Genomic DNA, 44262 nt, shown 5'->3' with positions numbered 1-44262 from the left:
AATGTGCACTATCTGAAAAGCTAACGCTTACAAAAACTCAAATTAACGACTTTTTAGACTATTTTATATCTACACTACCTAGTTTTATCAAGGATAAACTAGCTTTTTTGTAGTGCGAAAGTTGAGTTAAATATATTAACTTTATTTTACGAAAAAAAGGAAGAATAATTATAATAATCGACGAGGCATATAAAAAAGAATTTATGGATGAAAAAATGCTAAGACAGTATAATATATATCAGCATATACAATCTAATAGAATTATAGTGAAAAAATATGAAGAATTTATGAATGATACGAACCTGTTCTATAATACAAAGAAAGAAAGTGAAGAATTAGGGTATGATCAAAGTTATATAATAACTATTTGTTCAAGAAATATTGATATAAATTGCTCAAAAAATATTGATGAAAAGATAGAATTGATAAAAAATGCTATGAAAAATCATTACAAATACTGCTGCTATTATAATGTACTTGAATTACCAATAGAAGCTTTACTCGAAATATCTGTCTATTATGAAGCTATATTGTTTGAAGATGATGAAACAGTTGAAATGTACAATAACAAAAAGATAAAGGAACTTGAACTGATACTTGAGAGTATACGATCGTCAGTATTGGCAAAAAAAAATACATATGATAATATAAAGGATCTTGAAAAGCTTAATTTATTTTTAGGTAGCGTAAATAAGATAAGTAATCTAGATGATTTTTTAAAAAGATTTTTAGAACTTGTAAGTAGTATAACTTCCTGTAAAAGAAGTGGTATTTTAACTAAATCTGAATTTGAAGGGTTTCAAATTCATTATGAAATAGGAGATCCTTGTGAATGCGTTAAAGGTTCTATAGATATAATATTTAATGAAAATGAATTAGTTAAAACTAGTGAAATAAATGATAAATACATGGTGTTTTTAAATATAAATGAATTCACCATTATTTATTTGTGTTTTGACAAGAATGAAAAAAAACATATGAATAAAGAAATACTTGAAATATATTCTTCTTCCGCTAAGAACATAGTAAATTCATTTTTAGAAAAAATAAAAAATGATAGGATAATAAGTCAGAATGAAAAGTTAAAAGCTTTAGGTGAAATCTCTAATGGAGTAGCACATGACTTTAACAATATATTGGCGACTATATCAGGGTATATAGATTTATCTCTTGCAAAAAGACAAGATGATAATATTAGAGAATATTTGGAAATAATAAAAAGAGCTTCTCTTGATGGAGCGGAGATGTTAAGAAGAATCCAAGAGTTTACTAAAAATATAAGAGAAGAAGAACATTCGTTTTTTAAGTTTGAAAGAATTATGAAGATAGTTCTAGATATGATAAATCCTAGAGTGAATGATAAGTCGATATTTGGAGTAGATATACATATATATAAGGATTTAAATGCAAAAGGATATGTTAAAGGTAGAGAATTTGAGATAAGAGAAGTTATAATAAATATCTTAAATAATGCTATAGATGCTATGCCTAGTGGAGGAAATATAAAAATAAAGACATACAATATGAATAATTATATTTATATAGAAATAGAGGATTCGGGTGAAGGTATACCTAAGAATATACTGTCTAGAATATTTGATCCATTCTTTTCTACTAAAGGCGTAAATGGGAATGGAATAGGCCTATCTGTATCATATAAAATAATAAAGGATCATGGCGGAAGTATAGAAGTTGAAAGCAAAGAAAATTTAGGAACTAAGTTTATCATTTCTCTTCCTATGCACTTAGAAGAAGTTATAGATATAAGTACTAAGAATGAAGAAAAAGATGAAAAATACTATAAGATATTAGTTGTAGATGATAAAATACAAGTTGCCATGGCAACCGGAGAAATAATAAAAAGCATAGGCAAAGAAGCAGATATATGTTATAGCGGAAAAGAAGCTCTACAAAAACTAGAAGATGAAAAATATGATTTAGTAATAAGCGACTTGGCAATGCCTAATTTAAATGGAATCGAGCTTGCAAAAAAAGTAAAAGATAAATACCCTGATATAAAGTTTGTTTTAATGACAGGCTGGTTAGGTGATATAGATAATTATAATGATACGACAATTGATTATATACTAGAAAAACCATTTGGCATAGATGAAATAAAGAAAATACTAAAGATGCTAAATTAGGAGGAGTATGATGATTCAGTGGGCGAATATAGGGGTTATAGGTTCATCTACATTGTTTGCAGTTGATCTAATGAAAAAAACTATAGATGAAGCGCTGGATAATAATGAAAAGTGTATATTACTAGGGAATAAAAAGTTATTAAAAACTATAGGCGATTATACAGATGATGAAGTTATGGTTATAGAAGATAATAAAATTGAAATAGAAGAATACAAACAAAATAAAAAATACTTAAATATGAGTATATTGGTTACTTCAGATTGGATACATAAATATAGGTATGATGTTTTAGAAAATAGAGATAATTACTTGGATATTATAACAGATAAAAATCATAAAATGTTAACATTTTTTAACATAATGGATTTTGAAATCGAGCTTATAGATAAATTTTTAGCTATACATGATAAATTAATATTTGAAGATGAAAACAAAAGGCAGACTATAAATACTAAAGAAATTAGTAATATAAAATTTTTGTTAAAGTCTATAAAAAAATCTAAAATAGACAATCTAGACCTTCAAAAGAACAAAAAAAACCTAGAAACTTTAAATAACTCTATAATAAATTTTAGTTTTGAAAGCGACGTTGAAAAAATAATAAAGAATGCTATAGAAACTGTACTCCAAATAACAGATGCAGATTATGGATCCATAACAGTATTGTTTAGTAGTAATAAAATAGAAAAAGAATACTCTTACTCTAATATAGATATGACTTATAGCTATAGAATCCACTGTAATGGAGAAATTGTTGGTATATTAACCCTTGGATACCAAGAAAATTATAAAAAAGGAAAAGCAGATGAATATATAATAGATGTTATATGTAATAGTTTGGGAGAAATAATATATGGAATAAAGGAAAAAGAAGAAGGTAAACTGCTCAAAAAAACAGATAAAAAGATAAGATATACTGGTGAGCTTGCTGGAGGAATAGTACATGACCTTAATAATATATTTTCCATAATAAAGGGATATACTCAGCTTTTAGGAATAAACAAACAAGCATACAATATAAAAGAATATATAAATATAATACAAGATGGAGCTAACGAAGCTATAGACAAAGTTAAAACATTGCAGGATTTTTCTAGAAACATAAAAGAAGATAAGAAATATGTATTAATAAATGATATAATTAAAAAAGCCATAAAGACTACCAGACCTAAATGGGAAAATATGACTTATATAAAAGGCAGAAATATAGACATAATATTGAATTTAAATAGTGAAAAAACTATATTCGTACAAGGGTCTGATATACAAGAATCTATTGTAAATATGATATTAAACTCAGTAGATTCTATGGAAGAAGGCGGGAGTATATATATAAATACTTATGATATAGATGATAAAGTAGGAATTGAAATAATAGATGAAGGAAAAGGAATGGACAAAGAAACGATAGATAGAATATTTGAGCCATTCTTTACTACAAAGCAAAAAAGCACAGGACTTGGTCTTAGCATAGTTAAGAAAAACATAGAGGCCAATGAAGGTAGTATAGAGGCTACTTCTATTAAAGGAAAGATGTCTAAATTTGAAATAAAACTGCCTATAAGGGAGGAGAATGCAGAGTGTTATGCATAAAAAATGCTAAAATAAACACCGTAACAAATGGAATTATACAAGGTGATATATTAATCGAAGATGGAAAAATAAAAGAAATAGGTAAAGATATAGTTGTGCCTTTGGATGTGAAGGTAGTAGATGCAAAAGAAAACTATGTATTTCCAGGATTTATAGATCCACATACTCATGTTGGAATGTGGGAAGATGGAATGGGATATGAAGGTGCTGATGGAAATGAAGAGACAGATCCAATAACACCTCATTTAAGTGCTATTGATGCTATTAATGCAATGGATAGAAACTTTAAAGAAGCATATCAAGGAGGAATAACTACTGTAGCAAGTGGTCCTGGAAGTGCCAATGTTATTGGAGGACAATTTATAGCTTTAAAGACATATGGAGATAGAATAGACGATATGGTATTAAAGCCTATAGGAATGAAAATAGCTTTTGGAGAAAATCCTAAATCAGCATATGGAAAAGAAGACAAAACTCCTCAAACGAGAATGGCAACAGCGGCCTTACTTAGAGAAACATTAAAAAGAGCTCAATTTTATCTTGAGGATATGATAGATTATGAAGAAGATGAAGATTGCGATAGACCTGAATATGACAATAAGTTAGAAGCATTAATCCCTGTTCTTAAGAAAGAAATACCACTTAAAGCTCATGCACATAGAGCTGATGATATATTTACAGCTATTAGAATAGCAAAAGAATTTGATCTAGACCTAACAATTGATCATTGTACAGAAGGTCACTTAATAGCAAAGCACTTAGTTAAAGAAAATTACCCTGTTCTTGTAGGACCTTCTCTATCAGAAAGATGTAAAATAGAGCTTAGAAATTTAACATTTGAAACACCTGGAATATTAGCAAATGCAGGACTTAACGTATGTCTTATTACAGATCATCCTGTTGTTCCAGTTCAATACCTACCTCTTTGTGCATCTCTTGCTGTAAGAGCTGGAATGGATAAGGATAAGGCAATAGAAGCTATAACTATAAATCCTGCCAAGGTTTTAGGTCTTGATGATAGAATAGGATCTATAGAGGTTGGTAAGGATGCAGATATAGTTATATGGAACGGGTATCCACTGGATATTCAAAGTAGTGTAACATGTACTATAATAGATGGAGAGGTAGTTTACTCAGCTTAATTTAAAATATAATAAATGTTTAAAATTACTTTGACAAACAATTGTAAAAGTATTAATATAATATTATAAATAAAACTAAAAAAGTATGAAGATAATCTTCAGGGCAGGGTGAAATTCCCGACCGGCGGTACAGCCCGCGAGCCATTTGATGGCAGACTTGGTTAGATTCCAAGGCCGACAGTAAAGTCTGGATGAAAGAAGATGATAAGATAGTGTATTTACATACATATCTGTATCTATTTTGCTTATTAAGCCTGAAGTATATCTTCGGGCTTTTTATTTTAAGGGAGGTATAAATATGTATAATCAAGCTACGACAAAAAAGAATCTTTTTACTACATCTGTTTTAGTCAAAATATCTATTCTATCGGTTATTTCATACTTGATAATGTTTATTGAATTTCCAATAGTATTTGCACCAGGATTTTTAAAATTAGATTTTTCAGATATACCAGCTATAATAGGTGGATTTGCGCTAGGACCAGTAGCAGGGCTATTTATAGAACTTATAAAAAATTTATTACACTTTGTAACAAAGAGTTCTACAGGTGGTGTAGGAGAAATAGCTAACTTTCTAATAGGAGGAGCTTTTGTATTTATATCATCTGGAATATACCATCTTGGAAAGAATAAAAAAAATGCTATAATTGGATGCTTAATAGGCACAATAGGAATGAGTATAGTAGGAGCTTTAGCTAATTATTATTTACTTATTCCATTTTATGCAAATATGTTCCCAATAGATGCAATAGTTCAAATGGGAACTGTTGTAAATAAAAATATAGTAGATGTTAAGTCCTTAGTTTATTACGGGGTGATACCGTTTAACATATTTAAAGGTATTGTAATGTCTGTTGTTACAGCGATATTGTACAAGAAGGTTTCTTGCATAATAAAATAAATTTGAGATAAAATTAAATATAATAATTATAAAAGCCATGAATATTATTCATGGCTTTTGCTTTAATAGGAGATGATTTTGTGAGAAATATATTAATAATAGAAGATGAAACTAGCATATCTAATTTAATAAAAATAAACTTAGATGTAGCAGGTTATAATACAAAACAAGCTTATGATGGGCTTGAAGCTTTAGAATTAATAAATAATGATAAATTTGATTTAATACTTTTAGATGTTATGATACCAAAAATGGATGGATTTGAATTAATACAAAAGATAAAACATATTAATACTCCTGTTATATTTCTTACAGCCAAAGATTCTGTGATAGATAAGGTAACTGGTCTTAGACTTGGGGCTGAGGATTATATAGTAAAACCATTTGAAGCTATAGAGCTTTTAGCTAGAATAGAGGTTGTTCTGAGAAGATATGGAAATGATAATAATATAATAAAATTTAACGATATAAGTGTTCTGTTACATGATAGATTAGTCAAAATAAATGATACCGTTGTGGATTTGACTTTAAAGGAATTTGAACTTTTTGTATTATTATTAAAAAATAAAAATGTAGCGTTATCAAGAGAAATTATACTTCAAAAGATTTGGGGATATGAGTATTTTGGAGAAACTAGAACTGTAGATAATCATATTCAAAAAATAAGAAGTAAATTAAATTTAAATGATAATATAAAAACTGTGTATAAGGTTGGATACAGATTGGAGGATTAGATTGAGCATGAAACTGTGGCAAAAAACATATTTGGTACTTATTGTATTGTTCCTCTTTATATTCAATATTGTTGGCTTTGCTATAATACAAAAAAACTATAATCGAAGCATAGATAATGAGATTCAAAATTCCTTGAAAGAGCATGATAGCATAGCATATGCAATCAATATGAATTTTAATTTATTTAACGATTATGCGTATGTTATAGATTACATAAAAAAAGAGACTATGAAAAATGATATTCAAATAGAGTTTTTGACTAAAGATAACGATGTACTTTTTAGCAATTTGGGTTTTGCCATATCTTCCCAAAGAGAAGAATTAAAATCGCTAACTTTATATAAAAAGAACTATATTTTAAGAAATATACAGGATAAAGACTATATATTCGTATCAAGTCTTATAAATGTAAATGATAAAAATTTTAAGTTTTCATATATAAAGAATATAGATTATATATATAATGACAAGAATGATGGTTATAATTTTTTATTAAAGTTTGAAATGTACATACTAATTATATTTGCTATAATAATATATTTTATAAGTAGAAAAATAACTAGGCCTATATATAGCATTATAAAATCGACGCAGGATATATCAAGTGGGAATTATGATAAAAGGCTAGATATAAAGTCTTTAGATGAACTAGGAGTGTTATCAACTAACTTCAATATTATGGCAGATAAAATAGAAGAAAAGATAAGAGAACTACAAGATATAAATGATGAAAAACAAAGATTTATAGATAACTTAACACATGAGATAAAAACACCGTTAACCTCTATAATAGGATATTCAAATTTGCTTCTTACAACAAAAGTAGACGAAGAAATAAAATACGAATCTTTAAGATATATAAACAGTGAAGGCAAGCGATTACAGGATTTATCAGTCAAGATGATGAGTTTCATAAGTCTTAATGGGGATAACTTTAATTTTAAAGATGAAAGTATAATGGAAATATTTGAATACATTAAAAATTCATTTAGAATAAAATTAAATGAAAAAAATATAAATCTTGTAATAAGAGGAGAAGATCGTAATTTATATATTGAAAAGGATTTGATTACTGTAATGATAACTAATTTAGTAGACAACGCAATAAAGGCTTGTAATCAACATTCAAATATATATTTAAATACGTACACAAAAGATAAAAAAATAATAATAGAGATAAAGGATACAGGAATTGGAATTCCTAAGGAACATATAGATAAGATAATAGAACCATTTTATATGGTAGATAAATCTAGAAGTAGAAAAAATAATGGAGCTGGAATAGGGCTATCTATATGTAAAAAAATAGCTGATATTCACAATGCATATATGGAAGTAGAAAGTGAAATAGGGAAAGGAAGTATAATAAGAGTCATATTTAAGTAATATTGAATTTACAACTATATTACAATTTAAATAAAACTTCATAACTTTTCAACTATATAATTAAATTAAAAGTAACTAACTAAAGGAGATTATTATGAAGAATAAAACAATCATTATGAATTTAGCTATTATACTCATAATGTTAATATTATGCTATAAAGCATTCGTTTTAATAAATGAGAATACATCAGATAATAAAATAAGAAAAGGTGTTGTTTATCAGCAGACTACGAATAATGATATAACTGATAAAGAAATTGAAGATAAGGTTGTTAAGATTATAGAAAAATACTATAGAAGAGAAAAAATAAAAGAAAATCATAAAGTAATAATAAGATATGAAACTCAAAAGGAAATATACCAATATCTAGACCGTACGGCGGAAAACATACAAATGAATGATGAATACAAAGAAAAGTACAGTTCGCATATAGATTATATAGATCAAATTAAGAGTGATATAAGCTACGGCATAATAAATGTATTTGTTGAACCTAAGGATAAATCAAAAGAATACACTATATATACTGTAGGGTTAAATGATAGAACAAATGAAATTTTATATGCTTCTTCTTGGAAAAATACAGATGAAAGTTATATGAATAAAGAAAAATCAATGGCAGATGAAAAAGAAATAGTAAATGATAAAGAAGCAGATAAGATAGCTAAAAATTTCTTAATTGAAAACAATATAATCGATGATAAAAATTGGGATTATGAAAATATTAAATCAATATATGGAGATTATAACTCAAATTTAGTAACTTTATTTTATGAAAATGAAGATAATGATATATTAAACGTTACAGTAAATAAAAATACAGGGAAAATTGTAAGCTTTGCATTGGGCATTAAGGCTAAATTAGATTATATAAAAATATAAAGTTTACAACTATCTTACAACTTCATTGAAACTTAAAAAAATTTAGATAGTATAATTAAGCTATAGACAACATAAAAAAGGAGAGAAATAATATGAACATAAAAAAATTTGTAAGTGCATTAGTAATTATGTCTTGTGTAGCTGGATTGTCAGCATGTACAGAGGCTGTTTCGAATACAGAACAAAATCAAGTGGAAGTTGAGCAATCCCAAGATGTGCAATTAAAAAATGGACAAGTTGATAATGATACAAATCAATCTGATGGATTAGATTTATCTGATGTGAAATATGTAGGTTATGAAACAACTAAAGATGAAAAATTAGAAGAGGCAATACACAAGACTATGCCAGAATACGATAAAGAAACATTTGGACCTGTAAAATACTACTACAATAAAGTAGATCTTAATGGAGATAAAAAAGAAGAAATATTTACAGTATTATATGGATCATATGTTTCAGGTAGTGGCGGAGGAACTGGACTATTATTTGATAATAACTACAACTTAGTAACAAGATTTTCATTAGTTAGAACGCCTATAATAATAAGTGACAATAAGACTAATGGATGGAATGATATATTAATGCATGTATCAGGTGGAGGAGTAGAAAGCTTCTATGCTCAAATGAAATTTGATGGCAAAACTTATCCATCTAATCCATCTGTACAATCAGAAGTAAAGCCGGGAACAAAAGTACAAGGTAAGGCTATAATTGCAAATGAAATAACATTTAACACTGGAATAGAACTTAACTAAATATATAAAATGAAAAATGTATATGAAATTAACATCAATACAACGGTGTTTTCATATACATTTTTTATGCTTAAGGAAATTATAATATTTTTATTTTGTAGATAACTTGTCACAAAAGCTACACTTCCAACCATTTTTGAGCAACGGAGCCCAGAGGGGATCGTTGGCGATATGAGTCAGTGCGTAGCGACTAGACGAATTTTTTTATTTTATATGAAGCTGTATGAGCTATGCGTTAGCATAAAGCGAATTTTGTATTATTATAATTTTTACTTTTTTTTGATATAATAAGGTTCATAGTGATTATATGGTTAAAACTAAGGTTAGATAGGAGCAAAAACATGGAAAAGATATATTTAAAGAATGAACAAGAAACTAGTGAAATTGGATATAGATTGGGACGACTTTTAAATAAAGGGGATGTGGTATGCTTAATAGGAGATTTAGGTGCTGGAAAAACTACTATAACAAAGAGTATAGCAAAAGCGCTTGAAGTAGATGATTATATTACAAGCCCTACATTTACTATAGTAAATGAATATGATGGGAAATACCCACTTTATCACTTTGATGTATATAGAATATCATCTAGTGAAGATATGTATGAGATAGGATTTGAAGAGTATCTATATGGAGATGGAATATGTATTATAGAGTGGGCTAATTTAATAGAAGATATACTTCCTGATGAATATATAAATATAGAACTTAACTACAAAGAAGAGGGTAGAGAAATGATAATTACTACTCACGGAAAACATTACGAGAACATAGTAAAGGGGATAGTTAAATAATGAAGGTACTTGGAATTGATACATCTTCAAAAGCTGCATCGGTTGCTATTATGGAAGATAATAAACTTATATCAGAATATACTATAAATAATAACAAAACACATTCACAAAAGCTCATGCCAATAATTGAAAATATGTTTAAACTAAATGAAATGAGTGCGAATGATATAGACTTAATATCAGTATGTATAGGTCCAGGTTCATTCACAGGACTTAGAATTGGAGTTGCTACTGCTAAGGCTATAGCACATGTGAGAGATATTCCTGTAGTGGTTGTAAATTCACTAGAAGCACTTTCATTCAATGTAAGTATGACAAATAAAACTGTATGTCCTATGATTGATGCACAAAAAAAACAGGTATATACTTGTAAATATTCTTGGGACAAAGATTCTTTATTGAAAGTAGAAGATATAGATGTAAAAAAAGTAGAGGATTTAGCAGAGGAACTTAAATCTTCATTAGAAGAATTCGTATTAATTGGAGAAGGTGTAGATTTACATAAAGAGGTTTTTGGAAATATAAATAACGTATATATAGCTCCAAATTCTCATAGAGCATCAAGAGCATCTAGTATATGTGAAATAGGTATTGAAAAATTTAAAAAAGGTGATACAAAAAATCACTACGAAGTAGTACCTTATTATATACGAAAATCTCAGGCAGAAGTTCAATATGACGAAAAGATGAAGAGGTTAAAGGAAGATGGAAAATAATATAGTTATAAGAAATTTACAAGAAAAAGATATAGACGATTTAGTTGAAATAGAAGAGCTTTGTTTTCATTCACCTTGGACAAAGCATTCATTACAAAAAGAGCTTAAAAATAAACTTGCTAGATATAAGGTAATAGAAAAAGATTCAAAAATAGTAGCATATGCAGGAATATGGTTAATAGTGGATGAAGGACATATAACAAATGTTGCGGTTCATCCTGATCATAGAGGTTTAGGATATGGTAATAAGATAATAGAAGGTTTGATAGATGAATGCAGAGAAAGTAATATAGTATCTATGACTCTTGAAGTTAGAAAATCAAATGATACCGCTATTAAGTTATATAAAAAATACGGCTTCAAATTATCTGGAATAAGACCTGGATATTATACTGATACTCAGGAAGATGCACTAATTATGTGGAAAGATATACAAAAAGGAGAGTAAATATGAAAGATATAATAACTTTAGCAATAGAAAGTAGCTGTGATGAAACTTCGGCTGCTATACTTAAAAACGGAAGAGAAGTCATATCTAATATAGTTGCAACTCAAATAGATCTTCATAAAAAATTTGGAGGTGTAGTACCAGAGGTTGCATCGAGAAAGCATGTAGAGAACATAGATGCAGTAATTCAAAGTGCTTTAGATGAGGCAGGTATGATATTTGATGATATAGATATAATAGGGGTAACTCATGGACCAGGACTTGTAGGAGCATTATTAGTTGGACTATCTACTGCGAAGGCTTTAGCATTTGCTTTAAACAAGCCTCTTGTTGGAGTCAATCATATAGAAGGACATATAAGTGCTAACTTTATACAACATAAAGAACTAGAACCACCTTTTATATGCCTTATAGTATCTGGAGGACATACTCATCTTGCTGAGGTTAAAGATTATGGTAAATACGAGATACTTGGAAGAACTAGAGATGATGCAGCTGGAGAAGCATTTGATAAAATAGCCAGAGCAATGAAGCTTGGATATCCAGGAGGACCTATAATAGATAGGTTGTCTAAGATAGGAAATAAGGATAGTATTAAATTCCCTAGAATATACTTAGAAGATGATAGCTATGATTTTAGTTTTAGTGGGCTTAAGTCATCAGTTTTAAATTATTTAAATGCGAAAAAAATGAAAAATGAAGACATAGTAGTTGAAGACGTTGCAGCATCATTCCAGCAAAGTGTTGTAGAAGTACTTACAAATAAAGCTATAAAAGCAGCCAAGGAAAAAGGGTATGATAAAATTATTTTAGCAGGAGGAGTAGCAGCCAACTCTGGACTTAGAGAAATGTTAATAAATGAATGTAAAAATTATAACATAGATGTTAAATATCCATCTTTAGATTTATGTACAGATAATGCTGCTATGATAGGATGTGCAGCTTATTACGATTATATAAATGGTAAAGTAGATGATCTTAGCTTGAATGCAGTTCCAAATCTAAAACTTGGACAAAAATAGGGCTTATTACATAAGCCCTTCCCATAAGTCATATAAATTTCCTAGTTTAGATTCAAGTTGGGATTTCTTAGATGTAACTTCTTTTGATTTTTCTGGATTAGAGTAAACATCTTCTTGACACATAAGTTCATTAAAATTTTCTATTTCAGATTCAGTTTCCATTATTTCTTTCTCGATATTTTGTCTTTGAATTCTTAGTTTTTTTTCTGATTCTTTCTTTTCTCTTTCTTTTCTCTTTTCTTCTTTTATTTGAGTTTTGGTTTTTTCTTCAGCGATTTCAGTTATAGATTCTTCTAATTGTTTTTTCTTTTCAACATAGTAATCGTAATTTCCTAGATATTCTTTTACGCCATCTTGACCAAGAAGAATTATTTTGTCTACAACAGTATTTAAGAAATATCTATCATGTGAAATAACAAATAAAGTACCTTCATAATTAGATAAAGCTTCCTCCAGAACTTCTTTAGAATTTATATCTAAGTGATTAGTAGGCTCATCTAAAAGTAAAAAGTTAGACTTTGAAAGCATAAGCTTTAAAAGAGCAACTCTAGCCCTTTCTCCTCCACTTAAAGTTGATATTTTCTTGAATACTTCTTCGTCTTCAAATAAAAATGCCGCAAGCATAGTTCTTATAGTGCTTTGTTGAAGTAATTTGTTTTCATTCCAAATTTCATCAATTATAGTATTGTCTAAATTAAGAGTCTTTTGTTCCTGATGAAAATAACCTATATTTACATTTTGACCTAGTTTGAAATCACCGTCTATAAGTTCTAAGTTATTCATTAAGACCTTGAATAAGGATGACTTACCTATACCATTAGGACCTATAAGAGCTACTTTTTCTCCTTTATATATATTAAAATCAACATTTTTAAACAATACATTGTCATCATATCCAATAGATAAATTTTCAATAGATAATACATCAGTACCACTAGTCACACATGGCTCGAATCTAATACGAGCTTTTTTAGCAGCTGATTCAGGCTTTTTGAGAACGTCTACTTTATCAAGAGCTTTTTCTCTACTTCTAGCTCTTTTAACCTGCTTTTCTCTGCCGAATGATTTTAATTTTTCTATAACATCTTCTTGCCTTTTAATTTCTTTTTGTTGATCTTCATATTTCTTTTGTTCTATTTCTTTTTCTATCTTTGATTTTTCTACAAACTCAGAATAATTACCGTTATATGAGCTTAAGGTTTTATTATGTAGTTCAAATATTCTATTTACAGTTTGGTCTAAGAAGTATCTATCATGAGAAATTATAAGAATACTTCCTTTATATTGCTTTAAGAAAAATTCGAGCCATTCGACAGCGTCTGTATCAAGGTGGTTGGTAGGCTCATCAAGTAAAAGTAGAGTAGGTTTTTTAAGTAAAAGTTTAGCTAAAAGAACCCTGGTTTTTTCTCCTCCTGACAATATATTAACATTTTTATTCATATCATCATCAGAAAAACCTAATCCTTTAAGAACACCTTTTGCTTCTGATTTATAACCATAGCCATTTTTATCAGAAAATAATTCTAGTTTGCGAGAGTATTCATTCATTAGTTTTTCGAGTTCTTTAGAATCTATTTGTTTACTTTGAATTGATATCTCAGATTCCATATCACGAAGATTTTTTTCCATATCTATAAGATCATTAAAAACCGTTAAGACTTCGTCTAATATATTATTTTTAGATTCAAAATTCGTATTTTGCTCTAAATAACCCATCTCGGTATCCTTAGATGTATATATATCGCCGTTATCATAAGAATATTCGCCTGTTAATATCTTAAATAAAGTAGTTTTACCAGTTCCGTTGATTCCTACAACACCTACTTTATCTCCTTCATTTACTGTAAAGCTTATATCGTTTAGTATAGAATCTACCCCAAAACTTTTATTTATATTATTGCAAGATAGAACAATCATATTTATAACCTCCTAGTTAAAAATTCAATTTATGCTAACGCATAGATGATGGCGCCAACGAGTCTTAATAGACTCCGTTGCTTAAAAATAGTTGCAGGTTTAGCTATTTAATCAATGTTATACATATTTTTTATTTAATAATTTTATATAGAATAAAAGACAAATGCTAAGTAAAATTATAAAGTTTAAATAAGATATAATCAAGTTTTGTATACTGGATTGCTAAAAATTGATAAAAAAACTTATTAATCGACAAGAAACATGTTATAATAATAAGTATGGGATTTGACAGATGAAAGAGAGTTTGTTATAATTATGTCAAAATAAACTATATACAGAAGTAGGTGAAGGAATGTCTAAACAAATTTCGATGGCTGTAATAAGAAGATTGCCAAAATACTATAGATACTTAAAAGACTTATTGGATAGAGATATATATAGAATTTCATCTAAAGAGTTAAGTGAAATAATTGGTTTTACAGCTTCTCAAATAAGACAAGATTTGAATAACTTTGGGGGATTTGGACAACAGGGATATGGATATAATGTTGAGGAACTATACAATGAGATTGGAAAAATATTAGGTATAGACAAAGGGTATAATACTGTAATAGTTGGAGCTGGTAATTTGGGACAAGCTATTGCAAATTATTCTGGGTTTCAAAGATCTGGGTTTGAAATAAAAGCTTTATTTGAGGCTAATCCTAGACTAATAGGTCTTAAAATAAGGGATTTAGAGATATTCGATATAGATGATATAGAAGAATATATAAAGAAAAATGATATTCAAATAGCTGTGATATGTACTCCTAAGGAGAGTGCTCAAGATATAGCAGATAGATTATCTCAATCTGGAATAAGTGGAATATGGAATTTTGCACCGGTGGATTTAATCTTACCGGAAAATGTAGTAGTTGAAAATGTTCACTTAACGGAGAGTTTATATACTCTATCTTATCTATTAAATGAAAAGAATAAATAGAAAAGAATAAAGAAGCTATCAAATGATAGCTTCTTTATTATGTATTATTGAGGGTTTGGTGCATCTACTGGACAAACTCCAGCACAAGCGCCACAATCGATGCAAGTATCAGCATCTATAACATATACATCATCTCCAGCTGATATACAGCTAACTGGACATTCTGGTTCACAAGCTCCACAGCTTATGCAAGCGTCATTAATTTTGTAAGCCATTTTAAATTCCTCCTCTAAAAAGTTATAATTTTCTATTAAATTATAGCAGATATATGAAAAAATAACAACCGCTAACAACATTATTATATACATAAAGTTTGTTTTTAAACATATTTTTATATACTAAATAAAAATTGACAAATCTAAAACTAAAAAGTATAATTAAGAAAAACATAGGCGATGGAGTTCGCCTTAATTGCTTAAAAGCTGATGACTCCTATAGATATTTATATCTATAGGAGTTTTTTTGATTTTAAGTATAAGAAATTCTACATATGGATAATGTTAATAAGTAAAAAATAGGAGAGATGAGGTAATCAAAATGGCAGGAAGTTTGGCAATAATTATAATATTAGGACTTTTAATGAATGAGTTATTTGAGAAGATTAAGTTTCCAGGATTACTTGGTATGCTAATATTAGGAGTTGTAATAGGACCGTATGGTATTAATTTAATAGATACTGGAGTGTTAAATATATCTTCTGATTTAAGAAAAATAGCGCTTATAGTAATACTTATTCGTGCTGGACTTGGTATTAGTACTAAAGAACTTAAAACAGTAGGTTCAAGTGCTGTTAAATTATCATTTATACCTGGAATTATGGAAGGTTTTACAATAGCATTTATATCGATAAAAATATTAGGTTTTTCATTTATACAAGGTGGAATATTAGGATTTATAATAGCAGCTGTATCTCCAGCAGTAGTTGTTCCCCAAATGTTAGATTTAATGAATAACAAACTTGGAACAAACAAAAGTATTCCTACATTAATAATAACTGGAGCATCTATAGATGATGTATTTGCCATAACTATATTTACAACATTTTTAGGATTATATTCTGGATCGCATATAAATATATCTATGAAATTACTCGGAATACCTGTATCTATACTATTTGGTATATTACTTGGACTTATAATAGGTATGATAATAATTAAGATATTTAAAGTGTACGACATAGAAAGTACAAAGAAAGTATTAATAGTTTTGGGGCTTGCTATACTACTTACAATTTTAGAAGATAGGTTAAAAGATATAGTAGCAGTAGCTTCGTTGCTTGGAGTTATGACTATGGGGTTTATAATAAGAGAAAAGTCACCTGATTTATCTAATATACTATCAAATGGATTTAATCATATATGGACGTTTGCCCAAATACTATTATTTGTGCTAGTAGGAGCACAAGTAAATACATCGGTAGCATTTGCATCTGGATTCAAAGGGCTTATTATAATATGTATAGGCCTTTTAGCAAGGAGTATAGGTGTTTTAATTTCAGTTAAGGGAACAAATTTAAACTACAAAGAGAGGTTATTTTGTGTTATATCATATACTCCAAAGGCAACAGTACAAGCTGCGATAGGTTCGATACCATTAGCAACAGGAGTTGAATCAGGAGATGTAATGCTTGCAATAGCAGTGCTTGCAATATTATTTACAGCACCTATTGGGGCTTTAGGTATTAAGTTATCTTGTAAGAGGTTCTTAGTTCAAGAGTAAATTTAATATATTTATTAGAAATTTAAATAGAAACCAAAAATTTCTAATGAGTGATAAATATTAAACAAATATTGAAAAATTATATGAAGCTGTAATATACTATCTAATATAAGAATATAATAAGTATATACAAATAACAGGATAAAAAGGGAGAGAAACTACTTGAAAGATTTATTAGAATACAATCCTATAATTGCAGCAGTAAAAAATGATAAAGGATTATATGATGCGGTAAAGTCTGACTGTGAAATAATATTCTTATTATATGGAGATATGATTACATTAAAAGAAAAGGTTGATTTTTTAAATAAAAATAATAAAAAAGTTTTTGTTCATTTAGATATGATAACAGGATTTGCATCTAATCCAATAATAATAGACTATATAAAATCATCTATGAATGTAGAAGGAATTATAAGTACAAGGGTTAATATGATAAAAAGAGCTATAGACAAAAATCTTAAAGCTGTACAAAGATTTTTCATAGTTGATTCTATGTCTTTGGATAGTGCTCTTGAAAGCATTAAGAAGGTTAGACCTCAAGCTGTTGAAATAATGCCAGGTATAATGCCAAAGGTTATAAAAAAGGTGAATTCTCAACTTAAAATTCCAGTTATATCAGGAGGACTTGTTGAAACTAAAGAAGAGGTTATAGAAATTCTTAAAAATGGAGCATCGTCTATATCTACTACTAATCAAAATATATGGGAAGAATAAAAAGAAAGAATTTTCAAAAAACTCTTGACGTTTAAAAGACACTGACTTATAATGAAAATACAACAATTATACATATAAAAAATAACAATTTAATAAAAAAAAGCTGGAGACGAGAGAGCTATAATAAATTTATTTATATTATAGTTGTCTCTTTTTTTGAATTTAAAAAATGATATTTGTATATTGTTGTATAAATATATAAAGTATAGAATAAATGATAAATAAATTTATATATAATATAAAATTATATAGATTTTGCATCATAAATCGAATTTGACGTGAAAATTATTTAATAAAAAAGGAGGATGTATGAGAATGAGGAAAACGTTTTTAGGAGAATGTATTTCAGAATTTATTGGATCATGGGTTTTACTATTTATAGGATCAGGTTGCGTAGCATCACTAGTTTTAAATGGAGCATCAGCTACTCAATGGGAGATAAGTATCATTTGGGGTCTTGGGGTTACGATGGCTATATATATAACTGGTGCAGTATCAGGAACCCATATAAATCCAGCGGTAACTCTAGCTTTAGCTGCGTATAGGAATTTTCCCAAAAATAAAATATTAGGTTATATAGTAGCTCAAGTTTTAGGAACATTTTCAGGAGCTGCAACAACATATTTATTGTATAAAGATGCATTTTTTGAATTTGAGAAAACAAATAATATTATAAGAGGAAGTGTAGAAAGCTTAGCGAGTGCAGGTGTTTTTTCTACTTATCCAAAACCATATTTAAATAATTTTGAAGCACTACTTGTAGAAATAATTATAACAATGTTTTTAGTTATGGTAATATTTGCTGTTGGAGATGATAAAAATTCAGGAGCACCTAAATCAAACTTAGCTCCTATTATGATAGGGTTAACTATTGCTATAATAGGTGGCTCATTTGGTAGTTTGACTGGATTTGCAATGAATCCTGCTAGAGATTTTGGACCGAAATTATTTGCTATGATGTCTGGATGGGGTAACGTTGCATTAGGTATAAATAATTATTTTTGGGTGCCGATTGTAGGACCAATTATAGGCGGATTAATTGGTGGATTTGTATATGATAAAGGAGTAGGAGTTTATCTTGAAAATAATAAAGAATTAGAAGAAAAGGCCTAGGGGGGAATATTATTATGCAAAAGAAATACATTATGTCTTTAGATCAAGGAACTACAAGCTCAAGAGCAATATTATTTGATAAAGATGGAAAAATAGTAGGAGTATCTCAGAAGGAATTTACTCAAATATATCCTAAAGCTGGATGGGTTGAACATGATGCTATGGAGATTTGGGGAACTCAAAGTGGAGTTGCTAGAGAAGTTTTAGAAAAAACTGGTATATCTCCTGAAGAAGTTGCAGCAATAGGAATTACAAACCAAAGAGAGACTACTGTTGTTTGGGATAAGAATACAGGAAAACCTGTCTACAATGCAATCGTATGGCAATGTAGAAGAACGGCTGATATATGCGATAGGTTAAAAGAAAGAGGTCTTGAGGAAAGTGTAAAAGATAAAACAGGACTTGTAGTTGATGCTTATTTTTCTGGAACAAAGATTAAGTGGATACTTGATAATGTAGACGGAGCTAGAGAAAAAGCTGAAAATGGAGATTTATTATTTGGGAATATAGATACTTGGTTAATATGGAACTTAACTAGAGGTAAGGTTCATGTTACTGATTATACTAATGCATCAAGAACAATGATTTACAATATAAAAGAGCTAAAGTGGGATGATGAATTACTTGAAGCTTTAGATATACCGAAATCTATGCTTCCAGAAGTTAAGCCTTCAAGCTGTGTATATGGAGTTACTGATGAGCATACATTTGGTGGAGCTCAAATACCTATAGCAGGAGATGCTGGAGACCAACAAGCAGCTTTATTCGGTCAGGCATGTTTTGATGAGGGTATGGCAAAGAATACTTATGGAACTGGATGCTTTATGCTTATGAATACAGGTGAAAAACCTGTAGCATCTAAAAATGGATTATTAACTACTATAGCATGGGGTGTAGATGGAAAAGTAGCGTATGCTCTTGAAGGAAGTATATTTATAGGGGGAGCATCTGTTCAATGGCTAAGAGATGAGCTTAAGGTTATATATGATGCTAAACAATCAGATTATTATGCATCTTCAGTTGAAGATACTAATGGAGTATATATGGTTCCAGCATTTACAGGCCTTGGAGCACCTTATTGGGATATGTATGCAAGAGGAGCAATATTGGGTCTTACTCGTGGAGCTAAGAGAGAGCATTTAGTAAGAGCAACTCTTGAGTCTATAGCATATCAAACTAAGGATGTTTTAGAAGCTATGCAAGATGATTCTGGCATAGAGCTTAAAGGACTTAAGGTTGATGGAGGGGCTTGTGCTAATAACTTTTTAATGCAGTTCCAAGGCGATATATTAGATGTTCCTGTTAATAGACCAGAAGTTATAGAGACTACTGCCCTAGGTGCAGCTTACCTTGCAGGTCTTGCAGTAGGATTCTGGAAAAATAAAGAAGAAATAAAAGAGAAGTGGGCTATTGACAGAACATTTAAGCCTAATATGGAAGAAGAAAAGAGAAGTACTCTTTATAGAGGATGGAAAAAAGCAGTAAGAAGATCTATGGAATGGGAAAAAGAAGATTTAGCTGAAGAAGCTAATGCTTAAATAGTACCTCTTAACTAAACTAAATAAATTTAAACTTAATGTTTAAGGCAAGGAGAAGAGAGATAGCCTAATCTAGGCTATCTCTCTGTCTTTTTACGCTATAGGAAAGTATATGATTTTGAATCTGTGGATAGTAGTGATTGAAGAACTACACTTGCAACTATTTTTGAGCAACGGAGCCCGTTAGGGATCGTTGGCGACATGAGTCAGTGCGTAGCGACTAGACGAATTTTTTATAGGTGGGAATTTATAATTTATATTAATTAAATATATGAGTCAGTGAGTAGAGACTAGGCAAATTTTATATTAATATAAATTCTAAGTTTCTGATATTTTACTTTAATTAGATGTGAATTTTGAAAAAATATATATGAGCTTAAGCAATAATTAAGGATTGCAGAATAAGGAGGAGAAAATATGTTTGATGTAGCTGTAATAGGGGCTGGTGTTGTAGGAGCAAGTATAGCGAGAGAGCTTTCGAAGTACAATTTGAACACAATTGTATTAGAAAAAGGAGTTGAAGTTTGTCAGGCAACCACAAAAGCTAATAGTGCAATAATTCATGGTGGTTATGATGCTGTGGATGGAACTTTAAAAGCAAAGCTTAATGTTAAAGGAAATGAGATGTATGAAGATTTATGTAAAGAACTGGATGTTCATTTTAAGAGAATAGGATCTTTAGTTATTGCATTTTCTGAAGAAGAAATGGAGACTGTAAAATATCTTTATAAAAGAGGTATTGAAAACAAGGTTAAAGGTCTTGAAATATTAAATAAAGATCAAGTTAAACAGGTAGAGCCTAATATAAATGATGAGGTAATAGGAGCGCTTAGATGTAAAAGTGCTGGAATTGTTTGTCCATTTAACTTAACTGTTGCTTTAATGGAAAATGCTATTATGAATGGGGTCAAGCTAAATACAGAATCGGAGGTTACTAATATAACTAAAGATGAATACTTTAATATAGAAACCAAAAAAGGAAATATACAAGCTAAATATATTATAAATGCAGCAGGATTATATGCTGATAAGATAAACAATATGATAGGCGGAGAAGAATATTACATTATAAGTAGAAAAGGAGAATACAAAGTTTTAGATAAATCTGAAGGAAATCTTGTAAATCATGTATTATTTCAATGCCCGACTAAAAAAGGTAAAGGCGTATTGGTTACACCTACTGTACATGGGAATGTACTTTTGGGACCTACTGCTGAAGAGGTTGAAAATCCAGAAGATGTATCAATAACAAAAGATGGTTTGAGCTTTTTAACTAAGAATGCTAAGAAAAGCATACCAAATATTGATTTTTCAAAAACTATAACATCTTTTTCAGGTGTTAGAGCAACTCCTAATACTAAGGATTTTATGATATTTGCATCAAATAAAGCACGAGGATTTATAAATGTTGGAGGAATAGAATCTCCCGGACTTAGTGCAGCACCAGCTATAGCTGAGTATGTAATAAATATATTGAAAGAAGAAGGATTAACTCTTGAAATAAAACAAGATTTTAATCCATATAGAAAAAAAGATAAGCCATTCTCTCATATGACTCATGAAGAGAGAAAAGAAGCTATTGAAAAGGATATAAGACATTCAAAAATCATATGTAGATGTGAAACTACAACAGAAGCTGAGATAATAGATGCAATCCATAGACCAGCTGGGGCTAGAACTGTTGATGGAGTAAAAAGAAGAGTAAGACCAGGTATGGGAAGGTGTCAAGGTGGATTTTGTGGGCCTAGGGTAGTTGAAATATTAGCTAGAGAGCTTGATTTAGATATGGAAGATGTTTTAAAAGACTATGAAAATTCTAAAATGATATTAGGAAAAGTAAAAGAATCAAGGGGTGAGAAGATTGAAATATGATGTTGTTGTAGTTGGAGGAGGACCAGCAGGGCTTGGAGCTGCTGTTGAAGCGAAAAAGCATGGGGCTAATAGGGTATTAATAATAGAAAGAGATAGAGAACTGGGAGGAATACTTAATCAATGCATCCATAACGGTTTTGGTCTTCATGAATTCAAAGAAGAACTTACAGGACCTGAGTATGCAACAAGATTTATAAAAATGGTAGAAGAAAATGATATAGATTATATGCTAAATACTATGGTACTTAGCATAGAAGACAAGAAAATAATAGCACTTGGGGAAAAAGGACTTATAGATATTCAAGCTGTTGCTATAATCCTTGCAATGGGATGTAGAGAAAGAACAAGAGGAGCTATAGATCTTGCTGGGTATAGACCAGCAGGAGTTTATACAGCTGGAGCTGCTCAACGATTCATGAATATGGAAGGGTACATGGTAGGTAAAAAAGTAGTTATATACGGCTCTGGAGACATTGGGCTCATAATGGCTAGAAGAATGACTCTAGAAGGAGCTAAGGTAGAGGCTGTAGTCGAAGTTAATCCTCATTCAAGTGGGCTTACTAGAAATATAGTTCAGTGCTTAGATGATTTTGATATTCCTCTTTTATTGCAACATGGAATAACTTATGTTCATGGAAAGGACAGGGTTACAGGAGTTACTATATCAAAACTTGATGAAAATAGAAATCCGATAGATGGAACTGCTAGAGAAATAGAGTGTGACACAGTATTATTATCAGTAGGTCTTATTCCTGAAAATGAACTTTCAAGTGACACAGGAGTCAAACTTCACAATACAACTAAAGGTCCTGTAGTAAATAATAAAATGCAGACTAATGTAGATGGAGTATTTGCATGTGGGAATGTTGTCCATGTCCATGACCTAGTTGACTTTGTAACTAAGGAAAGTAGAATAGCAGGAAGAAATGCTGCTTTATATGTTTTAAACAAAACAGAAAATAATGAAACTATAGATACTGAAGCAGGAGATGGTATAGGGTATATAGTACCGCAACAAATAGATACTAAACTAGGGGAAGAAGTTAATCTATTTATGAGAGTTAGAAATATATATACTAACAGAAAAATAGTTGTTAGAGATGGGGATGAAATAATACTTCAAAAGAAAAGACCTCATATGATACCTTCAGAGATGGAAAACTTAAAATTAAGTGCAGAAATTGTCAAAAATTTAAAAGGCAATATCAGTGTTTGTGTAGAGGAGGCTTAATGATGGAAAAAAATATTACTTGTATAGTATGTCCTGTTGGTTGTAGAATGACAGTTAAAAAAAATAAAGATGAAACTTATACAATTACAGGAAATACATGCAAAAGAGGAGAAAAATACGGAGTAGAAGAAATGACAGCTCCTAAGAGAATGGTTACAACTACAGTTAAGATAAAGTATGGGGCTTTAAGATTAGTACCTGTAAAAACCAGTGATTCAATACCAAAAGAGCTTATATTTGAGCTTATGGAACTACTTGATGATATTGAGATTGAAGCACCTGTAATGGTTGGCGATGTAATTATTGAAAATGCATTAGGTACAGGAGTTAATATAGTTGCTAGTAGAGATATGTGTAAGGTATCTTAAAAATAGAAATCTAACTATTAGTTAATCGAAAATAAAGGTTATTAAAATAAGGTTACTTTAATTAGTAAGTGATATTTTAATAACCTTTACTTTTTGTGTTTTTAGAATTTTCAAATATTTACGATTGAATTTCTGCTTTAAGGGTATATATAGTTATAATATATATTTTTAAATTAAAGGAGGGTCTATTATGAATCAATTAAATGAAATAAAGTTAGAAATAGAACAATTAAGAAATGATATGCATGAACTTATATCTAAAAAAGATTCTACTATGCATCCTCAAATAATTGAAATAAGTCAAAGGCTTGATAAAGTATTGAATCAATATCATGAAGAAAATATAAAATATAAAAAATAGATATTTAAAAATAAGCAAAACATATCCAGATAAGGTTATAATAGATATATTATAGAATTAAAGAGAGGTATTAATATGAAGGTATATGCACTTTGCGGTCCTAGTGGCACAGGAAAGAGTTATAGAGCTTTAAGTATAGCTTATAAAAATAATATAGATTATATAATAGATGATGGCATTCTTATACATAAGAACTGTATAGTAACTGGTATATCAGCTAAAAATGCTTCTACTAAGATGGAGGCAGTTAAGAGAGCTATATTTGAAAATCCAGATCATAGAAGGAATATGATACAAGTTATAAAAGATAATGATGTTAGAAGCATATTAATAATAGGTACATCTTGGAAGATGATACATAAAATAGCCAATAGATTAGAGTTACCTGATATTTATAAAAAAATAAATATGGAAGATATAGCGACAAAAGAAGAAATGGATGAGGCTAAAAAAAGTAGGATGGAAAAAGGTATCCATATAATACCTCTGCCAACTTTTGAAGTAAAAAAACATTTTTCGGGTCTTTTTACTAATCCAATTAAGCTATTGTTCAAGGACAAAAATAGCGAGATAAAAGAATTTGAAAAAACTATTATAAGGCCTACTTTTAGCTACATGGGAAAATATTACATATCGCAAAAAGCTATAAGGCAAATTGTTTCATATGAAATGACTAAATTTGAAGATGTATGTCAAGTGGGAACTATAGATATAAAACACAATAAATCAGGCATAAAAATAGACATAAAAGTTAAACTTGAAATAGTCGGAATGTTAAGAAAATGCGAAGATATACAGTCAAAAATAATGAATATACTAGAAACTACAACACTTCTAAGCGTTAAAAGTATAAATATACATATTGTAGATATTTGTTAAAAAATAAATAACCATTTAATATGTTTACAAGTTAAATTTTAGTATGTTATAATTTATTCAAGGAGTGGGAAAACATTTTCCCCGATTCGACAAATAACAACTTTGTCAGAGTGATCAAATGATTAATATTAAAAAGAGGGGGTTTCCTTAAATGTCAAGAGAAGTTTTAAGTGCTAAAGATTATATAGCTAGTGTAATGGAAAATGTTACGAAAAGAAATAGTGCAGAGCCTGAGTTTTTACAAGCTGTTGAAGAGGTATTAAATACTTTATCTCCAGTTTTAGAAAAACGTCCAGAATATATAAAAGCTAACATATTAGAAAGAATAACTGAGCCAGAAAGACAAATAGTGTTCAGAGTACCTTGGGTTGATGATGCTGGTAATATCCAAGTTAACCGTGGAATGAGAGTTCAATTTAATGGAGCTATAGGACCTTACAAAGGAGGACTTAGATTCCATCCATCAGTTTACATAGGTATAATCAAATTCTTAGGATTTGAGCAAATATTTAAGAATTCATTAACTGGACTTCCTATAGGAGGAGGAAAAGGTGGATCTGATTTCGATGCTAGAGGAAAATCAGATGAAGAAATAATGAGATTCTGCCAAAGCTTTATGACTGAGCTTTACAGACATATAGGACCAGATGTAGATGTTCCAGCTGGAGATATCGGTGTTGGAGGAAGAGAAATCGGATACTTATATGGACACTACAGAAGAATAAAAGGAGCTTTTGAAAATGGAGTTCTTACAGGAAAAGGACTTCCATATGGAGGAAGTTTAATAAGACCTGAAGCTACAGGATTTGGAGTGACTTACTTCTGTAATGAAATATTAAAGCATGTAGGAGATACTTTCAAAGGAAAAACTGTTGCAGTTTCTGGATTTGGTAATGTTGCTTGGGGAGCATGCCAAAAAGTTAGAGATCTTGGAGGAAAGGTTGTTACACTTTCTGGACCAGATGGATATATCTACGATAAAGATGGTATCGTAACTGATGAAAAAATAAACTACTTAGTAGAAATGTTAAAAGAGAACAAAGGTGCAAGAGTTAAAGATTACGCTGATAAATTTGGATGCGAATTCGTAGCTGGAGAAAAGCCATGGGGACAAAAAGTTGATATCATAATGCCTTGTGCTATTCAAAATGATATTACTATAGAGCATGCTAAGGCAATAGTAGCAAATGGAGTTAAGTATGTTTGTGAAGGTGCTAATATGCCATGTACTAATGAAGCTGTTGACTATTTCTTAGAAAATGGAGTAATAGTAGGACCTGCTAAAGCTGCTAATGCTGGTGGGGTTGCAGTTTCTGCACTTGAAATGTCTCAAAATAGTATGAGACTTGCTTGGACTACAGAAGAAGTAGATGCTAAGCTTCATGCTATAATGATAAATATCCATGAAAATGCTAAGGCTGCTGCTGAAGAGTATGGATTTGGATATAACTTAGTTGCTGGAGCTAATGTAGCTGGATTCTTAAAAGTTGCAGATGCAATGGTGGCTCAAGGAAACTACTAATAATAAATTTCAAATCAGGTAGAGTAATCTTACTCTATCTGATTTTTTTTAGTTCCAAAAAATAATAAAAAAAGTATATCTTTAAAATATTTAGAATAAACACTTTATACACATAAAAAATTAAGTAAAAAGGGATAAAAATTTTATTATATAATGTAATATTATGGTTTATATGGTATTATTTAAAATGAAGAACTCGACAGAATCTAGTACATATTATTAGGGGGATATTAATGACTAGCATAAAAAAAGAAAGAATGTATGCCATTAAAGTTATGTGTATATATATTATTATTGCAAATACACTTGTTTATGTGAGTAACTATATAATAAATTCTAATTTTAAAAGTATAGATAAGTTTATAATGTTTGGATATATGAAATACAATATATTCATAGCTGTAAATTCTATAGTTATTTATATTTTAATAGAAAAATATATTAGAATAATTAGCGATTTGAAAAGAGAGATTCAAATAAATGAGGAACAATATAAATTTGCAATAAATAATACCACGGGTGGTCTATGGTGTTGGAATGCAGATAAAAATCATATATTATTGCCATATAAATGGAAATCTATACTAGGGTATGAAGATTATGAACTATCTAATTCAGAAGATAATTGGTTTAAATTGATACATCCAGATGATTATGATTATGTATTTAAAACAACATATGATTATATGGATAAGAAAATAGATAAATATATACTAGAATATAGAATGAAAAAAAAGGATGGAACATATATATGGGTATTAGATAGAGGACAAGGTATATGGGATGAAAATGATAGAATAATAAAATTTATGGGAACTTACACAGATATAACGGAGATGAAAGAAAATCAAATAAGTCTGAAGCAGAGTGAAGAAAAATTTAAGGCATTATTCAATAATGCAGGAGATGCTATAGCTCTTATACAATTATATGATGACTGTATGGATAGATATATAGAAATTAACGAAAGTGCTTGTGAAAGACTGGGGTATTCAAGAGAAGAATTATTAGATATGACTCCATATGATATAAGAGATGATAAGTCACACGATAAGTACAAAGAAGCTTTGATGAAATTAAATGAGTTAAAATGTATAACATATGAAACTATTCATATAACTAAAAATGGAGATAAAATACCGGTTGAAATAAACTGGCATTTATTTGAGTTTAATAATGAAAAAGTAATATTATCTATAGCTAGGGATATAACACAGCGAAAAGAGCATAGCGATAAATTATTAAAGATAATAGAAGAGAATGAAGAGCTACTAGCAAGAACCATTCGGAACGATAGAATAAAAACTGAATTTTTTTGTAATATATCACATGAATTTAAAACACCGTTAAATGTAATACTTGGAACTATTCAATTGCTAAATATTTACAAAAAAGATGATTGTATAGAGATAAATCCTGAAAAATTTAACAAATATATAGATATGGGCAAGCAAAACTGCTTTAGATTATTAAGACTTATAAATAATATTATTGATATTACAAAAATAGAATATGACTCTTTTGAAGTTAGATATAGAAATTATAATATTATAAATATAATAGAGAGTATAACTCAATCAGTAGTAGAATTTGCAAAATTAAATGAAATAGATATAATATTTGACACTGATATAGAAGAAAAAATAATCTTTTGTGATGCAGATATAATAGAAAGAGTAATATTAAATATATTATCAAATTCTATAAAAAATACTGATAAAGGTGGATGTATATGGGTAAATTTATATAATAAAATTGATTATATGCTTATAACTATAAAGGATAATGGGATAGGAATACCAAAGGATAAAATAGATACTATATTCAATCGGTTTACTCAGGTTGATGGATCTTTAAAAAGAAAGCATGAAGGAAGTGGAGTTGGATTATCTCTTGTGAAATCTTTAGTAGAAAAACATAATGGAGAGATATGGGTGAAAAGTGAAGTGGGTGTAGGTACTCAAACATTCATAAAGATTCCTTGTAATAATTTTAATAATAATTATGAAATTGAGGAAGAATGTAGTTATAATAATAATTTGGTTGAAAAAATAAATATTGAATTTTCGGATATATATTCATTATAATTAAATTGAAACAAATAAATAGTAAAGGAGCAAATAAAATGAGAGTAACTTTTATGAAGGTTGAGGATATAAATAGGTTTGTAGAATTCGTATCTAAGTTAAAAGGTAAGATTTACTTGAAGGCTGGGGAATATTCTGTAAATGCAAAATCTATAATAGGAGCTATGTATATAGTTAACGAAAATCCGAATGAAATAGTTGTAGAAGTTGAGGATGAAGTAGAAGCGAAACAAGTATTGACATTTTTAATGCAGGGATCACATCTTAAAGAAGAATAAAAAAAGAGACGACTTAAAAGATTTTAAGTCGTCTTTTTAATCTAAAGAAATTATAGGACTTTAAATTTGAGAATAATATTACTAAAAGTACTACAGGATCAACTATTTTAAGAAACAGAGTCATGATGGATGTTGGCGATATGAGTCAATACGTCGAATTAGACGAGTTTTGTATTTCTCGGGAAATATGTTTAAAGGGGGAATAAAATATGATAGATTGTCACATACATATATCTCTTGATGGAATAGATTTCAAAAAAGCTAGAGCATTATCGAAAATAGAAGAAATAGAAAAAATTATAAGAAAAAGGTTTAAAGAATATAAAAAAAGGGGAATTTATGTTTTAAGAGATGGTGGAGATGATTTAGAAATATCTTGTATAGCTAGAGAAATAGCAAAAGAAGAAAAAATTATATTCAAATCTCCTGTAAAAGCAGTTTATAAAAAAGGTATGTATGGTAAATTCTTAGGGTCACCTGTTAGAGACTTAGAAGACTTTAAAAATCTATTTGATTATTTAAAGTCGAAAAGATTGGACCATTTAAAAATAGTTTTGAGTGGTCTTGTAGATTTTAAAGAGTATACAGATTGCACCAAGATATTTTTTAATAAAAAAGAACTTAAGTATATGGTAGAGATGTCAAAATACAATGGAATACCTGTTATGGTTCATGTTAATTCATCATATGGAATCGATATGGCTATTGAGTGTGGCGTTGATACTATAGAACACGGGTACTTTATAAAAGATAGAGAAATTTACAAAATGGCAGAGAAAAATATTATATGGATACCAACATTATCACCCCTTGGAAATTTGGGACAAGGAGATAATAAATTTAAAGATCATTGTAATGTAATAGATAGGGTGTATAAAGAACATTTACATTCAGTAGCTCTAGCACATGAAGTTGGAGTGAAAATAGCTGTAGGAAGTGACAGTGGATGTTATAATGTAAGACATGTGCAAGGAACATTTGATGAGATGAATCATTTAATAAAATCTGGGATAAAAGAAGATGATGTTATCAATATGGCAATAGAAAATGGAATAAAAGCATGTAACTTAAATAGTAATGAGATCGAATATCTTTATATGAATAGAAAAATTGATAATTTACTTAAATGAAAAAGATGCTTATAGAATCTATAAGCATCTTTTTCATGCTATAACAAAGTATATAATTTTCGATCTATGAATAGCATTTACAAGTTAACTAATATTTATAAATTTAATATTTTTTTTATTTCATCAGCTATAATATCTAACTGTCCAGGGTTCTCGATTAAATCAACTTTGTCGATGTTTACGTATAATATAGGAGAATCTGTATAGTTATTTATCCATTCTTGATATCTCAAATGAAGATTTTCCCAGTATTCTATAGGAACTCTTTTTTCCATATCTCTACCTCTTAGGTTTATTCTATCTATTATAGTGTCAATAGAACCGTTTAGATATATCATAAGATTTGGTTTTTTTAAGTGAGGTATCATATCGTAAAACAAATCTCTATATGTTTCAAAGTCTCTTTTGCTCATTTTATTGTTGTCATATAAAGACTTTGCAAATATTTCAACATCTTCATATATACTTCTATCTTGTATATTGCTGAATCCGTTTGATGCTATTGATTTTTGTTGTTTAAATCGTTGAGCTAGAAAGTATAGTTGAAGATGGAATCCCCATTGTTCTTGATTTGTATAAAAATCATCTAAATAAGGGTTGTCATCTACTTTTTCAAAGTGAGAGTTTAAATTAAGTTTTTGAGATAATAGCTTTGTTATAGTAGACTTACCTGCTCCTACATTCCCTGCTACCGTAATAAATATATTTTCATTTGTATCTCTAGGTATTGATGAAGTGTTGTTATTTATGAGTTTTAACATTAGATGCCCCCTAAAGTTTTAATACTGTTTTCTACTTGTTCAATAATCCAATTTCTATCTTTTTGGCAGTTTATAAAGTCCATATTTGTATTATCTACATTAATTATAATAGGTGTTTTTTCACCAAAATAGTGTTTTAAAGATCGTTTATTAAAATAATACTCATATTCTTCTCTGAGGTTATCTATATAATTTTTATCCATTTGTCTCTCGAAATTTCTATCTCTAAGAGCTATTTTTTTCATTAAAGTATTTGTACTAGAGTTAAGATAAATTATTATATCTGATTGAGGTAGACCATTTACGAATATATCATAGACTTGTTTGTATTTATGGAATTGTTTTTTATTGAGTGTAAGACCTGCAAATATTAAGTTTTTAATTATATTATAATCGCTGATTACAATCTTACCTTGTTTAATAACTGTTTCAATATCTTCCAATTGTTTCACTCTATTAAAAAAGAAAAATGATTCTGTTTGAAGAGCATACTCCTTAATGTTAGTGTAAAAATGAGACAAGAAAGGATTTTCTTCAACTATTTCTCTTAAATGATGAGAGTTGAAATGCGAATTAAGTATATTAGATAAAGTAGTTTTACCAACTCCTATAGGTCCTTCTATAGAAATAAAAATTCCTTTTTTTATATTTTTCATTATTAAAATCACCTTCTAAAAATAATATCTACAGTATTGTATCAAAAAAATAGAGTTAATTCTACAAAACTTGAGCAAAAATACTTTTCTAAATTATGACATAATGAAATGTACTTATATCAAAATGATACATTTGGCTAAATTGTAACCTTAGATTGAATTCTTATGAAAAAAATGGTAAAATAGTTCTAGTTAGAGGTTAAGGAAGGGTGAAAAAATGAGGATATTAATAGTAGATGATGCTACTTTTATGAGAAATTTTCTATTTGATAATATGCAAAAGCTTGGATTTGAAGTTATAGGAGAAGCTTGTGATGGAAAAGAAGCTATTCAAAAGTATATAAAACTAAAGCCTGATATAGTTACTATGGATATAACTATGCCAAAAATGAATGGGATAGAAGCATTAAAGGAGATAAAAAAGATTGATGAAGATGCAAAAGTTGTAATGATATCTGATATAGGGCAACATGAAAAGATTATTGAAGCTATAAAAAGTGGAGCGACAGACTTTATAATAAAGCCTGTACACCCAGATAGACTAAAAGAGTCATTAGAAAAAGTTTTCGTATAAATAATTAAACAATACTACAAATTTCATCTCTCTTTACCATATTTTTATACATATAGTTAGCAGCCTCTATTATGTTAAAGGCAAGAGCTGCTCCACTTCCTTCGCCAAGGCGCATATTCATATAAAGCATAGGTTCTAGTTTTAAAAGATCAAGAGCTGTACTACTTGCTTTTTCTTTTGAAAAATGAGATGCGATCATATATTCTTTGGCAGTATTACTAAGAGTATATGCAATAATAGCAGCAGAATAAGAAATAAAACCGTCTAATACAACAGGAATATTATTATTACTTGCGCTTAGTATAACTCCGGCCATAGCACCTATTTCAAAGCCTCCTACCTTAGATAATACATCTATAGGATCTTCTTTAATAGGATTGTTAATATTTATGGCTTTTTTTATTGTGCTTGCTTTTTTTATTATAGAATCACTATTCAGCCCAGCTCCCATGCCTGTAACATCTAAAGGGTCTAAATCTGCAAATACTGATATTATAGCACTAGTCGCTGATGTGTTTCCAATTCCCATCTCACCTATCCCGAGTACTGTATATCCATCATTGATAAGTTTGTTAGATAATTCAATACCTATTTCTAGAGAGCGAATAGCTTCATCGTATGTCATGGCAGGACCTTTTGCCATATTAGAAGTCCCTTTTCTTATTTTATAATCTAAAACTCCATCTATTGAATCATCGCAGTTTATGCCTACATCAACTGCAATTACATCTGCATTTGCACTTTTTGCTAAACAACCTACTCCGCTAACTCCTTTCACAAAATTAGGAATTTGTAGTTTTGTAATTTCTTGAGGATCTGGAGCGACACCTTCTTCATATATACCATGATCAGCTGCAAATGCTAGTATAGCTTTTTTAGAAGTATCAAAATCGGTCTTTTTATAGATACCAGATAGTTGCACGCATATATCTTCTAATTTACCAAGGCTTCCTACTGGTTTAAAAAAACTATCCAATCTTTGTTGAGCTAAATCCATACATTTTCTGTCGATTTTACTTATAGAATTAATTGTTTCGTTTAAAAGCTTCATATTTTTATTTCCCCCTTTTATGTCTAAATAAATTATACAACTCAAAAAGTCCATATCTTTAATTTTTGGCATCAAAAATTAAAGATATGGACTTTACCGTCATCCGTATCAACTATACAAGGTAGGTCTCCTGACTTAGCTTCATCACCATATCGTCCTTCCCAGAATAAACCAGTGGATATATAGATATAGCTTCACATTACAGTGGTGGGTCCGTTTAGGATTTTAACCTAATTCCCTATTATCCTATTAAAGGCACCTTGTACTGAATATTATATTCTACGTATTATTTCTAAATTCCTTTTTTATTTTTTAAATATATATAATTAACATTTTAATGAACACAATTTTAAATGTAAATTTTTAAATTTAAAAATAAGTTTTTTGGGTAAATTAACTGTATGAGTACATAGTGAGGAGATGGATATTTATGAAAATATATGAAAAAAATAATTCAGTTTTAGTTGAAGGTATGAAAGATTTTGAGCCTAAACATATATTTGAGTGTGGGCAATGTTTTAGATGGAATGAAGAAGATGACGGTTCGTATACTGGAGTTGCATTTAAAAAAATACTAAATGTGAAAAAAGAAGAAAATTTAGTGTATTTTAATAATACAAATCTAGCAGATTTTCATAATATATGGTATAAGTATTTTGACTTGGATAGAGATTATTCTAGAATAAAAGAAAAATTATCTCAAATGGATAAATACTTAAATGAAGCTGTGAAATTTGGATATGGTATAAGAATACTTAATCAAGATGAATGGGAAATATTGATATCATTTATAATATCAGCTAATAACAGGATATCTATGATAAAAAGAGCAATAGAAAATTTATCTATGAATTATGGTGAATATATAGGAGAATATAAAGGTAAAAAGCACTATGCATTTCCAACTATTGAAAAGATGAACTCTCTAACGCAAGAAGAGATAAGAAAATGTGGAACTGGATTTAGAGATCAGTATATAAAAGATACTACTTTTGAAATAAATACTGATAAGGAATCTATATATAAATACAAGAATTTAGATGCCGATATGTGTAAAAAGGGACTTTTACAATTTTGTGGAGTAGGGCCAAAGGTTGCAGACTGCATAATGTTATTCTCTATGGAAAAGTACAATTCATTTCCAGTAGATGTATGGGTAAAAAGAGTAATGGAAGAATTTTATGTGAATGAAAATCTTAGTTTAAAAAAAATAAGAGAATATGGAATAAATAAATTTTCAGATTTATCTGGATTTGCTCAGCAATATCTATTTTACTATGCAAGGGAGCTTGGAATAGGTAAGAAATAGGAGGTGATTGACATAATAGACACTATAATATGGGCATTTGGAATATTATTCACAGTATCTGCGGTGTTAGTATCGTTAGTAATATTCATGGAGAATAGAGATCCTTCTAAGACAATAGCGTGGCTTTTGATTTTTGTAGTATTCCCAATAGGTGGGTTTATAATATATATGTTCTGTGGACAGAATGTGAGGCGTAAGAAGATATTTAAGACTCAGAAGATATTTTCAGATATAAAGGTTAGTGACTTATTTAATAATATAAAAGAATTTGATAATCTATTGTTTGTAGAAAAGCAAGCTATAATTGACAATATTATATTTAATGATAGTAGTATGGATAATTCCAAGAGTATTATGAGTTTGTTATTGAATACTGGAAGAATCCCGTTTACACTCAATAACAGTATAAAAATACTAACTAATGGAAATCAAAAATTTGATGAGATGATAAAAGATTTAAGAAAGGCAAAGCATCATATTCATATGGAGTACTATATTATAAAAAAATCTGATATAGGAGACAAAATAAAAAATATATTAATAAAAAAAGCAAATGAAGGAGTGAAAGTAAGAATACTTTATGATGATGTAGGTTGTTGGAGATTTTGGTTTGATAGAAAGTTTTTTAGTGATATGAGAGAGCACAATATAGAAATATATCCATTTTTAAAATCGACGATTCCTTTCTTGAATAGAAGATTAAACTATAGAAATCATAGAAAGATAGTTGTAATAGATGGGAAAATAGGATATACAGGAGGTATAAATATAGGGGATGAATATTTAGGAAAAAATAAAAAATTCGGATTCTGGAGAGATACACATATGAAGATAAAAGGTGAATCTGTTTATATGTTGCAGCTTACATTTTTACTAGATTGGTATTTTGCTACTAAAAATAGAATATTCGATGGACAGTATTTCCCATCCATATCTTATAAAGGAGATAGTATAGTTCAAATAGCTGCTAGTGGTCCAGATTCTGATTGGGAAGTAATACATCAAGCGTATTTTAGTGCTATATCAAAGGCAAAAAAGAGAATATATATACAAACACCGTATTTTATACCTGATGAAAGTATATTAATGGCTCTAAAAACAGCAGCTTTAAGTGGTGTAGATGTGAGAATAGTATTTCCTCAAATAGCAGACCATAAAATAGTTCACTTAGCATCATCTTCGTATTTTAAGGATATATTAAGAACGGGAGGAAAAGTATATTTATATAAAAAAGGATTTATGCATTCAAAGATACTGATAATAGATGATGATATATGTTCTGTAGGTAGTGCTAACATGGATCTTAGAAGCTTTATGATTAACTTTGAAGTAAATGGATTTATATATGATGAAAAAGTTACTAAAAGACTTGAAAAAGATTTTATGGAGGATATAGAAAATAGTGAAGAAATAAAGTATGAAGATTATATCAATAGATCTGTATTTCAAAAAATAAAAGAGTCAGCTGCAAGATTATTCTCTGCTGTATTATAAAAATATGTCTATGAAATAAAGCTAATTTCATAGACATATTTTTAGTTTTTTTACGTATAAACACAATACTACAATATATTTACGAAAATACGTGAAAAAAGTAAATAAATACTTAATGAAAACTCTTGAAATATTAGCGTAAATTCGATATATTATAATTATAATTAGCACTCATGTTAAGTGAGTGCTAAAAGGGAAAATATACAATATATATTATAAGGAGGGGTTATAATGAAAATCAAGCCATTAGCTGATAGAGTAGTTATAAAGAAATTAGAAGCAGAAGAAAAAACTAAAAGTGGTATAGTTTTACCAGGAAGTGCAAAAGAGCAGCCACAAATGGCTGAGGTTGTAGAAGTAGGACCTGGAGGAGTTGTAGATGGTAAAGAAGTCCAAATGGAACTTAAAATTGGAGATAAAGTTATATTTTCTAAATATGCTGGAACAGAGATTAAACTAGAAGGCGAAGAGTATACTATTTTAAGACAAAATGATATATTAGCGGTTGTAGAATAAATTGTAAAAATTAAACATAATTAGGAGGGGTTTTTAATGGCTAAAGAAATTAAATTTGCTGAGCAAGCAAGACGTTCGTTAGAAAAAGGAGTTAATAAACTTGCAGATACTGTAAAGGTTACTTTAGGACCAAAAGGAAGAAATGTTATATTAGATAAAAAATTTGGATCACCACTTATAACTAATGATGGTGTAACAATAGCTAAAGAAATAGAGCTTGAAGATTCATATGAAAATATGGGGGCACAACTTGTTAAGGAGGTAGCTACTAAGACTAATGATGTAGCGGGAGATGGAACTACTACAGCTACTGTTTTAGCTCAAGCTATAATTAGAGAAGGACTAAAGAATGTAGCTGCTGGATCTAATCCGATACTTATTAGAAAAGGAATTCAAAAGTCTGTAGAGGTTTCTGTTTCTAAATTACACGAAAATTCAAGACACATAGAAAACAAAGAGTCTATAGCTCAAGTTGCTGCTATCTCTGCAGGAGATGAAGAAGTAGGAAAGCTTATAGCAGATGCTATGGAAAAAGTAGGAAAAGATGGAGTTATAACTGTTGAAGAATCTAAAACTATGTTAACAGAGCTTGATGCAGTTGAAGGTATGCAATTTGATAGAGGATATTTATCTCCTTACATGGTAACAGATGTTGAGAAGATGGAATCTGTTTTAGATAATCCATATATATTAATTACAGATAAAAAGATAAATAACATTCAAGAAATATTACCAGTACTTGAGCAAATAGTACAACAAGGTAAAAAACTTCTTATAGTAGCAGAAGATGTAGAAGGAGAAGCGCTTGCTACTTTAGTAGTTAATAAATTAAGAGGAACATTTGAGGTTGTAGCTGTTAAAGCTCCTGGATTTGGAGATAGAAGAAAGGCAATGCTTCAAGATATAGCAATCCTTACTGGAGGTCAAGTTATATCTGAAGAAGTAGGACTTGATTTAAAGGAAGCTGAACTATCTATGTTAGGTAGAGCTTCTACTGTTAAAGTTACTAAAGAAACGACTACAATAGTAGATGGAGCTGGTAATGAAGTAGAAATTAAAGATAGAGTGAATCAAATAAAAGTTCAAATAGAAGAGACATCTTCTGAGTTTGACAAAGAAAAATTACAAGAAAGACTTGCGAAGCTTGCTGGAGGAGTAGCTGTAATAAAGGTTGGAGCTGCTACTGAAACTGAGCTTAAAGAAAAGAAACTTAGAATAGAAGATGCACTTAATGCTACAAGAGCAGCTGTTGAAGAAGGGATAGTATCAGGTGGAGGAACTGCACTTGTTAGCATTATACCTGCAGTTGAAGAATTAATTGAAACTCTTGAAGGTGAAGAAAAAATAGGTGCTAAGATAATAAGAAAGGCACTTGAAGAGCCATTAAAGCAAATTGCTACTAACTGCGGACTTGAAGGAGCAGTTATAGTTGAGAACGTTAAAAACTCTGATGTGGAGATTGGATTTGATGCTCTTAATGAAACTTATACTAATATGATAGAGGCTGGAATTGTTGACCCAACTAAGGTTACAAGATCAGCACTTCAAAATGCAGCATCTGTAGCTGCTGTATTCTTAACAACAGAAGCTGCTGTTGTTGATATTAAATCAGATGATCCTATGCCAGCTATGCCAGGTGGAATGGGTGGCGGAATGCCGATGATGTAATTTAAGAAGACCTTAGGGTCTTCTTTTTTTCATATAAGCGTAAAATGAAGGTTATTAAAATACCGCTATTTAATCAATATTTTTATGAAACTATAGACTGTGTCTTATTAAATATCCTAAAAGTTCTTTAACTCGCTTTGCTCAAACACAAGAACTTTCTTAACGGATATTTAAACAACACAATCTAAGTTTCATTGAAAAATATTAATCAAAAATAGCTAACATTTTAATAACCTTCATTTTTAAGTTTAGTTCTTAAAAATTTAAATAGATTTTAGAATAAAGATTTTTTTTATGTTAAAATAAGCTATGATAATTATTAGGGGGTAAATATGAAATTATCCATAAGTCAGTTGAAAGAGTCTAACACTTTTTTAAATAATTTATTTGAGAATATAACATCTGCTATATTTTTAGTGGATAAAAACGTAAGAATACAAGAGTTTAACGATACATTTAGGGTTTTGTTTAATAAACATGATAGTGAAATATTAAATGGGCTATGTGGTAATGTTATAGGATGCTTTTATGCAGTTGAAGAAGGTAAGGAATGTGGAAATACTTCAAACTGTGGTAAGTGCTGTGTAAGAACAGCTATAACGAAGGCTTTCCAAGATAAAGAGAATACCTTAAAGCAAGTTATGAATAGAAATTTTTATATTAAAGATAACTCTATCGAAAAACATCTTCAGTTTACAACAAAGCATATGACATATAATGATGAGGATATGGTACTTGTAATATTAGATGATATAACTGAGATTGAAAATAGAAAATTAGAGCTTGAAAGAAATAATAAAATTATACAAAATTATAATGATAAGATAAAAAAGGAATTGTCTATTGCTAGAAATGTTCAACAAAGCCTTATACCAGATAAAACACCTATATATAATGGGGTAAAGTTAACCGCTGTGTACAAACCTTTATATGAGGTTGGAGGTGATTTATACGACTTTATAAATATAGATGAGAATAATGTGGGTATATTCATAAGTGATATATCTGGGCATGGAATAGCTGCTGCTATGATAACTACAATGGTAAAGGCCATAATTGAAACTAGTAAAGATTTGTTGTATACACCTGATAAATTGATGGAAAATATAAACAAAAAGATACTAAATGTTGCAGAAAATATGTACTTAACAGCTTTTTATGGAGTTTATAACAATAAGACTAGAGAATTTACATATATAAGGTGTTCTCATCCATATCCTCTGATTATAAGGGAGAATAAGTACATAGAGATTAAAGAAAGTAAGGGAATGATGCTAGGTGTATTTGATAGATTAGAATTTGAATCCCATAAAATTAAATTAAGACAAGGGGATAAAGTTTTATTTTATACAGATGGTCTTATGGAAACTAAAAATAATTGTGGGCGTGAATTTAATGATAGGGTTTTTGAAATAATAAATAGTGGATTAGGTAGAAATATAAATGAGATTATAGATGATATAAATGAAGAATTGGTATTATTTAAAGAAAATCAAGAGTATGAAGATGATATATGTATATTAGGGATGCAAATATAGCATCCCTAATTATTCTAATACTTTAAGTTTTCAAACATAAAGTCTATTAAGTCTATAGCTAGATTTAAAGTTTTGTTTTCCTTATCTAAATTAGGATTGAATTCTACGAAATCTATAGATTTAACTAACTTAGATTCCAGTATTTCTTTTAGTATAGTCTTAGTTTCCTCAATATTAAATCCACTGTCTACTGGAGTGCCTGTACCTGGAACGAATTTAGAATCTATAAAGTCCATATCAAAGCTTAAATGAACTTTATCTATATTATTTTGCCTTAGAGTGCTTATGATAGAAGATACTATTTCTTTAAGGCCTTTTGATTTCATATATTCAGGTGAATAAGCATTAAGATTATTTTGTTTTATAAGGTTTATTTCGCCTTCGTCTAAATCTCTAGCTCCTAATATAAATACATTTTGAGGCTTTACTTTTTGACCTTTGAAATATAGGTTAGTAAGTTTTTCGTGACCAAATCCCATGCAAGCTCCAAGTGGCATTCCGTGAGTATTTCCACTTTTAGATGTTTCGTGAGTATTAATATCTCCATGTGCATCCATCCATATAACTGCGAATTTATCATCGTGCTTGCTAACACCGGATATGCTACCAAGACCTAAAGAATGGTCTCCACCAAGCATAAAAGGAAAACTATTTGAATTAAGTGAAGAATATACCATATGAGCTAGGTTGGTATTTACATCAACAATAGAGTCAAGATATTTCATATTGCTGTTTGATTTGAATTTGTTCTCATCTGTTTCTTTTTTTACATAAAGATTGCCTAAATCATAAACTGTATAACCATGCTTACTTATGATATGTTTTATGGCGTTGTTTCTCAATAAATCTGGAGCGGTTTCAGGTCCTTTTCTATCGCATCCATAGAACAAAGGAATTCCTATTAAATTTACATTCATCTAAAAAACCTCCTAAATATGTTAAAATATTTGCAAAAAGTGTGTTAAAATTATATTATACTATAATTATTGCATATTTTTGACAAAAAGGAAAATGGTGAAAAAAATAAAATATTCAATAAAATTTGAAATTTAAGTTTAAGGCAGAGGTGAAAAAATGGATATTAACAATTTGAAAAATTTACTTTTAGATATAAAAGAAGGAAATGTAGATGTAGATACAGCATTAGAAGATTTAAAAACATTGCCTTTTGAAGATTTGGGTTATGCTAAGGTTGATCATCACAGAAGTATTAGAAATGGATACCCTGAGGTTATATATTGCGAAGGAAAGACTGATGAACATATAATAGGTATAGTAGAAAAAATGTATGAAAAGAAATCTAATATACTTGGAACTAGAGCGAAAAAAGAAACTTATGAAAAATTGAAAGAAATATATCCAAACTGTGAATATGAGGAATTAGGTAGAATTATAAAAATTCAGAATAAGCCTATAGAAAATATAGGAAAGGGAACAATAGTAGTAGTTACAGGAGGGACATCTGATATACCTGTAGCTGATGAAGCTTATCATACAGCAAAGTTCCTAGGAAATGATGTTGAAAGACTATATGATGTTGGAGTAGCTGGAATTCACAGGCTTTTAAACAACAGGGATGTATTAATGAATGCTAGGGTTATAATTGCAGTAGCTGGAATGGAAGGAGCTCTTCCTAGTGTTATAGGAGGTTTAGTAGATGTTCCTGTAATAGCAGTTCCCACATCTGTAGGGTATGGTGCTAATTTCAATGGATTATCGGCACTTCTTACTATGTTAAATAGTTGTGCTTCTGGAATATCTGTTGTAAATATAGATAATGGATTTGGAGCTGGATATCTTTCTAGTATGATAAATAAATTATAACTTTTAAAGGAGAAGACAAAATGGAAAAAATACTTTACTTTGATTGTATATGTGGTGTTTCGGGAGATATGACTCTTGGTGCACTTTTGGATTTAGGGCTTGATAAAGATAAATTTTTAACTGAAATTAATAAACTTAATATGAATGATGAGTTTGAGGTTGTTATAAAAAATAAACAAGAAAATGGCATAAATGGTACTAAGGTTTGTGTAAATATAAAAGAACACACACATGAGCATCACCATGATGGACATCACCACCATCACAGACACTTAAATGATATATATAAGATAATAGATGATGCTGATATTAGCGACAACGCTAAAGAAATAGCTAAAAATATATTTATGCAAGTAGCTACGGCTGAGGCAAAAGTTCATGCTAGTACAATTGATAAGGTTCATTTTCATGAGGTTGGTGCAACTGATTCTATAGTTGATATAGTTGGATCAGCTATACTTATAGATATGATAGACGTAGATAAAATTTATTGTTCATCAGTTCCGCTTGGAAGTGGGTTTGTAAAATGTGATCATGGAGTAATACCAGTTCCTGCACCAGCTACAGTTGAGATATTGAAGAAAGCTAAGGTTAAGATGAATTCTGTAAAAGGAGAGACAACTACTCCAACAGGAGCAGCAATAGTTAAAACTTTGAGTAATGAGTTTTTAGATGATATAGAATTTGAAATAGATTCTATAGGGTATGGTATGGGACATAAAAAGTTTGAGATACCTAATATGTTAAGAGTTATACTTGGCCAAAAAAAAAAGAGAGCATAGTTTATGAAATAAATGCTAATATAGATGATATGAACTCAGAGATATACTCTTACTTGTATGAAGAAATATTTAATATAGGAGCTCTTGATGTATATACTCAAAGTATATATATGAAAAAGAACAGACCTGCAGTTAAATTATGTGTATTATGCGAAAAGGACAATTTAAATAAAATAATAGAATATATATTAAAAGAGACTACAACTTTTGGTATTAGGTTTAATGAATTTAAGAGAGTGGTCTTAGATAGAAAATTTGTAAAAATAAAAACAACCTATGGTAATATATCTATAAAACTTGCATATTATAAAGGTAAAATAGTAAAATATACACCTGAATATGAAGAATGCAAAATTATAGCTCAAAAATACAATATCCCATTAAAAGATGTGTATGATAATATAAAATATGAAGTGAAAAAGTATTTAACTATATAATGATAGAAATTATCAAACGACAGAAAATTTGGAAAATGCTGATGTATACTAAAACTTATTGACAATAAAAAAGATATTTGATAAATTATATAGCATAAGTTAAAACAAGATTCACTCATATATACTCAGTGATATGGACTGAGAGTATCTACCGGGGGACCTTAAAACTCCTGACTATGCGTGAGATTATTTATAGGCTATTTATTTATATAAAAGTGAGTTTGTAGGCTGAGAGTATCCCTATTAGTTTGCTTATTAAATAAATATAGATATACAAGGACCTATATAATAATTTCGCTCTATAGAAATTATTATATAAGTCCTTGTTTTTTTATATTAATTTATTATAAAAAATGATATTGTGGGTAACTTAGATTAAGAAACCATAATTTTAATTATTTTTGAGCAACGGGGTCTGTAAGACGCGTTGATGGAATGAGTCAATGCATAGCATTAGACGAATTTTTTTTACCTAAAATCGTATAAAAAAGCTTCGAATAAGAGACGTGTTAGTTCTCTTATTTTTTTAAAATATACTATTAATGGAGGAGGATTTAAAATGAGTAAAATTGTAAAAGAAGGGTTAACTTTTGATGATGTATTATTAATTCCTCAAAAATCGGATGTACTACCAAGTGATGTAGATTTATCGACATATCTTACTAAAAAAATAAAACTAAATATACCTTTAATGAGTGCGGGGATGGATACAGTAACTGAATCTAAGATGGCTATAGCCATGGCAAGAGAAGGCGGAATAGGAATAATCCATAAAAACATGACAATTAAAGAACAAGCTTTAGAGGTTGATAAGGTTAAAAGAAGTGAACATGGATTAATAGTGGATCCTTTTTATTTAAGTAAAGAGCATACTATAAAAGATGCAGATGAATTAATGGGAAGATACAAAATATCAGGTGTTCCAATAGTGGATGATGATAATAAATTAATTGGAATAATAACTAATAGAGATATAAGATTTGAAGAAAATTTTTCTAATAAAATAGAAAATGTTATGACTAAAAAAGAAGATTTAATAATTGCAAAAGAAGGAACTTCTCTTGAAGAAGCTCAGAACATACTAAGAAAAAATAAAATAGAAAAACTTCCTATAATAGATGAAGAGGGTTACTTAAAAGGACTTATAACTATAAAAGATATAGAGAGAAAAGTTAAATATCCTAACTCAGCTAAAGATTCAGGTGGAAGACTACTATGTGGAGCAGCTATAGGAATAACACATGATATGATGGAGAGAGTAGATGCTTTAGTACAAGCTAAGGTTGATGTTGTAACTCTAGATACAGCTCATGGACATTCAAAAGGAGTTATAGAAGGAGTTAAAAAGATAAAATCAAAATATCCAGATCTTCAAGTTATAGCTGGAAATGTAGCAACTTATGAAGCTACAGAAG

The 44262-nt window shown here is 29.2% G+C and carries 40 protein-coding genes, 1 pseudogene and 4 riboswitches (1 of these 45 cut by a window edge); of the genes and pseudogenes, 35 read left to right on the top strand and 6 right to left on the bottom strand.

Translation table 11 applies throughout. The features are described from left to right. Positions 1-203 precede the first annotated feature (203 nt). The 12 genes from Tmeso_RS07920 (at position 204) to tsaD (ending at position 12523) form a co-directional block, all read left to right on the top strand. Positions 204-2144, top strand: coding sequence for an ATP-binding protein (locus Tmeso_RS07920; RefSeq protein ID WP_099189955.1), 1941 nt, complete (start codon positions 204-206; stop codon positions 2142-2144). Between the two features lie 10 nt (positions 2145-2154). After that, positions 2155-3738: a sensor histidine kinase gene (locus tag Tmeso_RS07915; protein ID WP_187296274.1), complete on the top strand. Its 1584-nt coding sequence runs from the start codon at positions 2155-2157 to the stop codon at positions 3736-3738. Then, on the top strand, positions 3726-4880 hold the full coding sequence (locus Tmeso_RS07910; RefSeq protein WP_099189951.1) for an amidohydrolase: 1155 nt from the start codon (positions 3726-3728) through the stop codon (positions 4878-4880). Before Tmeso_RS07915 ends, Tmeso_RS07910 begins: the two co-directional genes overlap by 13 nt. A gap of 90 nt (positions 4881-4970) precedes the next feature. Continuing rightward, positions 4971-5087, top strand: a riboswitch (FMN riboswitch). Positions 5088-5178: 91 nt separating this feature from the next. Further along, the gene (locus Tmeso_RS07905; protein ID WP_099189949.1) at positions 5179-5781 is read left to right on the top strand and encodes an ECF transporter S component; all 603 of its coding nucleotides are present in this window, start codon (positions 5179-5181) and stop codon (positions 5779-5781) included. Between the two features lie 80 nt (positions 5782-5861). Then, entirely contained in the window at positions 5862-6515 is a 654-nt protein-coding gene (locus Tmeso_RS07900; RefSeq protein WP_330400327.1) for a response regulator transcription factor, read from the top strand. Positions 6516-6684: 169 nt separating this feature from the next. After that, positions 6685-7902, top strand: a complete 1218-nt coding sequence (locus Tmeso_RS07895) for a sensor histidine kinase (RefSeq protein WP_187296273.1) — start codon at positions 6685-6687, stop codon at positions 7900-7902. 94 nt (positions 7903-7996) lie between these two features. Next, positions 7997-8785 (top strand): hypothetical protein, encoded by a 789-nt coding sequence (locus Tmeso_RS07890; protein WP_099189942.1) that lies wholly within the window; start codon positions 7997-7999, stop codon positions 8783-8785. A 92-nt stretch (positions 8786-8877) separates the two neighbouring features. Continuing rightward, positions 8878-9543, top strand: a complete 666-nt coding sequence (locus tag Tmeso_RS07885; protein ID WP_099189940.1) for a hypothetical protein — start codon at positions 8878-8880, stop codon at positions 9541-9543. 341 nt (positions 9544-9884) lie between these two features. Further along, positions 9885-10337: a tRNA (adenosine(37)-N6)-threonylcarbamoyltransferase complex ATPase subunit type 1 TsaE gene (tsaE, locus tag Tmeso_RS07880; protein WP_099189938.1), complete on the top strand. Its 453-nt coding sequence runs from the start codon at positions 9885-9887 to the stop codon at positions 10335-10337. Continuing rightward, positions 10337-11053 (top strand): tRNA (adenosine(37)-N6)-threonylcarbamoyltransferase complex dimerization subunit type 1 TsaB, encoded by a 717-nt coding sequence (tsaB, locus tag Tmeso_RS07875; RefSeq protein ID WP_099189936.1) that lies wholly within the window; start codon positions 10337-10339, stop codon positions 11051-11053. Before tsaE ends, tsaB begins: the two co-directional genes overlap by 1 nt. Next, complete coding sequence (gene rimI, locus Tmeso_RS07870; protein WP_099189934.1) at positions 11043-11501, top strand: ribosomal protein S18-alanine N-acetyltransferase; 459 nt, start codon at positions 11043-11045, stop codon at positions 11499-11501. Before tsaB ends, rimI begins: the two co-directional genes overlap by 11 nt. 2 nt (positions 11502-11503) lie before the next feature. Beyond that, positions 11504-12523: a tRNA (adenosine(37)-N6)-threonylcarbamoyltransferase complex transferase subunit TsaD gene (gene tsaD / locus Tmeso_RS07865; protein ID WP_099189932.1), complete on the top strand. Its 1020-nt coding sequence runs from the start codon at positions 11504-11506 to the stop codon at positions 12521-12523. Positions 12524-12529: 6 nt separating this feature from the next. Here the strand turns inward: tsaD and abc-f are convergent, their stop codons facing one another. Further along, on the bottom strand, positions 12530-14440 hold the full coding sequence (abc-f, locus tag Tmeso_RS07860) for a ribosomal protection-like ABC-F family protein (protein WP_099189931.1): 1911 nt from the start codon (positions 14438-14440) through the stop codon (positions 12530-12532). Between the two features lie 352 nt (positions 14441-14792). Here abc-f and Tmeso_RS07855 point away from each other — a divergent pair, with 352 nt between their 5' ends. Next, positions 14793-15422, top strand: coding sequence for a redox-sensing transcriptional repressor Rex (locus Tmeso_RS07855; RefSeq protein WP_099189929.1), 630 nt, complete (start codon positions 14793-14795; stop codon positions 15420-15422). A 44-nt stretch (positions 15423-15466) separates the two neighbouring features. Here Tmeso_RS07855 and Tmeso_RS07850 read toward each other — a convergent pair whose 3' ends face one another. After that, positions 15467-15637 carry a 4Fe-4S binding protein gene (locus Tmeso_RS07850; protein WP_099189927.1) on the bottom strand — a complete coding sequence of 57 codons (171 nt, stop codon included), beginning with the start codon at positions 15635-15637 and terminating at the stop codon, positions 15467-15469. A 167-nt stretch (positions 15638-15804) separates the two neighbouring features. After that, positions 15805-15864, top strand: a riboswitch (Fluoride riboswitch). 95 nt (positions 15865-15959) lie between these two features. On the opposite strand from Tmeso_RS07850, the gene Tmeso_RS07845 reads away from it, so the two are divergent. The 13 genes from Tmeso_RS07845 (at position 15960) to Tmeso_RS07785 (ending at position 30237) form a co-directional block, all read left to right on the top strand. Next, positions 15960-17141, top strand: a complete 1182-nt coding sequence (locus tag Tmeso_RS07845; protein WP_099189925.1) for a cation:proton antiporter — start codon at positions 15960-15962, stop codon at positions 17139-17141. Between the two features lie 162 nt (positions 17142-17303). Further along, positions 17304-17858, top strand: coding sequence for a glycerol-3-phosphate responsive antiterminator (locus Tmeso_RS07840; RefSeq protein WP_187296272.1), 555 nt, complete (start codon positions 17304-17306; stop codon positions 17856-17858). Positions 17859-18173: 315 nt separating this feature from the next. Further along, complete coding sequence (locus tag Tmeso_RS07835; RefSeq protein WP_099189922.1) at positions 18174-18971, top strand: MIP/aquaporin family protein; 798 nt, start codon at positions 18174-18176, stop codon at positions 18969-18971. Between the two features lie 14 nt (positions 18972-18985). Beyond that, on the top strand, positions 18986-20509 hold the full coding sequence (gene glpK, locus Tmeso_RS07830) for a glycerol kinase GlpK (RefSeq protein ID WP_099189920.1): 1524 nt from the start codon (positions 18986-18988) through the stop codon (positions 20507-20509). Positions 20510-20926: 417 nt separating this feature from the next. Then, complete coding sequence (locus tag Tmeso_RS07825) at positions 20927-22381, top strand: NAD(P)/FAD-dependent oxidoreductase (RefSeq protein ID WP_099189918.1); 1455 nt, start codon at positions 20927-20929, stop codon at positions 22379-22381. Then, entirely contained in the window at positions 22371-23612 is a 1242-nt protein-coding gene (locus Tmeso_RS07820) for an NAD(P)/FAD-dependent oxidoreductase (protein WP_099189916.1), read from the top strand. Before Tmeso_RS07825 ends, Tmeso_RS07820 begins: the two co-directional genes overlap by 11 nt. A gap of 2 nt (positions 23613-23614) precedes the next feature. Further along, a complete protein-coding gene (locus Tmeso_RS07815; RefSeq protein WP_099189915.1) occupies positions 23615-23980 on the top strand; it encodes a DUF1667 domain-containing protein in 366 nt (121 codons plus the stop codon). Positions 23981-24170: 190 nt separating this feature from the next. Continuing rightward, positions 24171-24341, top strand: coding sequence for an aspartyl-phosphate phosphatase Spo0E family protein (locus Tmeso_RS07810; RefSeq protein ID WP_099189913.1), 171 nt, complete (start codon positions 24171-24173; stop codon positions 24339-24341). Positions 24342-24416: 75 nt separating this feature from the next. Further along, positions 24417-25220: an Asp23/Gls24 family envelope stress response protein gene (locus Tmeso_RS07805; protein WP_099189911.1), complete on the top strand. Its 804-nt coding sequence runs from the start codon at positions 24417-24419 to the stop codon at positions 25218-25220. A 151-nt stretch (positions 25221-25371) separates the two neighbouring features. Further along, positions 25372-26742 (top strand): NADP-specific glutamate dehydrogenase, encoded by a 1371-nt coding sequence (gene gdhA, locus Tmeso_RS07800; protein ID WP_099189909.1) that lies wholly within the window; start codon positions 25372-25374, stop codon positions 26740-26742. Between the two features lie 233 nt (positions 26743-26975). Continuing rightward, positions 26976-28829: a sensor histidine kinase gene (locus Tmeso_RS07795; RefSeq protein ID WP_099189907.1), complete on the top strand. Its 1854-nt coding sequence runs from the start codon at positions 26976-26978 to the stop codon at positions 28827-28829. A gap of 38 nt (positions 28830-28867) precedes the next feature. After that, a complete protein-coding gene (locus Tmeso_RS07790; RefSeq protein ID WP_099189905.1) occupies positions 28868-29107 on the top strand; it encodes an HPr family phosphocarrier protein in 240 nt (79 codons plus the stop codon). 209 nt (positions 29108-29316) lie between these two features. Next, the gene (locus tag Tmeso_RS07785) at positions 29317-30237 is read left to right on the top strand and encodes an amidohydrolase family protein (RefSeq protein WP_099189904.1); all 921 of its coding nucleotides are present in this window, start codon (positions 29317-29319) and stop codon (positions 30235-30237) included. Positions 30238-30332: 95 nt separating this feature from the next. Here the strand turns inward: Tmeso_RS07785 and Tmeso_RS07780 are convergent, their stop codons facing one another. Beyond that, a complete protein-coding gene (locus tag Tmeso_RS07780; RefSeq protein ID WP_099189902.1) occupies positions 30333-30998 on the bottom strand; it encodes a deoxynucleoside kinase in 666 nt (221 codons plus the stop codon). Next, positions 30998-31654: a deoxynucleoside kinase gene (locus Tmeso_RS07775; RefSeq protein WP_099189900.1), complete on the bottom strand. Its 657-nt coding sequence runs from the start codon at positions 31652-31654 to the stop codon at positions 30998-31000. Before Tmeso_RS07775 ends, Tmeso_RS07780 begins: the two co-directional genes overlap by 1 nt. Positions 31655-31871: 217 nt before the next feature. Between Tmeso_RS07775 and Tmeso_RS07770 the strand changes: the two genes are divergently transcribed. Then, on the top strand, positions 31872-32228 hold the full coding sequence (locus Tmeso_RS07770) for a response regulator (protein ID WP_099189898.1): 357 nt from the start codon (positions 31872-31874) through the stop codon (positions 32226-32228). A gap of 4 nt (positions 32229-32232) precedes the next feature. Here the strand turns inward: Tmeso_RS07770 and cobT are convergent, their stop codons facing one another. Next, a complete protein-coding gene (gene cobT, locus Tmeso_RS07765) occupies positions 32233-33279 on the bottom strand; it encodes a nicotinate-nucleotide--dimethylbenzimidazole phosphoribosyltransferase (RefSeq protein ID WP_099189896.1) in 1047 nt (348 codons plus the stop codon). A 103-nt stretch (positions 33280-33382) separates the two neighbouring features. Further along, positions 33383-33557, bottom strand: a riboswitch (cobalamin riboswitch). 152 nt (positions 33558-33709) lie between these two features. Between cobT and Tmeso_RS07760 the strand changes: the two genes are divergently transcribed. The 5 genes from Tmeso_RS07760 to Tmeso_RS07740 all read left to right on the top strand — a co-directional run bounded on the left by Tmeso_RS07760 (position 33710) and on the right by Tmeso_RS07740 (position 39804). Next, a complete protein-coding gene (locus tag Tmeso_RS07760) occupies positions 33710-34588 on the top strand; it encodes a DNA-3-methyladenine glycosylase family protein (protein WP_099189894.1) in 879 nt (292 codons plus the stop codon). A 3-nt stretch (positions 34589-34591) separates the two neighbouring features. Beyond that, positions 34592-36082 carry a cardiolipin synthase gene (cls, locus tag Tmeso_RS07755; protein WP_242967893.1) on the top strand — a complete coding sequence of 497 codons (1491 nt, stop codon included), beginning with the start codon at positions 34592-34594 and terminating at the stop codon, positions 36080-36082. A 231-nt stretch (positions 36083-36313) separates the two neighbouring features. After that, positions 36314-36598: a co-chaperone GroES gene (groES, locus tag Tmeso_RS07750; protein WP_099189892.1), complete on the top strand. Its 285-nt coding sequence runs from the start codon at positions 36314-36316 to the stop codon at positions 36596-36598. 36 nt (positions 36599-36634) lie between these two features. Next, complete coding sequence (gene groL, locus Tmeso_RS07745; protein WP_099189890.1) at positions 36635-38266, top strand: chaperonin GroEL; 1632 nt, start codon at positions 36635-36637, stop codon at positions 38264-38266. Between the two features lie 332 nt (positions 38267-38598). Then, positions 38599-39804, top strand: a complete 1206-nt coding sequence (locus Tmeso_RS07740; protein ID WP_099189888.1) for a SpoIIE family protein phosphatase — start codon at positions 38599-38601, stop codon at positions 39802-39804. A 14-nt stretch (positions 39805-39818) separates the two neighbouring features. Here the strand turns inward: Tmeso_RS07740 and rocF are convergent, their stop codons facing one another. Then, positions 39819-40721 (bottom strand): arginase, encoded by a 903-nt coding sequence (rocF, locus tag Tmeso_RS07735; protein ID WP_099189886.1) that lies wholly within the window; start codon positions 40719-40721, stop codon positions 39819-39821. 157 nt (positions 40722-40878) lie between these two features. On the opposite strand from rocF, the gene larB reads away from it, so the two are divergent. The 3 genes and pseudogenes from larB to guaB form a co-directional block, all read left to right on the top strand. After that, a complete protein-coding gene (gene larB, locus Tmeso_RS07730; RefSeq protein ID WP_099189884.1) occupies positions 40879-41628 on the top strand; it encodes a nickel pincer cofactor biosynthesis protein LarB in 750 nt (249 codons plus the stop codon). Positions 41629-41648: 20 nt separating this feature from the next. Next, positions 41649-42847: pseudogene (larC, locus tag Tmeso_RS16820) on the top strand (nickel pincer cofactor biosynthesis protein LarC). Between the two features lie 95 nt (positions 42848-42942). Further along, positions 42943-43044, top strand: a riboswitch (purine riboswitch). A 362-nt stretch (positions 43045-43406) separates the two neighbouring features. After that, positions 43407-44262, top strand: the 5' portion of a protein-coding gene (guaB, locus tag Tmeso_RS07720; protein ID WP_099189882.1) for an IMP dehydrogenase. The gene runs 611 nt beyond the window's last position; only the first 856 of its 1467 coding nucleotides appear in the window; the start codon lies at positions 43407-43409; its stop codon lies off the right edge, out of view.

Source organism: Tepidibacter mesophilus (assembly GCF_002724055.1).
Classification (GTDB): Bacteria; Bacillota; Clostridia; order Peptostreptococcales; family Peptostreptococcaceae; genus Tepidibacter_A; species Tepidibacter_A mesophilus.
This window is presented reverse-complemented; position numbering and strand designations above follow the sequence as displayed.

What these genes read in the sequence shown, in the direction of transcription:
- Tmeso_RS07920 (WP_099189955.1), top strand. Translation starts at nt 204, where the DNA reads ATGGATGAAAAAATGCTAAGACAGTATAATATATATCAGCATATACAA.
- Tmeso_RS07915 (WP_187296274.1), top strand. Translation starts at nt 2,155, where the DNA reads ATGATTCAGTGGGCGAATATAGGGGTTATAGGTTCATCTACATTGTTT.
- Tmeso_RS07905 (WP_099189949.1), top strand. Translation starts at nt 5,179, where the DNA reads ATGTATAATCAAGCTACGACAAAAAAGAATCTTTTTACTACATCTGTT.
- Tmeso_RS07895 (WP_187296273.1), top strand. Translation starts at nt 6,685, where the DNA reads ATGAATTTTAATTTATTTAACGATTATGCGTATGTTATAGATTACATA.
- Tmeso_RS07890 (WP_099189942.1), top strand. Translation starts at nt 7,997, where the DNA reads ATGAAGAATAAAACAATCATTATGAATTTAGCTATTATACTCATAATG.
- Tmeso_RS07885 (WP_099189940.1), top strand. Translation starts at nt 8,878, where the DNA reads ATGAACATAAAAAAATTTGTAAGTGCATTAGTAATTATGTCTTGTGTA.
- tsaE (WP_099189938.1), top strand. Translation starts at nt 9,885, where the DNA reads ATGGAAAAGATATATTTAAAGAATGAACAAGAAACTAGTGAAATTGGA.
- tsaB (WP_099189936.1), top strand. Translation starts at nt 10,337, where the DNA reads ATGAAGGTACTTGGAATTGATACATCTTCAAAAGCTGCATCGGTTGCT.
- rimI (WP_099189934.1), top strand. Translation starts at nt 11,043, where the DNA reads ATGGAAAATAATATAGTTATAAGAAATTTACAAGAAAAAGATATAGAC.
- tsaD (WP_099189932.1), top strand. Translation starts at nt 11,504, where the DNA reads ATGAAAGATATAATAACTTTAGCAATAGAAAGTAGCTGTGATGAAACT.
- abc-f (WP_099189931.1), bottom strand. Translation starts at nt 14,440, where the DNA reads ATGATTGTTCTATCTTGCAATAATATAAATAAAAGTTTTGGGGTAGAT.
- Tmeso_RS07855 (WP_099189929.1), top strand. Translation starts at nt 14,793, where the DNA reads ATGTCTAAACAAATTTCGATGGCTGTAATAAGAAGATTGCCAAAATAC.
- Tmeso_RS07850 (WP_099189927.1), bottom strand. Translation starts at nt 15,637, where the DNA reads ATGGCTTACAAAATTAATGACGCTTGCATAAGCTGTGGAGCTTGTGAA.
- Tmeso_RS07845 (WP_099189925.1), top strand. Translation starts at nt 15,960, where the DNA reads ATGGCAGGAAGTTTGGCAATAATTATAATATTAGGACTTTTAATGAAT.
- Tmeso_RS07835 (WP_099189922.1), top strand. Translation starts at nt 18,174, where the DNA reads ATGAGGAAAACGTTTTTAGGAGAATGTATTTCAGAATTTATTGGATCA.
- glpK (WP_099189920.1), top strand. Translation starts at nt 18,986, where the DNA reads ATGCAAAAGAAATACATTATGTCTTTAGATCAAGGAACTACAAGCTCA.
- Tmeso_RS07825 (WP_099189918.1), top strand. Translation starts at nt 20,927, where the DNA reads ATGTTTGATGTAGCTGTAATAGGGGCTGGTGTTGTAGGAGCAAGTATA.
- Tmeso_RS07815 (WP_099189915.1), top strand. Translation starts at nt 23,615, where the DNA reads ATGGAAAAAAATATTACTTGTATAGTATGTCCTGTTGGTTGTAGAATG.
- Tmeso_RS07810 (WP_099189913.1), top strand. Translation starts at nt 24,171, where the DNA reads ATGAATCAATTAAATGAAATAAAGTTAGAAATAGAACAATTAAGAAAT.
- Tmeso_RS07805 (WP_099189911.1), top strand. Translation starts at nt 24,417, where the DNA reads ATGAAGGTATATGCACTTTGCGGTCCTAGTGGCACAGGAAAGAGTTAT.
- gdhA (WP_099189909.1), top strand. Translation starts at nt 25,372, where the DNA reads ATGTCAAGAGAAGTTTTAAGTGCTAAAGATTATATAGCTAGTGTAATG.
- Tmeso_RS07795 (WP_099189907.1), top strand. Translation starts at nt 26,976, where the DNA reads ATGACTAGCATAAAAAAAGAAAGAATGTATGCCATTAAAGTTATGTGT.
- Tmeso_RS07790 (WP_099189905.1), top strand. Translation starts at nt 28,868, where the DNA reads ATGAGAGTAACTTTTATGAAGGTTGAGGATATAAATAGGTTTGTAGAA.
- Tmeso_RS07785 (WP_099189904.1), top strand. Translation starts at nt 29,317, where the DNA reads ATGATAGATTGTCACATACATATATCTCTTGATGGAATAGATTTCAAA.
- Tmeso_RS07780 (WP_099189902.1), bottom strand. Translation starts at nt 30,998, where the DNA reads ATGTTAAAACTCATAAATAACAACACTTCATCAATACCTAGAGATACA.
- Tmeso_RS07775 (WP_099189900.1), bottom strand. Translation starts at nt 31,654, where the DNA reads ATGAAAAATATAAAAAAAGGAATTTTTATTTCTATAGAAGGACCTATA.
- Tmeso_RS07770 (WP_099189898.1), top strand. Translation starts at nt 31,872, where the DNA reads ATGAGGATATTAATAGTAGATGATGCTACTTTTATGAGAAATTTTCTA.
- cobT (WP_099189896.1), bottom strand. Translation starts at nt 33,279, where the DNA reads ATGAAGCTTTTAAACGAAACAATTAATTCTATAAGTAAAATCGACAGA.
- Tmeso_RS07760 (WP_099189894.1), top strand. Translation starts at nt 33,710, where the DNA reads ATGAAAATATATGAAAAAAATAATTCAGTTTTAGTTGAAGGTATGAAA.
- groES (WP_099189892.1), top strand. Translation starts at nt 36,314, where the DNA reads ATGAAAATCAAGCCATTAGCTGATAGAGTAGTTATAAAGAAATTAGAA.
- groL (WP_099189890.1), top strand. Translation starts at nt 36,635, where the DNA reads ATGGCTAAAGAAATTAAATTTGCTGAGCAAGCAAGACGTTCGTTAGAA.
- Tmeso_RS07740 (WP_099189888.1), top strand. Translation starts at nt 38,599, where the DNA reads ATGAAATTATCCATAAGTCAGTTGAAAGAGTCTAACACTTTTTTAAAT.
- rocF (WP_099189886.1), bottom strand. Translation starts at nt 40,721, where the DNA reads ATGAATGTAAATTTAATAGGAATTCCTTTGTTCTATGGATGCGATAGA.
- larB (WP_099189884.1), top strand. Translation starts at nt 40,879, where the DNA reads ATGGATATTAACAATTTGAAAAATTTACTTTTAGATATAAAAGAAGGA.